Origin of the sequence: Nitrosomonas communis (assembly GCF_900114745.1) — a bacterium.
Classification (GTDB): Bacteria; Pseudomonadota; Gammaproteobacteria; order Burkholderiales; family Nitrosomonadaceae; genus Nitrosomonas; species Nitrosomonas communis_A.
This window is the reverse complement of sequence record NZ_FOUB01000015.1, coordinates 1-57,671: the sequence shown is the minus strand read 5'-3', so window position 1 is coordinate 57,671 and position 57,671 is coordinate 1. Positions and strand designations below refer to the sequence as shown.

Here is a 57,671-nt window from a genome sequence, read left to right as displayed (position 1 = left end):
CTGATAAGCTGGCATATCGGCTGCCTTCATACTCATATTGATTATCTGCTTCCACCACAACACGATTCTAGTAAGATGCTATCGATTATGCGTAATTCCATGAGTTGTAGTTTATGTGCAATACGCCACCTCCCTCTACTGATCAATACGGTAATTGATTGGATCAGCTAACCAGCGGTGTAGCTCTCTGTTGTCGTAAAATGTACAGCGTACGCCTAACCGCTCTGGCTGTGGTGCACGTCCTTCCTTTGACAATCGACGGAATGTCTCACGACAAACAGGGGAAAATTTCTTGATTTGACTCCACCGAGATTTTCCTGTTAGCGGCAGAACTTCGGGATTGAAGGTTATTTCCTCAGTTTTTGGGGGTTGCGGTACGCAATTTACAGGCGCATAAATTCTCTCAACTTTCTGTAGTGGTTGAGATTTTTTGTGTTTTTTCATGGGTTGACTCCAATAAAGGAGCAACGCAATGCTAAAAACCTACAAGACCTTTTTTTAAGGTACCGAATAAAATTCGGGTTTTTGGGTTACTTTCAGTTTTGACTTCGCGTCGCGAATCTATTCAAAATGAAATTGTTAAGTTTTAGTTGTTTCCAACTGTATACAGTTTACGATATTTAACTGACATTTGCTAAAAGATTTTTATCTCGCAGTTTTAACAGACAAGACCATAGCTCCTGCTTTGATTGCATCAAGATAATCAGCCCAGTCTTGCATCATCTGCCTACGTGGCTCTAAATACAAAGCAAAGTTATAAGCTGCGGACACCTCATTTCTGGCGCTATGTGCTAGTTGCAATTCAATATGATCATGTGGATAGCCTTGCTCATGCAGAATAGTTGATGCTATTCCCCTGAACCCATGACCTGTCATGCGTGAGCGGTAACCCATTCTATAGAGTGCGTAGAGAATGGTATTATTACTCATGCAACGATCATTTCCACGCTCGCTTGGGAATAGAAGCGAAGTACTGCCTGGCAAGTTTTTTATCTTCTCTAACACGGCAATAGCTTGGGTAGATAAAGGCACAATATGGGGTGTCCTCATCTTCATCCGTTCAGCCGGAATACGCCACAGTTTCATATCAAATTCTATCTCATCCCATTTCGCACCAATCAATTCGCCGGTACGAACAAACGTTATAGCCATTAATTGCAAAGCCAACTTAGTTAATGGCTGCCCATCATATTCGTCAATTCTACGCAACAGTTCGGGCAGTTCTTTTTGGCTTAATCTTGAGTAATTCCTAGATTTGGCGGGCCTAAGTACATCAGATGGTTTTATATCTGCTGCTGGATTACGTTCTGCCAGTCCATGACCCACTGCATAACGAAAAACTTGACTACAGGTGTTTAGCGCCCGTTTGGCTATATCCAAAGCGCCTCGTGATTCTATTTTCTTGAATGCCATCAGAAGAGTTGGCGTAGTTATTTCAGTAATTGGTTTATTGCCGATTATAGGAAAGATATCCGCTTCTAACCTGCGAATAGTATAATTCGCATGGCGCTTAGTCTTGTTGGTTTTCCAGTTATCCCACCATAGCTGTGCAACTTTCTCAAAACTATTCTCAACCGACAATTGTTTGAGTTGTTTCTGTTCTTGTCTATACTGAGACGGGTCAACACCTTGTTGTAATTGATCTGCTGCAACATCCCTCATTTTGCGAGCTACTTTGAGGGTAACATCTGGGTAAGTCCCAATAGACAGCATTTTTTCTTTGTTGTTATGCCGGTATCTGAACCGCCACCATTTGGAACCATTAGGTTGGATTAACAGCACAAGACCTTCACCGTCAGACAGTTTATTGGCTTATCTTTCGGCTGAGCAGCTTTTATTACGGGGTCTGTTAATTTCATGTGGGTAACTTTTCAAAACAAGTAGGAGTTACCCGTAATGTTACCCTTATTTTAATTTTGTTACCCGTGTTTTCTACTATTGACCACTCTTAGCTAAAATCTTATTAAACTGTTTATTTAAGCCAGTAACGTGAGCAATGCTAGGCATGTATTTGCATTAATATGGCGGAGAGAGAGGGATTCGAACCCTCGATAAGCTTTTTGAGCCTATACTCCCTTAGCAGGGGAGCGCCTTCGACCACTCGGCCATCTCTCCTTGAGAGCCGCAAGGATAACGGGTTAAAAATGCCAGGTCAAATTTTTTTATGAGTTTTTGCAAACTTTATTGAGCCCGATCTAAATCAAATGCCTTATGCAGAACCCTGACTGCAAGCTCCATATATTTCTCGTCCACTACTACTGATATCTTAATTTCTGAAGTTGAAATCATCTGGATATTGATTCCCTCCTCAGCCAAGACACGAAACATCTTACTAGCAATACCCGCATGCGAACGCATGCCCACACCCACCACTGAGACTTTAGCAATCTTATCACCCCCCATGATATCTCGTGCACCAATATGAGGCAAAATTTTATCCTTCAATATGCCCATTGTATTGGCAAATTCACTACGATTGACAGTAAAGGAAAAATCAGTGGTTCCATCGTGGCTTACATTCTGAATAATCATATCCACGTCAATATTGGCATCAGCAACAGGACCAAGAATTTGGTAAGCCACACCCGGATGATCTGGTGCACCCAGTATAGTTATTTTTGCTTCATCGCGATTAAAAGCAATGCCTGAAATTACAGCCTGTTCCATATTATTATCTTCCTCAAAAGTGATCAGTGTCCCTTCCCCTTCTTCTTCAAAGCTAGAAAGCACTCTGAGCTTAACTTTGTATTTGCCGGCAAATTCAACTGAACGTATTTGCAATACCTTAGAACCGAGACTGGCCATTTCAAGCATCTCTTCAAAAATAATTGTTTTCAATTTTCTTGCCTCTGGTACGATACGAGGATCGGTTGTATAAATACCATTAACATCTGTGTATATTTGGCATTCATCAGCCTTAAGCGCTGCCGCAAGCGCCACGCCAGTAGTATCCGACCCCCCTCGTCCTAGCGTAGTAATATTGTTAGCGTCATCAATGCCTTGAAAACCGGCAACCACCACAATATTTCCCGCTTTAAGATCAGATCGAATCCTATCTTCATCTATTTTTAGAATTCGTGCCTTGGTGTATGCGTTATCAGTTAATATTCTAACTTGTGCGCCTGTATAACTCTTAGCTTTAATATTAAGCTCTTTCAATGCCATCGCTAATAATGCAACGGTAACTTGTTCACCAGTAGAAACCATTACATCTAATTCACGAGGGTCAGGATTAGTTTGAATTTCTTTAGCTAATGTGATAAGGCGATTAGTTTCTCCGCTCATAGCAGAGACAACTACCACTAATTCGTGACCCTGGGCATAGAGTTTAGCAACACGTCGGGCTACATTTTTGATACGCTCGGTACTACCAACCGATGTCCCACCATATTTTTGAACAAAAAGAGCCACTGAATTACCCGATCTTACTTGAAATGAAAATAATCGAAACCAACTTCAATTTTACACATTTCTTGCAAAGAACACTATCTCCTTACTATAAATTCAAATAAAAAATTACTTGCGAAATTGTTATGTTGGCTTGTAATATGCCAATAAAGACTTTCATCATGTTGATACTAACTAATACTAAAAAACATGGCCGATCAGAAATATATCATCAGGCAGCAGGATAAAAATACTGCGGTAAACTTTATTGATGATCAGATAGCGAGTAAATCATATTGGTTAACTGTAGATGATACTCAACGCCTAAGTGCTGAGCATGAATATCGAGATGCGAAACACGATTCTATAACACTTAACAAATGGTGCCAAAAATGGTTGAATGAAACCCAGTGGGTACAGCTAAAAAATGTGATTTCTATTGAAAGAAATCGAATTGAAAGTCAAAAACATAAATCACCACTTAAAGTTATCAGTATAACGCATACAGCATGGCAAATTCTTTCCGAATTGGCAAAGCATGATGATATAACCATTTCTGAAGTCATCATCAACAGATTGGGAAGTAGTCGGTTAGATTCATATAATGGCGCAGAGCTTGGTAATTATAACAATAATTCAAATCAATCCTGACACAAAATCTACAAATACGTTTTTTAACAATTTGGATAAAATTAATTCGAAGTTACGTTCTCACAATAAATTCTACGATAAGATAAGCAAGGTTTTAGCTTAAAAAATAACCTCATCGCTTGCATAGCATGACTAGCAAGCTATAATTATTCAATTACTTATGTTACCATCTATTGCCATTGCTGCTTTTAATCATGTGTTAGACGGAGAATCATGGGCATGCAAGCATCTACAATCTTTCGCAGGTAAATCTTTCCATCTTTCTATTTTCCCACTCCTTGATTTGAACATAGTGATACAAACTGATGGGAAATTAGCCATAGCCCCACCGGTTGATATCAGCACAGACACTACCCTTAGTGTTGCTCCAAGCTTGCTACCCCGTCTGATTTCTCACGATGAAAGCGTTTTTCATGAAATCAAGATTATGGGAGATACCTTATTTGCCAATGAATTATTATCCATTGTCAAGAATCTACATTGGGATATTGAGCAAGATATAAGCTTCATTTTTGGCGATGTCCTTGCTCACCGCCTAGTTAAAACTGGGAAAAATTTAATTCATTGGCAATCAGAAAGTATACTTAATCTACCTCAAGCGCTGATCGAATATCTTACAGAAGAAAAATCTGTTTTACCCAATCACCTTCACATGGATCGCTTTACTACCGATGTAAATTCATTACAAGATCACGTAACACACCTGGAAAAACGAATTTATCGTTTAATTAGTTTATTACCCTTCAAAGCAGAAAAAAATATTTCTTTATAGATAGGGAGTAATAAAGCGACTTGGAAAAGAATGAATAATAATGAGTAATCCAATCGACCTATTATTGAGGTTCTTTGTCAGCCATAAGAATAAATGCTTATTTTTCGCCTCTTAAAAATTATTCTAATCGGATTTCGTTTTGGCTTAGATGACATTTTACTTAGCCATCCTCGTTTGCGATTATTGAGACCAGTCTTCATGCTAGTGCCTTTCAGGGCACGTCTCAAATTACCCCGCGCGGTGCGTTTACGTCTGGCGCTGGAAAAATTGGGGCCTATTTTTATCAAATTTGGTCAAATGCTCTCTACTCGCCGGGATTTATTAGCTCAGGATTTTGCTGATGAACTGGCAAAACTTCAGGATCAAGTCCCTCCGTTTCCTTCAGATTTAGCCGTTGCGACCTTAGAGAAAGTTTATGAAAAACCAATCGATGAAGTATTTTCTAAATTTCAGAAAGAACCCGTAGCCAGCGCATCAGTCGCTCAAGTTCATTTTGCAACTTTACATGATGGTACGAAAGTTGCCATTAAAATTTTACGCCCCGATATCGCACCTGTCATTACGCATGATATTGCATTGATGGAAACTGGTGCATGGTTACTTGAATCAATCTGGCCAGATGGTAAACGCTTAAAGTTACGTCAGGTAGTAATAGAATTTTCACGTCATTTAGCAGATGAGCTCGATCTAGTTCGCGAAGCTTCCAACTGTAGCCAATTGCGACGCAATTTCTTAGATTCTTCCTTATTATTCGTTCCAGAAGTCTATTGGGATTATTGCCATTCAGAAGTCATGGTTATGGAACGTGTGCAGGGCATACCTATTAGCCATGTCGACATACTCCGTAAGCATAGTATGGATATTCCCCAGCTAGCACGTGTTGGCGTTGAAATTTTTTTTACACAGGTATTTCGGGATGGGTATTTTCATGCCGACATGCACCCAGGTAATATTTTTGTTGGATTGGATGGACGCTATATTGCAGTAGATTTTGGCATTATGGGGACGCTCAGCGATGAGGATAAAAATTATCTGGCACAAAACTTTCTAGGCTTCTTTCGTCGTGACTACAGACGTATAGCACAAGCGCATATCGAAGCAGGCTGGGCCCCAAGAAATACACGTGTTAACGATTTTGAGGCGAGTATTCGTGCTGTTTGTGAACCTATTTTTGATAAACCGCTGAAGGAAATTTATTTTGGACGTGTTTTGTTGCGATTGTTTCAGGTCTCACGTCAATTTAATGTAGAAATTCAACCTCAACTCGTCCTATTACAAAAAACCCTGCTCAATATTGAAGGGCTTGGGCGTGATCTTGATCCCGATCTTGATTTGTGGAAAACAGCAAAACCATTTTTGGAAAGCTGGATGTCGGAGCAAGTTGGTTGGCGTGGTCTGGAAAGCCACATTCAAAAAGAAGCGCCTAACTGGGCGAAGATGCTGCCAGAACTTCCACGCTTGATACACTTCCAGCTAGGCCAAGAACGTGCTCAAATAATGGAAGAAAGGCTCACTGAACTGGTAGCGCAAGAAAAAAAACAAAGCCGCTTGCTTGCCTTAGTAGCAGTATTACTTGCGGCCCTTCTTGCCGCCCTAGTATTGACACAGCTCTATCTTTAAAATAGAAAAAATTAAAATTGCTAAAACCTATTTTTGAATGATAAGGTTATAGCGATTCTGGAAGTTTGCAGCAATGTAATTCAGTACTTTGCTAAGCCTACGTCAACTCTGATAAATCCTTTATCTTGGTAAAGCAGGTCCCATAATGCTTCAAGTATTGAATTACAAACAGAGATGGCAACATAGCCAGTTATGAACTGAAATCAAATTGAGATTGCCACGATGACTTATTATCATAAACATGTTTTTTTCTGCGTCAATCAACGTAAAGCTGGGGAAGCCTGCTGTAATGATCATAACGCTCAAGCAATGCGTGATTATGCGAAAGATCGTATTAGAACACTTAACCTTAGTGGTAAAGGAAAAATTCGCATTAACAACGCTGGCTGCCTTGATCGTTGTAACGAAGGACCTGTCATTGTGATTTACCCGGAAGATATCTGGTATACGTATATTGATGAGGAAGATATTGATGAGATTATTAATGAGCATTTGATCAATGACCGTATTGTTGAACGTCTGAGAATTTGAACTTTGCCGCATCCACTTTCATCAGATTGATAGATTTGAAAACATTGATTGAACATAAGTTATTTGTTAGCGGCCCGGTTGGCAAACTGGAAACGATTGTCTTCGTTCCAGCTTCTAAACCTCGCGGAATTGCCATCATTGCTCATCCACATCCGCTTTACCATGGTAATATGGATAATAAAATCGTATATATCCTTTCTAAAGCATTGATTGAGTCAGGTTATATCACAGTTAAATTCAATTTTAGAGGAGTGGGTGCAAGCGAAGGAGATTATGCCGAAGGTATCGGCGAAGTGAAAGATGTGCTGGCGGTCACTCAAGCTATCCGTCATCAATATGATATTATCCCCTATCAATTACCATTGTTACTTGCTGGCTTTTCCTTCGGTGGAGCTATACAAACCTACGCTGCCCAGCAACTTAATCCCCAAAAACTGGTGCTCATTGCACCTTCTGTTGATCGCCTGAATGCGCCCGCTGTCATTCACCATGCAGATAGCGTACTCATCGTACATGGCGACCAGGATGATATTGTTCCCCTGCGCTCTGTTCTTGATTGGGCGACACCGCAAACAATTCCAGTTGTCGTCATTCCAGGGGCTGAGCATTTCTTTCATGGTAAACTCTCCACCCTTAAGCAAGTAATTTTAAATGCTTGTCAAGTTTAGGGGACCTCCTAAAATTCATATTTGCGAGCCCCGCTTCGCAGATTGCCTGCTTACCCCGTTTCATCACCATACTTTGTTATTCACAAAAAATGTTTCCTTACATATCAGTTATAGGCTATGTCAACATTTTTTATTGTCGCCTTGCTCTGAATTTTGAGAGGCGCCCTTTAGTTTTTTCCTCGTAGTTCTTTCAGGACATTAGACCTGATGCTTCTTTCAACAAAAAATCCTTGAATGTCTTCGCTACATTTGAAAAACGCTTATTTTTGCGATGTACGATATACCAATGACGCATAATTGGAAATCCTTGTACATCCAGAACTTTAAGCCGGTTTGCCTCCAGCTCCAATTCGATTGTATGCTGTGACATGATACCCAACCCCATGCCTGCTTGAACGGCTTGTTTGATTGCTTCAGTAGTATCCGCCTCCATTCCCCTGTGTATTTTGATCTGCTGCTCTGCAAAAAACCGCTCCATCGCACTGCGTGTTCCAGACCCCGTCTCACGTACCAGAAAAATTTCCTGTTCAAGACGTTTTAGAGGAATTTGCTGCCTATCACATAAGGGATGATTAGGCGGTGCAATGATGACCAGTGGATTTTCCATAAAAGATTCAGAAATGATATCCAACCCTTCAGGAGGTTGTCCCATAATCGCTAAATCAGTTAAATTATCCGCCAAATGTTTTAGTACAGTTTCTCGGTTAGAAACGTTAAGGCTCACTGTCACACCATGATAGCGCTGATAAAATTTGGCTAATAAGTGGGGAGCAAAATAATTAGCCGTACTAACAACTGAAATATTTAATTTTCCTCGCTCTAATCCTTTCAACTCATCCAGAGCAAGCTCCATATCAGCCAATTGCTGTGCAATCGCACGGCTATACTGATACAACTCCTGCCCTGCCTCAGTCAGGTATATCCGTTTTCCCATTTGTTCAAATAAAGGAAGCGCTACATTATCTTCAAGTTGCTTGATCTGGATCGAAACAGCAGGTTGCGTCAGGAATAGCTCCTCAGCAGCCCGAGAGAAACTTAAATGACGGGCGACCGATTCAAACACTTTCAATTGACGAAGAGTAATATGCAACATAGACTAGATTGGGAATGAATAAAATGTTATTTAATATATAAATAATATCTTATTATAATCATCAAAATTATTAATTTGTTCTTATGTTTAATTCTTAATATAGTAACTACTGAATTACAAATAGTCTTTTATTAATAACATTTCGTCCTGTTTTTTTCTCTAACTGGAGGAATTATAGGCAGGACTCCCACTAACAGGAGAAAGTAAGATGGCTGTTAAAACCTACAGTGCCGGTGTTAAAGAATATCGGCAAACCTACTGGGAACCCGACTATAACGTTCAAGATACCGATATCCTGGCCTGCTTCAAGATCACTCCTCAACCCGGTGTTGACCGTGAAGAAGCAGCAGCGGCTGTTGCTGCTGAATCCTCCACTGGAACCTGGACGACAGTATGGACTGACCTATTGACCGATTTGGATTACTATAAAGGACGCGCCTACCATATCGAAGACGTGCCTGGCGATGATACTTGTTTCTATGCATTTATCGCCTATCCGATTGACTTATTTGAAGAAGGCTCAGTCGTTAATGTATTTACCTCGCTAGTCGGTAACGTGTTTGGCTTCAAAGCAATTCGTGCATTACGTCTTGAGGATGTTCGCTTTCCGATTGCTTTTGTAAAAACCTGTGGTGGCCCACCCTATGGTATTCAAGCTGAACGTGACAAGCTCAATAAATATGGTCGTGCGTTGTTGGGTTGTACTATCAAACCTAAATTAGGTCTCTCGGCTAAGAATTATGGTCGTGCTGTTTATGAGTGTCTGCGCGGTGGCTTGGATCTCACCAAAGACGACGAAAATATTAATAGTCAGCCTTTCATGCGTTGGCGCCAACGTTTTGAATTTGTGATGGAAGCCATTCATAAAGCAGAACGCGAAACCGGTGAACGTAAGGGCCATTATCTGAACGTAACGGCCCCTACCCCTGAAGAAATGTACAAGCGTGCTGAATTTGCCAAAGAATTGGGCGCACCTATCATTATGCATGACTTTCTCACAGGCGGTTTCACTGCAAACACAGGTCTGGCTAACTGGTGCCGTAATAATGGCATGCTGCTGCACATCCATCGTGCTATGCACGCCGTACTGGATCGCAACCCTCATCATGGTATCCATTTCCGCGTATTAGCTAAAGCCTTGCGTCTATCCGGTGGCGACCATCTGCACTCCGGAACTGTGGTCGGTAAACTGGAAGGTGATCGTGAAGCAACTTTAGGTTGGATTGATATTATGCGAGAGTCCTTTATCAAGGAAGATCGTAGCCGTGGTATTTTCTTCGACCAAGATTGGGGATCCATGCCTGGTGTATTCCCAGTTGCCTCAGGCGGAATTCATGTTTGGCACATGCCAGCGCTTGTTGCAATTTTTGGTGACGATGCATGCCTGCAATTTGGCGGTGGAACATTAGGGCATCCTTGGGGTAATGCAGCAGGTGCTGCAGCAAACCGCGTAGCGCTGGAAGCCTGCGTAGAAGCCCGTAACGAAGGCATACCTATTGAGAAAGAAGGCAAAGCTATTCTGACTCAAGCTGCCAAACACAGCCCAGAGCTTAAGATCGCCATGGAAACATGGAAAGAGATCAAATTTGAGTTCGATACCGTTGACAAACTGGACGTAGCACATAAATAAGTAGCCTACTTGTTTCTCTGAATTATGATGATTCAGAGAAACTTTTACTGATTATCTGGAGTTAAGAATGTCTGAAATGATTGATTATAAGAGTCGTCTGAGCGATCCAGCCAGCCGCAAATTTGAAACCTTTTCCTACTTGCCTGCATTGAGTGAGGAGCAAATCAGGAAACAAGTTGAGTATATCGTGAGCAAAGGCTGGAACCCTGCGGTAGAGCACACCGAGCCTGAATATCTCATGAGTAACTACTGGTATATGTGGAAATTACCTATGTTCGGCGAAACGGATGTAGATCGTATTCTTGCAGAGGCTGAAGCATGCCATAAAGCCAACCCAAACAATCATGTTCGCCTGATTGGTTATGATAATTTCTCCCAAAGTCAGGGCACAGCGATGGTGATTTACCGCGGTAAAACTGTTTAATCGCACAGCACGGGATATCCGTTCCATCAGCCCCCGTTGCTGAAAAGTAACGGGGGTCTTATTTTGTACTGAGTTGTTAAGAATATGATCTACGCCTTACGTGTTAACGCTGGAGAATGAAATGAGCGACGTTATCGAACAATACCTGATCAAACATGAACCTTACTACCACCCTGTCGCTGATGAAGTAACGCTGTATGAAGCAGCTTATTCAGCCCGGATACCGATGATGCTTAAGGGACCTACTGGCTGTGGTAAAACCCGTTTTGTCGAATTCATGGCATGGAAACTCAAGAAACCCCTTATCACCGTAGCCTGTAATGAAGATATGACCGCATCCGATTTGGTCGGAAGATTTTTGCTGGATGCACAAGGTACACGGTGGCAAGATGGACCATTGACCACTGCTGCGCGCTATGGTGCGATTTGTTATCTGGATGAAGTAGTTGAGGCCAGGCAGGATACCACCGTCGTCATCCATCCTGTAACTGACAGTCGCCGGATATTGCCTTTAGAAAAAAAAGGCGAGCTAATCAATGCCCATCCTGATTTTCAGCTAGTTATTTCCTACAATCCTGGTTACCAGAGTTTGATGAAAGATCTGAAACAATCTACCAAGCAGCGCTTTGGAGCATTAGATTTTAATTACCCGGATCATGACACTGAAACAGAAATTGTGTCACATGAATCTGGTATTAATAAAGCCATCTCCACCAAGTTAGTGTCAATCGCAGAACGTGCCCGCAACTTAAAAGGTCATGGGTTGGATGAGGGTATTTCTACTCGTATGCTGATCTACGCAGGTAACTTGATTGCCAAGGGCGTGGAAGCTCAGGCTGCATGTCGCGTAGCGCTCGTTCGCCCTATAACGGATGATCCTGATATGCGCGATGCACTGGATGCAGCCGTAGCTACCTTTTTCTAATTAGAAATTTATTTTCTTTAGACTTATTTTTTATAAGATACGGTATGAGCGTTAACCTGACTGACTACAAAGAGTTACTGGAATCGTTGCCATCAGAATCCATGTCATTGCTTGAGAATACTTGGCATGATGCGACCAAAGTTTTCTCGCCCCGAGGACTTGATAATTACTTGAAAGGAGCTGCTGCTCTGCAAGGGCTTGGACGTGGACGCTCACTGGTGGACACATGGGTCGATGAGGCTCCGCAGGTTGCTAAAGAAGTGGGTGAAGATGTCATCAGTGACCTCGCAACTACGGCTTTGATGCTTGCATCGAAAACTTCTGGCGCCGTGATTGAACTTATCCTTGCAACAGCCGCTACTGCGGCCAAGAGGCTCGGCGACGCGGATTTATTCCGTAACTATCTTCAGTTTGTCAACACCCTGGTTGCTCAGGCACCCCGTGGCGTTCGTCCGATGCTGGACAAGCTCGATGTTTTACTCGGGCAGCTGACGCTTGGTGGCTTGCGGAGATGGGCTTTATGGGGAGCACATGCTCATCGCACCAATTACGAGGAACAGATCCAGTATTTCAGTTTAAGCTCCAAGGAATCGCAAGCAGTTCTCCAAAAAGAAAGAAAAGGCACGCTGTTTGTCGATATCCAGCGCCGCATCAACATTTACTTACGTGCTTTGTGGGCTCGTGATTTCTTTATGCGCCCTACCTCAGGGGATTATGAAACTCGTCAGGGTTATCGACCCTATATTGAAAATTACCTTATTCATCTACCTGATGCCTATGATGCACATGGTGAAATTGCAGCAAGTGAAGTGTACCGTGCTGCAGCTGCACATGCAGCAGCGCATTTGGTTGAAACGAAATCACCTATCTCTGCCGAGGCTCTGAATCCGTTACAAATGGCGGTTATCTCGGTTATTGAGGATGCCAGGGTAGAAGCGCTATCAATCAAACGCTTCCCAGGCTTGCGTCAGATTTGGTCAAGTTTGCACGATGCGACACCTGACATGAAAACCACAATCGGGGATTTTCTCAACCGCCTGGCACGTGCACTGCTCGATCCTACCTATGAAGATAACGATGATTGGGTGATCGAAGGCCGATCTTTATTTGCTCAAGCGCAGGAGCGCCTAGACAATAATCAAACTTCTTGGGAAATCGGCGTCCAGCTTGCCCACAAAATCATGGACAAGAAAATTGCGTTCCATCCCCGGACCGATATTCTGACAGCACCTTATTTGGATGATAATCGCTATTTTTGGGAATTCGAAGAATTCGATTTTGAACGCTCGCTAACTGCTGGCTATGAAGAGCCCAAACAAATACGCAAGTATGTTAGCGTCATGGAGTTGGCGAATGAAGTCGACGTCGAAACGGCTGGGGATGATGCCCAGGAAATTTGGGTGATGGGAACAGAATTTTTCCCTTATGAAGATAGCGGCGTTTCTTACAACGAACTGGAAGGTAAAGAACCTGTCTCCCCGCCATACCATTACTCAGAATGGGATTACCAAATTCAGCTGGAACGCCCTGCATGGGTTACGGTTCAGGAAAAACGGACTAAATTGGGCGATATTCAAGCAATTGATCGCATTGCTGCACAATATAAGCGTGAGATTTCGCGTATGAAATTTTTGCTCGACGCCATGCAACCACAAGGAGTGCAACGCATCAGAAAACTGGAGGATGGTGACGAAATCGATATCAATGCAGCGATTCATTCCACGATCGATATTCGCATGGGCCTGCAACCTGATCCTCGTATCATGATGCGCTCTGTCCGTAAAATACGTGATATATCTGTCTTAGTGCTGCTGGATTTATCCGAATCGACTAATGATAAGGTTTCTGGGCAGGAGTTTTCAGTGCTGGACTTAACCCGCCAAGCTACGGTATTGTTCGCCGACGCCATCAATAAAATTGGTGATCCCTTTGCAATTCATGGGTTTTGCTCAGACGGCCGGCATGATGTGGAGTATTACCGGTATAAAGATTTCGATCAGCCGTATAATGAAATTCCAAAAGCTAAGCTGGCAGGCATGGTGGGACAGCTGTCGACGCGTATGGGTGCAGCTATTCGACATGCCAGCTATTACCTGAAATCACAACGATCTAGCAAGAAACTATTACTGGTCATTACCGATGGCGAGCCTGCAGATATTGATGTACGTGATCCCCAGTACTTGCGTTATGATACTAAAAAAGCTGTGGAAGAAGCTGGCCGCGCAGGCATAGTCACCTATTGCATGAGCCTGGATCCGCGTGCCGATCAGTATGTTTCCCGCATTTTTGGTGCACGTAATTATATGGTAGTTGATCACGTAGAGAGGCTTCCAGAAAAATTACCGTTACTTTATGCAGGATTAACTCGTTAACTTTTTCCTTTGGGAAATACTACTACACATACTTTTATACTTTTTTATCAGTAGGATGAACAAACAATTTTACGTGGGAATTAATAAAGATACCCATGGCGGTCTAACCCATCTTGGACGCATCGTCATCGATGCCTGGATTTTTGGAATCTTGCCAGAATCAGAAACGTGTGCAGGCTGGAGCCAGTCGCAGATGCAGAATCTATATGAAAAAGTTTATGCAGCATGGGAGCCATATGCTCATTTGCCTAGCCGCTTACCGGCTGATTTACAACAACGGCATATCAAGCTTTATTCAGAAATTATCGATGCTGCAAAAAGTAACGGATGGAATGCAGAACTCGGTGAGGATGACTGAACGCAAATAACAAGGGTGTTTTATCAAGAGTATTTATACCTGTGCTCACCACGAACACGTGATGAGCACTTCGCCATTAACTTTGGGCTACAGGGAATTTGATTACTCGTGCAGGCGTTTTGGGTATCTGCTTGTCGGCGAGTAATTGCAATGACTTTGGAAATTCCTTCTGAAGCCTTAGCATAATATCTGATTGATTCTCTCCATAATAAACGACTTCATATGCTACCGGCTGGCTGAGATTAGTGCGATCTTGCGAGTGGAAATTTTGCCATGCAATGTCAATCCAGCATTTACGTTCACCATCGATAAAAATGAATTCTTCCTTGTCCAGGATAGCTAAGTACTGCATAGACCGGATGGGTACAAATAGATAATCATCAGGACAACGAGCAAGTAGCTGGCGTGCCAGGTTATAAGTACTCGCAGGAAGAAAATGGGGTTCCCGCTTGATCTCAGTATCGCGATAACAAGTAATCTCCATTTGTCAATTCTCCTTCTATAATTTTCGAGATTAGATTGTAAAAGAAACCTTTAATTCATGCGCAGCACACCTTCGAATAAACCCTCTTCCAACCGTCATGATTGGAAAACAATCCGATCGCTCTTGCCCTATTTATGGGAATTCAAAGGGAGAGTCATTACTGCTTTAATGTTACTGCTTCTCGCGAAACTTGCCAACGTCAGCGTGCCTTTAGTACTGAAAGAAATTATCGATACGCTTAATCAGCCACTAGTAACCTTACCGCTATTTCTCTTAATTACTTATGGTGTTTTACGATTTTGCAGTACTTTATTTGGCGAACTGCGTGATGCTGTTTTTGCCAAAGCCACACAGCGTGTAATTCGACGCGTAGCCATCAAGGTTTTCAGTCATTTACACGCCTTATCACTACGTTTTCATTTAACAAGACAAACCGGCGGAGTATCACGTGATATCGAACGCGGTTCACGCGGGATATCTTTCTTATTGAATTTCATGCTGTTCAATATCCTGCCTACCTTCCTGGAAATCGGGTTGGTCATGCTCATTCTAATTAGCCGGTACGATATCTGGTTTTTCGTCATTACCTTGCTCACATTATTAGCCTATATTGCGTTAACACTCTTCGTCACCGAGTGGCGCATGATTTTCCGCCGTACCATGAATGATATGGATTCCAAGGCTAATACCCGGGCGATCGACAGTTTATTAAATTACGAAACGGTTAAATACTTTGGTAATGAAACATTGGAAACTCAGCGATACGATGAGCACCTACAGCAATGGGAAAAGGCAGCAGTCCGCAACCAAACCTCTCTGGCCGCGTTGAACAGCGGGCAAAGCGCCATTATTGCTATTGGAATGACCTTCCTGATGCTGTTAGCAGCAGATAAGGCCATCACTGGAGAAATGTCATTGGGTGATGTGGTTTTAGTTAATGCTTTTCTGTTACAACTTTATATGCCCTTACATTTCCTCGGCTTCGTTTATCGTGAGATCAAGCACTCACTGGCAGACATGGAAAAAATGTTCAGTTTATTGGATGAGCGCCAAGAAGTAACAGATCGATTAAACGCAATTAAACTTCAAGCCAATTCTGCTACTGTTACTTTTGAGCACGTGGGCTTTAGCTACGAAATCAATCGCCAAATCTTGTTTGATGTCAATTTCAGTATCCCTGCTGGACATACTGTTGCAGTGGTAGGACCTAGTGGCTCAGGGAAATCAACACTCGCACGTTTGCTTTTCCGTTTTTATGATGTCATTAATGGCAAGATACTTATTAATGATCATGATATACGCAACGTAACACAAGAAAGTCTAAGAGCGATGATTGGTATTGTGCCGCAAGATACCGTTTTATTTAATGAAAGCATCTTCTACAACATTGCTTATGGACGCCCCGACGCTACCCATGAAGAAATCCTTGCTGCAGCCAAGTCAGCGCATATTCACGACTTTATTGAAAGCCTGCCTGATCGATATGAAACACAGGTTGGAGAGAGAGGACTTAAACTCTCTGGCGGCGAAAAACAGCGTATTGCTATTGCGCGTGCAATTCTCAAAAAACCAACAATACTTATTTTTGATGAGGCTACATCAGCGCTAGATTCAAAAACAGAGAAAAAAATACTAAAAGAATTGAAGCAATTAGCCAAAAATCGTACTACGCTCGTCATTGCGCATCGTCTTTCTACTATTATTGATGCTGATCAGATTTTAGTCATAGAAAATGGTTACATAGCTGAGCGCGGAACCCATCAACAGCTTCTTGCGGTAAATGGTATTTATACTCATATGTGGGATCTTCAGCAGCAAGAAGAACTGATTCTGCCTCATGAACAGAATGATAACTAATTAGAGTTTACTCAAAAATGTAAGCAACTGATTATATTTAGGATTATTGTATTTTTTTGTAAAAATAGTGCAAGTAAATAAGTGAAAAACACCAAAAAACATGCACCATGATAGGCTATAAAAGCCAAAAACAACTCATGCTCGAAGGGTTTGATACTCCACCGGGTATGCTTCTTGATCTCGAAAATCGCTGGGTAAAACTGAGTGATTGCATTCCATAGGAGGAATTGGTTGAGAATTACGGCTCTATATGAATTTTAGTGGGTATAGCATTATTCGGTAATGAATAGCGAAACATTGCTTAGTCTGGCTTTAAGCCTCCAGTTTCCTTGAGAATTTAAGGAAACAAAGTTTTGTTCATGCTGAATCAAAGCGAAAAGAATTGCATCTTAATGTTTGACAAAAACTCACAGAAATTTTAAGGCAGAGGTTTTGAATTTTGGTTCACAAAGAATTAAGCGCCGTATCAACCACGCTATTAATGTCCATAATGAAGCACAAAATAGCGAGGTTGATACTATAGAAATAATTTTAATCAAAAGAAGGACGGTTAATAACTACGCACTTTTAATTTGTTTAAACTGTGCTGAATCAAGCCGTTCAATTACTTCAAATTTCCTGGTATCTAAATCTGTAGCACCAGTAAGTATTTGCAAATGAGGTACTAAATCTGGAACTTTTTCTTTGATAATTTCAAAAGAAAACTTACTCAGAAACATTGCCTTCTCTTTGGCTAAATGATATTCAGGTCCACCTTCGTCCCTAAATGCAGCAGATGTCATCAATACGATCCCATTTGGATCAACACGTCCTTCGTCAATATTACCTTTGAGGAGTTTTGCGGCAGTTTCGATTGCTACCGACAGGTTAGGATCAAAAGGTCCTACGATAAATGCTGTGTTGATCAAATGCAACCAGTCAAAACCACGTCCAACACCTATGACCCATTCCTTGTGTTCGGATTCCTCTACTGGACGGTTTGAAGCACGTATTTCAGCAATATGCCTAATATTACCACGTACCAAAGGGATCAAATCGTGCACGATTCTTTCTGACATAGATGGATATAATGAGTAGAGCATCTCTTCAAGCTCAATCTGAGACGTCTGTCTGATTTTCGCCAAATCAACAACTGAACGATCATCTTCACCATGCAATACCAAGGCATCAAGATCAGTTTCAATCCCACAAACAATCGGAACGACCGCACCTTTGCCATAAACACGAGTAAATTGGTCCTTTAATTTCGTTGCTGCAGCTCGTGCGGCATCCGCATCATAACTAAATCCTCTACAGCCACGATGTGTATCACCACGTGCGTAATGATATGTCACAAATACCAGGCAGTGTCTACCACGGCTAATAGAATATTCCACCCACTGATTAATCATCACCTGAAAAAAAGGCCACCCCAAATCAAACTTTCCACCAAGATTACGGAATGGCTGAATGATTCCGAGTGCCGTCTGGGTAATAACAGGAAGATGTAATCTTCCGTCCATACATTTAAGTGCTGCAATTTCTGTAGGATGCTCACCACGGTACCTACGTCGCTCCGAAGCCAAGTCCATAAAAGCTTGAGCATGGCGTGCATTCAAATCAAGCAGAAAATCTATAGCATTACTTGGATTATTCATTTAATCTCCTCCACTTTAGTAATTTTAATAACTAAGGTGCGTAAGTAGTTAATCTTAACAGCCATGCCTCCGAAGCCACCTTATTGATATTAAGTATAGTGTCAGGAAAAAAGCCAAATATCAGAATCAGTAAAGCAGGAGCAAATAGCAATGCTAACTCACGCGTTTGCAAGTCATGCATGTTATTAACGGCAGTATGTATAACAGGTCCAAAAAATGCACGACGTGTAAAGGATAACATATATGCCGCACCAAGTATTGCTCCTGCTAATGCTGCAGCACCTAATCCAGCATGCGACGTTAATGCCCCAATGATCATCAACAATTCTGCCGGAAAACCACTTGTTCCAGGTACGCCAAAACTTGCTAAAGCGAATAAAAAGTAAAAAAATGCTAACCGAGGCATTACACTAGCCATGCCTCCTAAGTGAATGGCTTCTGTACTTCCCAATCGATGATGAATAAAGCCGGAAATTAGCATCAATGAGCTTGCTATTAAGGCGAAATTAAGTAACTGAAAAATTGCTCCCTGAATCCCTTGCATGCTTAACGAGGCAATTGCAACCATAACCATACCCACATGGCTCACACTCGCATAAGCGAGTAATCCTCTTAAATTAGTTTGTTGCAAAGCGATTAATCCGCCATAAATAAGTGTTACTGCACCAAAGACACTTAATATCCAACTAAATTCCACTGCAGCAACAGGAGCAAGCGGTAAAGCAAAGCGTAAGATACCGTAAACACCCAGTTTCAAACCTGTCAGAAGCGCAGCTATATGCGCCGGTCCTTCCATAGCCGCCGTTGGTAGCCAAGTATGAAATGGGACAAGGGGCGCCTTCACCGCAAAACCAAATAGTAAGAGTAAAAAAACAAGCGTTTGTAAGTCATGCGGTAGTGGAGTTTCTAGCAATATTGGCAAGCTAAAAGCCAGATCTTGTGGAATTCTCCCATCTATTTGAATTGCATGATTTGCTGACAAAATAATGATTGCCAGCAGCAGCGCTACACCCCCTGCTAGCATAAATAATGTATATTTCATCGCAGCACCGCGCCGCTGCGAACCAATTCCCCACAATCCAATTAAAAAGAAGAAGGGAGGTAAAGTTAATTCCCAATATAGAAAGAACAGAACCATATCCAACGCTGTAAATACACCTGCTGTAGCGCTTTGTAGTGCTAAAAGCAACGCAAAATGAAATCGTGTGCTATGAGTCACAGAATTCCAGGAAGAAAGCATTGCAATGATCGTTAATAATGCTGACAGTGGCAAAAACAATATTGAGATACCATCAACGCCCACCAGATATTCAACATTCAGTAACGAAATCCAGGATAACTTTTCAGTTAACTGAAAACCAGCTATGGATGGATCAAACAATTTCACAGCAATTACAGTCAGAAGCAATTCAAAACACGCAAAAGATAATGCAATTTTTTTAGCTGTGTTGGTGTCACGTACTATTCCAGTTACTACCCCTCCCAGTAATGGCAACAAAATAATGATACTCAGGATGGGAAAATTTGCTTCACTCATGAATTTATCCTTTGCATGGATAGAAGGTAGTTATTGATTCTGTTTATGCTCATTATAGGAAATAGGGTGCAAGCTTCTATGCGCACTCTGATCAATTATATGTAGCCAAGGTGCTGTATTAAAGCCAATACCTACAAGTAATATACAAATCACAATTGCGATAATTCTTTCATTTTTTGGAGAAGGTAGAGTGCTACTACGAGGTGAATAAATAAAGGGTTTTTGGGTTCGTTTAGAAGCAGAAATAAATATTTGCTGGAAAGCTCGTAATAGTAACGCTGCAGTAAGTACGTTCCCAATTAATATCGCAATTGATACAAGCCAACCATATTTTTTGATAGTGCCCTCGATAAGTAAATGCGCGCCATCAAAACCTGGCGTACCAGGCATAACCATCGTACTTAATGCGCTTACAACAAATAAAAATGCTATGGCTGCGCTGACTTCAAACAAACCGCCTAATCTCGGAATATAAGTGGTTTGTGTCCTTTTATAAATCATACCGATACTGAGCATCAGCCCAATTGTTGCAAGACCGAAAGAAACAGACAATAAGATACTGCTCTCTAAACCATATAAATTAAAATCGAAAGCACCAATAACCAGCATTCCTGTATGGCTAATTACTGTAAAAGCAATGAGACGACGTACATTGATTTGCATTAATGCTAATAAAGCCCCATAGAAGATACTAATTAATCCAAGTGTTAGCACAAACCAACTCCAGTGCTCTGCAATATCTGGCATAAGAGGTACAATAAAACGTATGACCGCATAGATACCAATCTTAATACCCATAATATAAATTGCTGCACTGGCAACGGTTCCATGTTCGGTCAGAACCGGCAGCCAGCCATGGAAAGGGAATAACGGCATGCGAATGGAAAAACCAAAGAACAGGAGGAAAAATATTAACGTGCCGTATTCTAATGTGTTTTTATTATCTTTTAATACTAACCAATCAAAGCTTAACGTATCGCCCGAACCCATTACACCAAAGGCAAGTAATAAAAAACCTGCCAGCGTCATCAATAAACCACTGCCCCAGTGTTGCAACAGTAACGCCACTACCCAGCGCTTCCTCTGACCAGATCCAGCACGGAACGTCATCACAGTAACAGGGATTAATTCCATAAAACACCAGAACCAGAACTGCAAGGCGTTCATTGCGACAAAAGCACCGATTAAAATCCCTTCATAACCGAGTAAGCAGGCAATCTGAATTCGATCATTTGCTAATCGCGTAGTTGTTAGGTAAATAAGCGCAAGCAAAGTCAAAATAGTAACAAGCGGAATAAATAGAATATTCGTTCCATCGACACCCACGCTCCAGGGAAAGTTAATATTTTCTACTCTTTCATATAATTGAACGCCAAGACGATCGGTATCAAAAACAGATAATAAATAGCCACTAAGCAGTACAGTTATGATTGCACCAATGAAACCAACGCGTTTCGCTATCGCAGGAGAAGGTGAAATTATCGCTCCGACTGCTGTTATCAACGGAATAAGTGTTAATATCGTTAGTAAAGGAAATCCTATAACATCTGACCCTAGGGTAACATTAGCTGTGCTCATTAAAATTTCACCTTGTAGCTGCAATCAACAATACTATGAAGACAAACAAAACCAAGTAGCGAGGTTTCAATAACAAACGTTCGAAAGTATTAGCTGCGTGTCCCAATTTATTCCCAATATCAATGATATCCATACCGATACCTTGTAGCACAAGGCGTTCTTCAAACCAACCTAAAATTTTAGCGGTCCACTCAAAGAACTTACCTGCTATGCCACTGCCATGACCAAATTGATTAATATTAAAATCAGACTGAGAAGTACTCAATATTTTCTGTTCAAGTTGAGCTAAGGATGATATTGCTCGAGAAGGAGATGCTGGCGTACCCATAAGACGATCAATCACATAGATATCAAAATGACTTAGATCTTGACCTAACCCTTGGATCGGTCTGACAAGTGTTCTATCTGCAATTGGATCCAACCAGAAACGTTGAATTGACGCAATATATAACCAACGCAAATTTATAATATCACGACTAACTGTCTTAATCGGATTGCCTACCACATTATGCATGAGAGAGGGAGCCGTTAGTACTTGATAGCAACGAATGATGGCATGCGCACACAGATGATACGCTGCTAATTCCCAATAACCTAAACCACATTCCAAAAACATTAAACCTAACTGACCGGATATTGCAAAGCAATATGAACTCTTCACATCAGTCTGTGTGAGACCTACAGTAAAACTATAAACAGCTGTTGCGAAACCTACTATTACTAAAGCATCCATCGCTAGCGGAGCACGCTCAAAAATAGGCTGCAGCATAATTATTAAAAACATGCCTGCATGGATCATAACCGCTCCATAAAATACTGCGCTAGATGGAGTAGGTCCTTCCATTGCTCGTGCAAGCCACGGTGTAAACGGTAATTGAGCAGATTTCGCAAAGGCAGCCGTTGCGAAACATAAAGCAATTACAGTAGCTGTGGGAATTGTTAATTCCCCGGCTAAAGCATTCAATGCATCCCAGTTTATAGTTCCCGCATAGAAATAGCTTAATCCTATTCCCAAAATAAAACCCGCATCACCAATACGATTAGTAACAAAAACGCGTGTTGCGTTAATTGTTGCGATGGGGCGATCATAGGCATAGCTTATGAGCAGATATGAACACAGTCCTGCAATTTCCCAACCAATAAAGGTAGTGACAATATTGCCTGAGGACACTAATAACAGCATTGCCGAAGCAAATAAGCTCAGATTAAAAAAGAAGCGCCGAAATCCTGTTTCTCGATGCATATAATTAACTGAGAAGCGGATCACGATTAATAAGAGGACTGAAAATAAGGCCGAAAGCACTGTGTTATAGCCAGTAGTTATAAAAGTTACTTCAATCTTGAAAGTATCACTTCCCAGCCACTGACCTATGCTAAATGAACCAGAGTTCATACCTAACAAATCAGCTCCCAATAAAATCAAAGCAATAAAACATGAGAAAGAAATAGCCAGAACAGCAATATTCGATATTATTCGTTCACCTGCATCACCACTCATTCGGTCAAACAAGTGCCCTATTCCAATAAAAAGAGCAGCTAACAACGGAAATAAGGGGATAAATACAGCTAAGAAATCCATTATTTTTTATGCTCCCTGTAATTCCGGTTGTTTGATTAATACTGGTGAAATAGGTAATGTTTGATCTCTATAGCAGTTCGGTGATTTTTCAAAAATAGCAAGATCTACTGTTTCGCCTTGCCATTTTACGAACCCTTCACCTCGCTCAAAAAAGTATATATCGCCATTCTCGGGATCTTTGGAGGCCAGTAATATCCATCCACCTCCTATTAGCTCCCTTAAACTTTCTTGACGGGCATAGATTTTTTCTAAAATTTGGGCTTTTGCCTCAACAAGTACCAGTAGCCGCACTGCTTCATGAATTTCAATCATTTGTCTTGGCAAGCCGGTACGCAAATCACTACTCGTCCCTTCCATAACTGCAAAGAAACCAACCACATTATGAGGAACTTTTGTTCCACAGCCAAAACGTTCGTTATTTACGGTAGAAAAATAATATTCTAGATTGATACCTGCTCCAACGGGACCTACGGCAAGTAAAATCCCTTCCAGTATCTTTCCTTCTGGATCTTGCGTGGGATCATAAGAAATCAAAAATGCACGGCGATCAAAAAAAGCACCTTGTGTAATTGAACGACGACCAACTATTGCTGAAGCATTTGTCGCATGCCCCAGTTCAGGCCGAGCCTGCGAAAAATCTCTAGAACGCTCTTCAATATGTTCGAGTGCTTGCTCTGGTGTTGGATTAAGGGGTGCTGAAGCAAGTCGACGGCAACGCTCATGTGCAGACATTCGCTGAATTTGTTGCAATTGCTGTTGCAATTTTTTTAGAGCCCCTAATCGCTCTGCCGGCACATCTTCAAGGTCATACCAAATTATTTCTTCGTTACAGGTATTATGCTCTGTCCCTATGAACCAAGTTTCAGGCGGGATAACAATGCCACGTTCGGCGACCAATTGACGAATTACCGGACGATTTGCCATTGCTGCGAATAATCGCGCATTAGGTCCTCCATGCCGTCCACTACAAGCCCCACAGTCATAGGCAGAGAGATGAGGGTTATTTTGACTTATCGAGCCATGCCCAACTAATAAAATAATTTCAGCAAACCCATAAGTTAATCCCGTATTACGTAAAAAAGCAGCCACTCGGTCTGCTTGTTCATTATCAGTAAATCCCAATTTTGGCTTCTCTGGAGAAGCCGGAGTTACATTGTCTGTCGAAGTAAAATTTAATTGGGTTTTGACATCAGGAGATACACGCTTTCTCAGCCTTGTCACCCAATCACTCTGAGTTTTAGGAAAAATTGTCTTAGTTAGTAAACCTGGCAAAACAATGGGTGCGACAATATCAATAACAGGTTGGGCTATCAGCAAATGCCGGCGCAAACCTTGGTGTATCCAATTGGTCACCCACTTGATTGTTCTACTACCACTTAAATGGCTTGATAAAGCCTGCGCACTACCCGCACGCGGTACTTCCTGAACTTCATGGGATGGTGTAACGACTACAGGGCATAGCGGTGAAACTTTAGTATCATCCAACCCTTTATAATTCATTGGCACCCCAAAAAAACCAGCAGCACCCAAAGTTTCTATTGCCGGATTTAACTCTTCTAAGTGCCGCCGAAAGCTTTCTTCACGATCATCTATACAAAATATAAGTTGTGATTCTGGGCGCATTTTACGCGTCGCCCAACGACCGCGATCATGGTTTGCTCGTATTGCCTGGAAAAATGCCTCTCGATAATTGCGCTCATAAGCATAAAGCCATATTTTGGAGCGTTCTGTAGTGTTAAACTCATCGAGAACTGACAACATTTGAAGCAAACTTTCTCTTTGCATGGCCTGCACTTGTAAGGGACCTAACCCTAAATGCTGACAAAGCCGAAACAATCGCCATCCACTATTGCAAGTATTGTGTGTTATACCACTTTCTGACATTGGACTAAATTGCCACGTCCACATTAAATCAGCAAGTTGCTGCCATTCTGTTTGATTATGCCGCTCGGAACCCGCATGCACAATAAGTGCTTTTGCAGAGTGAGTCAGATATTCTGGTAATTCACCTAGGTATAACAGTCTACGTACCATAAATTCTGATAAATTTTTACGGAAATAGTACTGTATAGATCCAAGCTTAGCATCGATTCTCCAGATATCACGGCAAGCTTGAGTCAACCAGAGCCTATCTAACGTGAGCCGGATAGCTAAATAATCGGACAATTTGGGAGCTGCATCATTCTCAGCATTATACTGCGGATGATGCTGTCGCCAATTAATCATGCCAGACCAGCCTGGTATTTCAAGAGCTAGGCGGCGTAAATATCCATCCCATCTATCTCGCGGAATTTCTAGCTGAGATAGCTGCAATATAATGCAATCAACTGCATCTTCAGGAACATCAGTAATTATTTGTTGCCAGTCAGGCAGATCATGTAAAAAAGGGTTAATGTCATATTTTGCAGCTGCACGCCATGCTGCATAAAAACCCAACTTATGGCGCTCTGGCAGTTGCCAGGCTGCCATCCCTTCATCCAAAGCAGATGCACCAAAACGTATCAATTGCGGCCGGACAGAAAATAATATATCTATACCGCTCAATGCCATGACAAGACCTCGCAAAGTAATACTATTACCAATTTGGGATAGCATCTCATCAAATTTTGTACCCGCCTCTTGTCGCATTTTCTGATGTATAGACAAGCCAGTGCTATCCGGATGGCTAGCAGAAATTTTATTTATCCAATCTTTTGCTTGTTCGATCGATAAATCAAGCATATTCTCAGGATGCAAATCAGCCTGCTCTAAGCCTAATTTACTTAAGATACTCTCCCATAATTGTTTAATTTCGTGTCGCTGATCCATTCCTGATGGATATAAACGTCTGCGAATCTGATCAGGAACATCATCTTGAACTATCTCCAGCGCTTTCTTCTCCTCAACCTGCCAATTAAATTGATTGACATTAATAGGCTGTAGATCATATAACAATGCAATTCGATAGATATCCTTCCGCTTGATTATTAAATCATCTGATTGATATATAATTTGCTCAGCTTGTAGGTTTGGATCTTTCGCAAGAACCGCAAAGATATCTTGATCAGTTATTCTGCCTTGCTCATAGAACTTTCGACTTTGCCTCTCGGGTAGATAACCATTAATACCCGTCATTTTTTCAGATTCAGCCAGCGCCTCTTCAAATGGTAAATGCTGATAACCATGCAAAGTATTGTGATGCACAAAATCAAGAATTGGTGCTTGCCCAGGCAACACATGATCTAAATGATCGAGTGCTGCTATAATTCGTTCACGATCGCTGGTAAATATTGAAGTTACATGCATTACTATTCCTATTGTAGACGCTGACTGATTATGTCATTCATCAGATTCATAGTGGACAAAGATAAATCGATTAATGGTGCTGGCCATAGGCCAAATACCACAATACCCATCACAAGAACACTAGATGCTAATATTTCAAATATTCTCAGATCCTCAATCTCTCGCATTTGAGATTTCACAGGACCTGTAAATAGCATACCAATGGTTCGCATGGCGTATGCGGAGCCTATGAGAATACTAAGTCCAAGTAGAATCATCAGATTTCCCCATTGCTGAAAGCCGCCCACAATAGCATGCAGTTCAGCAATAAAACCGACCGTACCAGGTAGACCCATTGCTGCAAATAAGGTAATCGTCATAAACAAAGCAAAACGAGGCATAACTTGAACTAATGAGCTATAGTCCAATATATTGCGAGTATGTGTCCTTTCATAAAGTAGCCCTACCAACATAAACATAGCACCTGCTACCAACCCGTGCGCAGTCATCTGTAAAATAGCCCCCATGATCCCGGTTTTATTCATTGTTGCAATATCTAGCAAAATGACACCCATGTGGCTAACTGAAGAATAAGCTACCATCGCCTTCAAATCGGATTGACGCCAAGCCAACAATCCTCCATAAATCATCCCCAATAGAGCCAGAAAAACCAAAGGACCCTGAAATACTTGTGCAGTTTCAGGCATCATAACTACAACACGGATTAAACCATATGCGCCCATTTTCAACAGAATGCCTGAAAGCAATATACTGATAGGACTGGGAGCTTCAACATGCGCTAGCGGTAGCCAGCCATGTAATGGAAAAATGGGCATCTTGACCCCAAAACCAATAATAAAGCCAAGAAATACCCAAAATTGCTCACCACTAGGCATACTCTGAACAGCCACACTCATTGAGGACATCAAAGTACCGCTATGTTCCGGCATATATTGGCTAATCGCAAACAAGCTGATCAGCATAAAAATTGAGCCGCCCATTGTATAAAGCACAAAATTAAGACTAGCTATATGACGGCGTACCCCTCCCCAGCGGGCAATCAGCAAAAAAAGTGGGGATAAGGTCAATTCCCAGAATATATAAAATAATGACCAATCTTGGGCAAGGAAGACACCCAGCATCCCAAATTCTAATAACAGGATAGAGATATGGAAACTTTTAACATGAGTTGAAATATTGAATGATGCAAGTAATGCTACGGAGGTGAGGAGTGTTGCTAAAAACACCATCGGTAATGACAAGCCGTCAACACCCAAAGCAAAAGTTGTTCCTAATTTTGGATTGAGTATGAACTGCTCATTGAACTGCATTGCTCCATCGTTCTGGTTATAGATGACAAGCAACCAGCAGCTCAGAAAAAGCGCAATTGAAGTAAATAAATTTGCTAAAGAACGAATTTGATTAATTTTGTGGTGTGGAGTCAATGCCAGCACTAGAATTCCAAAAACTGGCGTACTAAGTAGTGTGCTGAGTATGCCCATCAAAACTGCCTTAATTTAAAGCTGATCATTGCAGCAATATCCATTTTCATTAGACATAAGTTAATAGATTACTATAACAAATGCGAAGAATTAGTGAAGATTTTAGCTCTTAGAAACTATTGAAAGATAAGAATTAATGCAGCTCCATTTTTTAAGTTTTCCATTTTACATTTTTTTTCTAAATACTTCTCTTATAGCAATTTTGTAAGAGACAGATCATCAATTTTTCTGGAGCATAGAAATTAAATATGATTTTTATTAATACAATTCTTATAAAAGAATTGCTAGCTCGCTGAATGACTTTTTTACTTACAACATTTCATGAGTATTATCATGTCGCCTAAAGAGCGAGGGTTTTATCATTCTCCCTTTAGGCGGCTTTATTTTTTTAATTTAAATACGTAGGCTCTAATTATTGATTAATTTAGAAAGAAATCTATATCTATTACATTTTATAGAGCGCAGAATATTTATTTTTAGAACTATCGTGCATTAAAGCGAGCAGAAAATAACAAAAATAAAGAATAATTCCAACGCCAACATCAGAAGAAAGCCAGTTTTCTAAAGAAAAATTCCAATTTCCACTAGCTCTAGGAAACCCAATAACGGAAAAAACACTGACAAAGGTCAAGCTAATACCCATCGCTAAAAGAACAAAGAGTTGATTAGTTCTCATGAATTTAACTCCTATATTTCATAACTTATTCAAAAGATTTAACGCATTAAACATAATTAGTTTATGCTGCATATCATCTTATGATATTCACAAAAATTTCACAACTATTTTATAAATAATTCACATTAATAACATTTATTTTAGATATCAAAATTTTAATTTTTTTGATTCTATTTTTAGATTTGGAATATATATATACATAAACGAATAAGTCATAAAAGAACGCTACCGTTTTACTAACTAAGGTTTTTCAGTTAAAAAATCGTCATGCTTTATTTGATGAGGTTGTAGATGAAATATTGCATGATGTGTAATTAGAGTTTGAGCTATGCCCAACAACATATTCTCCGGTAATTACATAAGAACAAGCAGCATACTCTTCCGATACCTCGCTGCTTGTGACAGGGATTATTCATGAAGTAAACATAAAGGTAGGGCTATGGTAGATTAGCTTAGGTGCGAAGCCAACCTAATACAATTCTAAAATTAATTTAAATTTATGTGAATTATTTGCTATTTTTTTGTGAACTTATTGTGAAGAAAATTATCTTATGATCATGCAACAAAAATGATCTTAATTAGCAAATTAATTTGAAGGGATAATTTTCATGAAAACCAAACATGTCTTTTTGACAGTAGCAGCAAGCGTTAGCATAATTTTTTTTAGTGTACTCTCTATTATTGGATTTCCAAAATCTATGGAAGGTTGGATTGTTTCAGATGTTATTCTCGGAGTCATTCTTTACTTAAGTTATCTCGTAGTAGTTCCGGCACGAGATACTTCAAGAAACGAATATAAAAGAATATTTGGGTAATAAGGGATGTATATAATCTGGGAATCAATGTAAAAATTGAAAATATGCTTCTAGGCTTGGCGCAACTTAGTAAGAAGAGGCAATTACTGCTTAGCTCCAGTCGTGAGAAAAGAAAACATGAGAAAATTGCTTTATAGCAATAAACAAAAAACCTCTCCTGTTGTTTTCTTGAGCAGTAAACAAGAAAGCCCGGTTCATTCGCAATACAATGAATATTTTTTAAAATAACTTTTTGTATTTTAAGAGGATCGGGCTTTTTAACTATCAATAACTCGCAAATCAGTTGATTATCAAGCCAGCCGTTATACTAAGTTTTAAGATAAAAATTATTTATTAAGACAAATTATGCTGAGATTGTTTTTTGACAATCTCAGCATAATCAAAAGTCTTTTATAACTAAACACGCTATCATGGAAAAGCTAAATTTAATAAGAGATCGGCGGCCCTTCAACCCATAAACAGTCTGACACCAAGCACATACCACCAAAATCTTTCAATTTGGGTTGAATTGATTTTATTAAATTCTCAGCCGGATCAATCTCACAAACCACAACGACCAAAACATTTTCTTCTTGCATTAAAATATCGTAAGGACTACGAAAACCACGTGAGCCTAAACCACCAATCTTTCTAAGTACAGAATAACCACGAATTTTATTTTCCGACAGCAGTTCTATCAAATTATCAAACTTTTCTTCCCCTATAACAATATCGATCCTTTTCATAGCTTTTGTATTATTCATAATCTTGCCTCCTAGGTCGTTAAAAATTGGTCAAATCTAAAAAAATTCCATTTTTTTAACTAATCTAAAGGAATGCTATGAAACCATTCAGCCATTTGCCAATAGATAGGGACGCCCACAAAAATGTTAAAAGGGAATGTAACACCTAGCGAAGCACCGATTGATACGGCTGGATCGGCTTCTGGCACAGCGATACGCATAGCAGCTGGTGCAGCTATATAAGAGCAACTAGCATATAGAACAGCGAGCAACATTGTGCCACCTGGTGATAATTGGAAATACCAGCCGACATAAGCACCGAATAACCCCGCGGTTAATGGGAACAAAATACCAAAAGCAACGATGAATACACCTTTTTCTAAGACTGCTTTTAAACGCGCCGATGCTAGCAGACCCATTTCCAACAGAAACAAAGCCAACACACCCATGAATAAGTCCATGTACATTTTATCGAGCGGTGCAACATTGTTTGTTACTCCTGCGTAGTAACCAATAATGACACCACCTATCAATAGTATCAGACTCGTTCCAGTCAGAATTTCGTGCAATAATTTACCCCATTGGGTTTTTTCCCCTTCGGCTTTATTTGCACCTGCTTTCGCTAAAATCACGCCGGTCACCAGCGCGGGTATTTCCATCAACGCCATAATCAATGCCATATAACCTTCACTGGTCTGATTGATATTAGCTAGATAAGCCACACCGACGGCAAAAGTTACCGCGCTCACCGAGCCGTAGTGAGCAGAGATAGAACCCGCATCAGCCTGACTGAATTTTCCCACAAATCTCAATATGGGATAGGCTGTAAGTGGAACCATCGCCGCGAGTACAACCATAGCCGAAGCGATAGGCAACACTTCCATAATATCGTACTTGGCCATAGATACTCCGCCTTTGAAGCCAATGGCTATGAGCAAGAAGATACTTAAGCTTTTATACAAAGCCTCAGGTATCTTAAGATCAGATTTCACTACGCCCGCTAACACCCCCAACACAAAGAAGAACACAACTGGTTGTATCGTGGCCATATCAACTCCTTTCCTGAAAATGTTTAATTTGGTTCAATACGCTATTTCTTGCCCCAAACCAGAGAAAAGACTGTCTGAAGTTATATCGCTTCATATCATCCTCCTGAGATGAATAAAAGGTCTGTGGAGCAAGCAAAGGGACTAATTTTTCTCCAACCTATTATTGGAGTTTAACTATCCTTTGTATCCAGAAGTTAACACAGGCAGTGTGAAAAATATGTGAAAGGAGTGAAAGAAAATTATGTAATTAAAATACCAAATTATCAGGGGAAAGTAATATGGAAAGTTGCGCCATGCCCGGGAGAACTTTCTACATCAATTTTCCAACCGTAATAATCACAAATCCGTTTAACAATTACTAATCCGATTCCTAATCCTTGCGTTTTCTTGGATCCTCGGAAAAAGCGTTCATAGAGAAAGGGCATAAAAGCAGGTTCAATTCCAATGCCTGAATCAGAGATTGATAAATGCTTATTGCTGAAACTTACACGAATATACCCTTGTTCAGTATACTGAACAGCGTTGCGTAGCATATTAACGAGTGCTGTGTATAATGCCTGTCTATTTAAGGTCAATACTTCCCCGGGTTTAATAGCCACATCCAGTAAAATTTTTTTCTGGTAAATTTCTTCACAAAACGGTTCAACTGCGTCAAAAACACACTCAGCAATGGCTACAGGTTCCATCGTCCCCAAAGCCTGTTCACGCGCCAGAAACAACAATGCTTGGACTTGCTCACCCATTCGAGTGGATACTGCCTCAATATTTTTTATTCGAGCATAGGTTTTGTTGGGTAAATTTTGCTCAGCGAGCAATAATTCACAACTGGTTAGAATTGTTGTGATAGGTGTACGAAGTTCATGGCTGATATTGGCAGTAAATTCCTGTTCACGCTGCAGCATACGCATGATGCGATATTGATAATCTTCTAAGGTACGGGCAAGTTGAGCCACTTCTTCATCTTGACCAGGCTGACTCAGTGATACACAATGCAAATTATTCGTCACCAAACTTTGTCCATTTTGATTAGCTGGTAACAAACGCTTTACTCGTTCGGCTAAATCTGTTACTTGCTTGACAAGTAAACCCGCAAGCAAATACCCTATAAAAAAAGCAATCACAACAACGCCAACGAGCGATAAAATAACCAGTAATCTAAATTCGCGTTGTCGCTGCTCATGAAACCCAATTTTGTAAGCAACGAGAAATTTTGTACCATTATCATATTTCACAAAAACACGCATTTCTTCATCATGATAAAAAATCTTATGTAATCCACGGTCAAGATCCTGCAAGTGGCGCGGTAATTGCGATTCTTCTTTGCTGTTATGTATCACGTAACTATTAAGACTGGATCCTACCTGTGGCGTAAAATTTGTAAGCTGACGAAAATGAAAAATTACATGATCCATTTCAGCCTCTATAATTTGTTTGATATGCGCTTCTTCAATGTCATCAGCAGCAAAATAGAGACTTATAGCGAGTGTACCAACAATGATGGTACTAAAAATTGCGAGGGCAAGCGTCACACGCAGACGAATGCCATATTTAATTTTGAACACTTGAAGTTAGACAGTAACCAAGACCATGAACAGTTTCAATTGGATCATATCCACCAGCTTTTAATAAAGCTCGTCTCAATACATGCATATGGCTTCGCAATGTATCACTGGTTTCCAATTCTTCCTCCCAAGCCTCAAGCTCTAGTTCTTTACGACTAAATACTCGCCCAGGTTCACTCATTAGTAATGCAAGCAATCGAATACATTTTGGTGGAAGCTTAACATCATTATTTGCAAAACGAACCGATAAGGTCTTTGGATCAAAACTAAGATCACCTACCTCGAGTTTTCGTGCAGCGACTTTACCTCTGTACCGCTTGTGCATGGCGGTTAAACGCGCTTCTACTTCTTTTAGCGCAAAGGGTTTTATTATGTAATCATCAGCGCCACTTTCAAAACCTATCAACTTATCATCCAACGTATCACGCGCAGTCAACATTAATACTGGAATATCAATCTGACATTCTTGACGAAGCTTTCGACACAACGTCAAGCCATCCAGATAAGGTAGCTTGAGATCAAGAAGAATAGCATCGAATGGTTGCGTACTGGCCAGACGAAATCCAGTAGCGCCATCAAGCGCAGCATCAACACTATGACCACGCGCCTCAAGAAAATCATAAAGATTCGCAGCTATTGCCTTATCATCTTCAATAATGAGTATACGCATAAATAGAGAAGAGTTGATCGCGTTAAAAATTCTTAGCTAATCTATATGATACTTACGACTGAGTGTATGAACAGCTTCCACCAGAGCCAATGCATTCTCAGGAAGAGTAAATTGAGAAATTCCATGCCCAAGATTAAACACATGTCCCGCACCATGACCATAACTTGACAAAACTTTTTCGACCTCAGCAGTAATTGTGTCTGATGAAGCAAATAATACTGCAGGATCAAGATTACCTTGCAGTGCAACCTGATCATTAACGCGACGCCGTGCCTCGCTAATATCTATTGTCCAATCAAGGCCAATAGCATCACATTTACTATTGACCATATGCTCCAACCATAACCCTCCACCCTTGGTAAAGATAATGTTGGGAATGCGCGCACCATCGTGCTCACACTTTAACCCCGCAATAATTTGAGTCATATAATGCAAAGAAAATTCCAGATAAGCAGAATGTGACAATGCTCCACCCCACGTATCAAAAATCATGACTGCCTGTGCGCCTGCTTCAATTTGTGCATTGAGATAAGCTGTAACAGCCTGTGCATTTACGTCGAGAATATGATGTAACAAGTCAGGGCGTTGGTATAGCATAGTCTTGACTTGACGAAAATCAGTACCGCCACATCCCTCTACCATATAACATGCAAGTGTGAATGGGCTACCAGAAAAACCTATGAGCGGAACCTGATCATTTAATGCTTTGCGAATTTGCGAAACAGCGTCGATGACATAACGCAAATGCACGTCGGGATCAGGTACGATGAGAGAACGTATTTCCCATTCTTCACGCAAGGGACGTACAAATCGTGGCCCCTCCCCTTCGGCAAAATATAATCCCAATCCCATTGCATCGGGGATAGTAAGAATATCAGAAAATAAAATAGCGGCATCTAGTGAAAAACGCGCTAATGGCTGCATGGTCACTTCTGTCGCAAAATTAGGATTCTTGCATAACGACAGAAAATCGCCTGCACGCGCACGGGTTTGATTATATTCAGGCAAATAACGCCCAGCTTGTCGCATGAGCCATACAGGAGTGTATTCAGTAGGCTGGCGTAGTAATGCTCGAATTAAAGTATCATTTCTTAATTTTGTCATTGAATGATCTATCTAATTCTTATCGATAATAACGGTTCACAGGAAAAATCTAATTCTTTGGTAGAAATTTTTTAATTTCAAAATTAGCTGCATATGTTACCAGTGATTGACTTTGGGTTTGTATATTTCATATAAGAATCTTGGAAAAATTACTAAGCAAACTCAATTTCCTCGTTTTTCTTTTTTGTCTAGGCGAGAACCAGGAAAATAAACTGCATCTACTGAACCCTACTGTGAGATATAAAGGTTTTGATGTTTCTTTATTCATTCAGTAAAATAGATGGCGCTATAGTGTTATGTTATGGCAGCACTTTTTAAACCTTGCTTCACCGTAGACTTGCAAATTAGCGGGAAGCTTTACCCATAAGGATATTATGAGACATTACGAAATTGTTTTTATTGTCCACCCAGATCAAAGCGAACAAGTACCTGCGATGATTGAACGCTATCACGGGATTGTGACAGCCAAAGATGGAAAGATCCACCGTGTAGAAGATTGGGGGCGCCGTCAACTTGCTTATCTTATTCAAAAAGTACACAAAGCGCATTATGTCCTTATGAATATTGAATGTAACCAAGAAACACTGGATGAACTTGAGCATGCTTTCAAGTTCAATGATGCTGTGCTTCGACATCTTACAATCAGAATGGACGAAGCTGTCACTACCCCATCTATTATGATGCAAGAAGATAAAGATAAATTATCGATAACTAGTGAGGGTACAGAGGATAATCCAGAGAGTGCCCCAAGCACAGAAACCGAGATAGAGGGTGCCTCTGAGAAAGCCGGTGCTGAGGCTTAAAACAGGTAAATTATTGAATTATAACCAGACTATTATCTGCGGGAAAATTGTAAGAATTGATCCATTACGTTATACCCCGATCGGTAAGGCAATTATAGAATTCGAGATAAGCCATGCCTCAAAGCAGATTGAGGCAAGTATTGAGCGTCTGGTAGTTTGCAAAATTTTTGCCGTAGCATTAGCTGACATGGCGAAAGCAATTTCCGATATGGAAGTTGGTAGCTTCGTTAAGCTAACCGGATTCCTTGGAAAAAAGAACAAAATCAGCTCTCAGTTAGCATTACATGTAACGCATATCGATATCTTATAAACATTCAAATATTCAGAAAAAATAGGAAAATCACAATGAGATTTACAAGAGGTAGAGATAGTAATTTAAAAAATAAAGAAAAAATGGCAAATCGCCCTTTATTTAAACGTAAAAAGTTTTGTCGCTTTACAGTAGAAGGTATCAAAACCATTGACTATAAAGACATCAACATATTGAAAGACTTTATCGGCGAGAATGGCAAAATCATCCCTGCTCGTATTACTGGAACCAAATCATATTATCAGCGCCAGTTAAATACAGCGATAGAACGCGCACGTTTTCTCGCACTGCTGCCCTACACTGATCGGCATTAAGAACTGAGGAGAAATATCATGCAAGTAATACTGATGGAGAAAATTGCAAGCCTCGGACAATTGGGCGACATAGTCAATGTTAAAAGAGGATTTGCGCGCAATTACCTGATACCGCAGGGTAAGGCTAAATGGGCTACTGAAAGCGCGATCGCTGATTTTAAAGCCAGACGCGCTGAGTTAGAGAAAAAACAGGCAGAAGCTATGGCAAATGCTCAGGCATTGGCAGCAAAACTGGACGGCTTGCTTGTGCAAGTAACCCAAAAAAGTGGAGTGGATGGTAAATTATTTGGCTCAGTTACCAATGCAAATATCACCGAGGCACTTAAAGAGCAAGGTTTCTCAATTGATAAATCGATGATTCGAATGCCAGAAGGTCAAATCAAGCAAGTGGGTGATTATCCCATCACTATCGCGTTACATAGTGATGTATCAGCCCATATTACCGTATCAGTCTTAGGTGAAACAACCACTTAAACATTTTTGATTATTTTATGAAGGAGGACTGGCAACAGTCCTTTTTTATATTTCAAACATTCAATGATAAAATTTGCTTCTTTAGTGTTTGCAGATTTTGTCAGATTCCTATGGTTCAATTACCCACTAGCACTGCTTATAATGAATTATTAGATATTTACAAGACTCCACCTCATTCTGTTGAAGCAGAGCAATCAGTATTAGGTGGCTTAATGCTGGATAATCATGCATGGGATAAAATTGCAGACATTATCACTCATACTGATTTTTATCGGCAAGATCATCAGCTCATCTATCATCATATCTGCAATCTTATAGAGCAAAATAAACCTGCTGATGTGATTACTGTCGCGGAATCGCTCGAAAATTCAGCTGAATTACAGAATGTTGGCGGGCTGACTTATATAGGCTCAATAGTACAGAATACACCAACAGCCGCTAATATTCGCCGCTATGCTGAGATAGTAAGAGAACGCGCTATTATGCGTAAGCTTGCTCAGATCAGTACAGAAATTGCTGACTCAGCCTATAATCCGGCAGGACGCTCTGCATCAGATCTATTAGATGAAGCAGAAAGCAAGATATTTGAAATTGCTGAAATTGGCGCACGTGGTAAGCAGGGATTTATCGATATTCAACCTCTCTTAAAGCAGGTGGTTGAGCGCATTGAAATGCTATATAGCCGCGACAATCCGAGTGATGTCACGGGTATTGCATCTGGCTTTCATGATTTAGACCAGAAAACTTCAGGCTTTCAACCCGGAGACCTTATTATTGTCGCAGGCAGACCTTCGATGGGCAAAACAGCCTTTTCTCTTAATATTGCAGAACATGTGGCATTAGGGCTTAATAAGCCAGCAGCTGTATTTAGTATGGAAATGGGCGGAGCACAGCTTGCGATGCGTATGCTGGGCTCAATAGGCAGGCTTGATCAGCACAAGGTTCGTACTGGACGATTGGAAGATGAAGATTGGCCAAAGCTTACTCATGCACTGGGTAAACTGAATGATGCGCCTATCTTTATTGATGAAAGTGCTGCATTGAATGCGCTGGAGCTTAGAGCCCGAGCACGGCGACTTTATCGTCAGCATGGGGAACTGGGATTGATCGTTGTCGATTACCTGCAGCTCATGTCTTCACATACCCACAGTGAAAACCGCGCCACCGAAATTTCTGAGATTTCACGGTCGCTTAAAGCCTTGGCAAAAGAGTTACAAGTACCCGTCATCGCATTATCACAGCTTAATCGTAGCCTGGAACAGCGGCCTAATCCGCATAAACGCCCAGTAATGTCTGATTTGCGTGAATCTGGCGCCATCGAACAGGATGCGGATGTCATCTTATTTATTTATCGCGATGAAGTATATAACCCTGATACCCCGGACAAAGGAATTGCTGAAATCATTATCGGAAAACAGCGCAATGGCCCCATTGGCAAAATCAACCTAACCTTTCTGGGTGAATATACACGCTTTGAAAATTGTGCCCGACCTGAGTATTATTAATCAAATAGCGTATTGTGCTACACTCTCATGAGCAAGAAAAATGCCTTTCTGTTAATTCCGATCCAGTCGCCGATATTGTATGGCTTCTGCAATATGCCCACTGTTAAGCTGCTCACTACTTGCTAAATCTGCGATAGTCCGTGCCAGTTTCAAGATACGATGGTATGCCCGTGCAGAAATATTTAAACGGGAAAATGCGTGCTCCAGCAACTGTTTACTCTGCTCATCCAGCTGGCAATGTTGATCTATTTCATGCACCCTCAAACCAGCATTAGTACCGTTCTGCCGCACGAGTTGATATTGGCGGGCGGCCTCGACTCGCGTTCTTATCATCCGGCTTGATTCACCTGTCCCTTGCTGCAGCAAATCCTTTTTCGGTACAGCGGGCACCTCAATCTGCATATCGATACGATCAAGCAAAGGGCCAGAAATTTTTCCACGATAACGCGCTATCTGATCAGGTGTGCAGCGGCATTTCCCTCCATAATGACCTAAATAACCACAAGGACAGGGATTCATTGCAGCAATTAGCTGAAACCGTGCCGGAAAATTTGCTTGCCGTGTTGCCCGAGAGATAGTGATTTGGCCCGATTCAAGTGGCTCACGCAGCACCTCCAAGACTCTACGATCAAATTCTGGCAGCTCATCGAGAAATAACACCCCATGCATTGCCAGGGAAATTTCTCCTGGACGAGGAATACTGCCACCTCCTACCATGGCTATCGCAGAGGCGGTGTGATGAGGCGAACGGAAAGGACGATGTTTCCAATTTGCAATATCGAAGTAACCGTTAGCAAGCGACTGCATAGCAGCAGACTCAAGCGCTTCTTGCTCCGTCATAGTAGGAAGAATACTCGGAAGACGTTCAGCCAGCATTGACTTTCCTGTGCCTGGCGGCCCAATCATCAATAGACTATGAGCACCAGCTGCGGCAATCTCCAAGGCACGCTTAGCATGCACCTGACCTTTTACTTCAGTCAGATCTGGATGATAACTTGAATTATCCCTACCGATACTTGTTTCAGAGGGTATTGTGTGCGGCTGCAATAATTCATGTCCAGTTAGATGCGCACAGATCTGAAGTAATGATGCCGCCGGATAAACGCATGCTTCCCTAACCAGGGAAGCTTCTGCAGCATTATGTTGCGGTAGGACAAAACTACGTCCTGATCGTGACGCACCATAGGTCATGGCTAATGCCCCATGGATAGGACGCAATTCCCCACTTAAAGAAAGTTCACCTACCCATTCATACTGATCAAGTTTATTAGCAGGTATTTGACCCGTTGCCGCAAGAATACCGAGTGCAATAGGTAAATCAAATCGTCCACTCTCCTTGGGCAAATCGGCCGGTGCAAGATTGACCGTGATCCGCTGCGCCGGGAATTTAAATCGCCCATTTTGTAGCGCAGCACGTACCCTGTCTTTACTTTCCTTTACTTCCGTTTCAGGTAATCCAACAATCGTGAAGCTGGGTAAACCATTGGATAAATGAGTTTCTACCGTAACCAGTGGTGCTTCGATACCTGATAGTGCGCGACTATAAAGGATAGCCAGTGACATGAAGAATAAGAAATGCGATAAATACTGCCTGTTATCAGAGAATTAACAGATACATGGCAAGACAGTTAAGCAACCAGAAATCTAGCCAGTAAAAATGTTTAGTTTAATTATTAACCTTCATAATTCATATCGCTTGTAGTGGTTGCTGACGTAGTTGGCTTAAGCTGATTCTCATAATTTACCTCGCTTGGAGTGGTTACTGACGTAGTTGCCTTAAGCTGATTCTCCAAGGCAGCAACTTTTTCTTCTAGCTCAGTCAATTTTGCGCGAGTCCGCTTAAGCACTTCTTGTTGCACATCAAACTCTTCACGCGTTACGACATCCAAACGAGAAAGCATACTCGTCAACATGGCGCGCATATTCCTTTCAATATCCTTGGCCGGACTTTGAGCTATAATTTCACTAATCTTGGAACCGATTTCGTCCAGAACATTTTTATTAACCATTTTTTCTCCATTTATATTAATTGATTACTGAGTATCCAGTATATAAGCTTGGTTTATAGCATTTACAGCATAAAATCGCATACTTCAAACAAATAGGCAACCTGAAAAAGAGTGCTAAAAATTGTCACAAAATAAAATCGTGTACGATGATCGCTATCTTCTTTATACCCATATTGATTCATGACTCTTGATCGTTTACAGCTCCTGGAAAATTGGTTAAAAACAGAATTTCCTGGTAAATCTTTTGAACTCTCCGCTGCTTCTGCTGATGCAAGCTTCCGTCGTTATTTTCGTATCATAATGGATCAGCAATCTATCATTGCCATGGATGCGCCACCACAACTGGAAAACTGCGCACCATTTCTGCATGCAGCTGAAGTATTTGTTACCGCTAACGTCCATGTACCGACTATATTAACCCAAAACCTGACACAAGGTTTTTTGTTACTGTCAGACTTGGGAAATACGACTTACTTGCAAACACTGCAAACAAATCCGGCTACTGCAGATAGGCTTTATGGCGATGCAACCGATGCACTCATTAAAATTCAACTGATCAGTCAGACAAATACATTTCCTGAATATGATGCAGCGCTACTCAGAAAAGAATTAGACTTGTTTACAGAGTGGTACGTTGCCAGACATTTACAAGTAATACTCAGTCAAAAGCAAATCGATGACCTAGCGGCTATTTTTTCACGCATTCTTGAAAATAATCTTGCCCAGCCCAAAGTATTTGTTCACAGGGATTATCACTCTCGCAACTTGATGATGACTACACCCAACCCTGGTATTCTTGATTTCCAGGATGCAGTGTATGGTCCAATTACGTATGACCTTGTTTCGTTGTTTAAAGATGCCTATATCCATTGGGAGGAAGAGCGCATATTAGACTGGGTCATTCGTTACTGGGAAAAAGCACGTAAAGCTGGACTTCCCGTTTCGACTAATTTTTCTAATTTTTACCGAGACTTTGAATGGATGGGTGTCCAACGTCATCTTAAAGTATTGGGAATTTTTGCGCGACTGTATCATCGAGATCATAAAGAAGCCTATCTCAAAGATATGCCACTAGTCATGACCTATTTACGCAAGGCATGTGAACGCTACCGAGAGCTTCATCCATTGCTTAACCTATTGGATCAGCTTGAAGGCATACAACCTGATACAAAAATGGGTTATACCTTCTAATTAATACCTTCTACTTAATGCCAAGTCATTCCTTTAAAGCCATGATTCTTGCAGCAGGGCGAGGTGAGCGCATGCGCCCTCTCACCGATACATTGCCCAAACCGTTGCTTCGGGCCGGAAAACAAATGTTGATCGAATATCATCTGCAAAATCTGGCACAGGCTGGTTTTAAGGATATCGTCATTAATCATGCTTATTTAGGCCACATGATTGAGGCAGCCTTAGGTGATGGTCAGCGCTATGGCATCAACATTAGCTACTCAAAAGAAACGACTGTACTGGAAACAGCGGGTGGCATCGCCAATGCGCTACCGCTTTTAACCCGTTGCTCAGCAAAACAACCCTTCCTGGTTGTCAACGCCGATATCTTTTGTCAGATAAATTTCTCTACCTTATTACCAGCATTGCAGCGATTGCAAATAAATTCTGATGGCGAGCTTGCCCATTTGGTCCTGGTCGATAACCCTCCTCATCATCCTGATGGTGATTTTTTTCTGGAGCAAGGACACCTCACTGCAAGCGGGCATCACAAACTCACTTTTAGCGGGATTGGTGTTTATCATCCCGACTTCTTTAATCAGGTTGCGCCTGGAACTGCCAGCAAACTTTCGCTTTTATTAGGCCAGGCAATCCCTTTAAATAAGGTTGGAGGGGAATATTACCAAGGAATATGGATGGATATCGGCACACCAGAACGGCTGCAATGGCTTACTGCACAATTTGTATGAAAGTATTTTGGTATTCAATCTCTTATGGGCATCCACTGATACAGGTTGCCAATTAAAGATATTAAATGACAGTACATTATACCTTTGGCCAGACAGCGTGTTGTGGTACCCAAAACTGTACAGGTATTTATTAATTCCATTTCTAATCAAACTGGTTTTGTCGGCTTCACCTTGCTGTATTAGTTATACTGGCTGCGGCTTGCCTTCGCGTCATTTTTGATTTGGAAATGGAATAACTATAAGTTTTAAATTTATGAAAATGCTGCAAAGTGGATATATGAGAAAATAGCGAATTAGAAAATTTCAGTATTTCAGAAATTCGCATCTTATGTATCCCATAACTTCCCGCGAGCATGCTCTCTTTAAACAACTGGTCAAGCTGGAAAAATCGTCACGGGCACGACGATTAAAAGGTTTGACATTGCTCGATGGAGTCCATCTCATTCAGGTTTATCATGCGAAAGAACAAATACCGCTAAAGTTGATCGTAAGTGAATCAGGATATGGCTATGCTGAAATCAATTATTTGATACGCAAATTCAGCAAACAATCTGGCATCGATACCGCAATATTCAGTGATACCTTGTTCAAGCAAGTATCTCCTGTCACAACACCAACCGGTATCCTAGCGTTGATTAATATTCCTACATGTGATCCTAATGCAATTGATGAAAGTCAGGTATTTTGTACATTACTAGAAGCCATACAGGACCCTGGCAATCTCGGTTCGATGCTGCGTTCGGCCGCCGCCGCTGGTGTAAGTGATGTTTATTTATCCAACGATTGTGCCGATGCTTGGTCACCCAAAACTCTGCGAGCAGCAATGGGAGCACATTTCTCGCTAACCATACACGAGCAATCTGATTTGGTGCAAATAGCTCAGCAATTTCATGGCAAAGTCATTGCGGCGACTTTACAGTCTGCACAGCACCTTTATCAGACCGATCTCAAAGGCCCGGTTGCATTTGTATTTGGCAATGAAGGCGCAGGATTATCGCAAGAAATACTGAGAGCAGCCAGCGAGCGGGTTACAATTCCTATGACCGACAATACGGAATCGCTCAATGTAGCTGCCGCAGCAGCCATCTGTTTTTTTGAGAAGATGAGGCAGCAATGCTATTAATATTTAATTGCCTCATCTAAACATTTAATCAATGTGTCTTGTATCAGTTCTCAGCAGGAGGAGAAAACGACAGCTTTACACCTAGGTTACCACCCGCCATTGGCTTGGAAAACCTTAGTCGGTTTTCTTTGTAGTCGTGGCAGCGGCAACGTAGAGCAGTTAATGGGTAATCGCTATCTACGAACGATTAAACTCGGCAATGCTACCGGCTGGATTACTGCTCAGCAGGATCCGATACGTCATCGAATCAATGTAGAAATATCGCCGTCACTGCTGCCTCATGTGACTCAGCTACAGACTTGTTTACACATCTTATTTGACCTGAATGCGAATCCAGTCGCTATTGAAAGTCATCTGAAACGCGACAAAATATTAAAACCACTGATTACTCATAACCCTGGCTTACGCGTTCCGCGTACTCTGAATGGCTTTGAGCTGAGCTTACGTGCGATAGTGGGTCAACAAGTTTCTGTCAAGGCAGCCACTACCCTATTCAATCGTTTCGTTACAACTTTTGGTGAGCTGGTCGATACTCCCTTTCCTGAACTAAACCGCACCGGACCAGTAGCGAGCGCGATCGCTGACGCAAAGCTACAAACCTTGATCAATCTGGGTCTAACGCAACGCCGTGCTTTAACTATTCAACTGCTTGCAAAGAAAATAACTGATGGAGCACTGAAGCTGGAGGAAGGGAATTCAACTCAGCTCATTGAACAATTGATTGCGCTGCCAGGAATCGGCCCTTGGACTGTTCAATACATTGCCATGCGCGCTCTGGGAGACTCTAATGCAATCCCGGCCTCAGACCTGGGACTCATGCGCGCATTACAAGTAGAAAAGTCAGCGGGTGTTCTGAGTCGTACAGAAAAATGGCAACCCTGGCGTGCTTACGGCGTAATCCATTTATGGCATCATTTAAGTACAGGAGGCTAAACAATGAATAACTACACGATTATGGAAAGCCCTATCGACCCACTTTTACTCATGAGCGATGGTGAACACCTTATGGGCTTATATATGGATGTACAAAATTACTTACCTCACATGAAAGAGAATTGGGTATATGACCCAGCGCTCTTTAAAGAAGCCGTTTCCCAATTAAAGGCTTATTTTGCAAAAGAATTATCTCACTTTGAACTCCCACTCAAGGCAACTGGAACAACTTTCCAGGAAAAGGTTTGGCAATCGCTCACCACCATTCCCTATGGTGAAACGATCAGCTATAAAAGTATTGCCGAACGTATTCAAACACCCAAAGCGGTACGGGCAGTTGGTTTGGCAAACGGAAAGAATCCTATTTCCATTATCATACCTTGTCATCGCGTGATTGGTGCAAACGGTAAACTGGTGGGTTATGGCGGTGGCCTCCCCCGTAAGCAATGGTTATTGACACATGAAGCAAAACAGGGTGAGCTACTGCCAAGGTAAAGCTGCCCCCGCCGGTGTGATGAAATTAATCCATCAGTAAAGCTACCGGTTTGATAAACCAGATAGAGGTTGTGCCAACAAACTCTCACGTTGGCACTCAATAACAGATCAAACTTGCTCACACTTCATAGGGTTCTGGATCTTCAGTTAAGGGTGATTCTGGTCCTGCGGAGGTAGTTGTCATAGCGCTACTGCCCACCTCTCCTGGAATTTTGGGCGTATTGCATACCACATCGGCATTTTGTGCGCGATGACGCAAGGCATGATCCATTAGAACCAAGGCCAGCATAGCTTCAACAATAGGGGTAGCACGTATGCCAACACAAGGATCATGCCTGCCATGTGTTTCGACAATGACCGGCCTCCCTGCTTTATCGATAGAGCGTCGCCCGAGGCGTATGCTGGATGTGGGTTTAATTGCCACATTAACAGTAATGGGTTGACCAGTAGAAATACCGCCAAGTATACCGCCAGCGTTATTGCTCAGAAATCCTTCGGGCGTCATTTCGTCCGAATGTTCTGTTCCTTTCTGGCTGACACTAGCAAATCCTGCACCAATCTCTACTCCTTTGACGGCATTGATACTCATCATGGCGTAAGCAATTTCTGCATCCAAGCGATCATAGACAGGCTCCCCCCAGCCAACGGGCACTCCCTCAGCAATGACGCTGATTTTTGCCCCCACCGAATCACCAGATTTCCGCAAGCGATCCATAAAATCCTCGAGCTCCGGTACAATACGGCTATCTGCCACAAAAAATGGGTTCTGATTCACATCCCCCCATTGTTTGAATGGGATGACGACAGGTCCCAACTGCGCCATATAACCGCGAATGGTTATCCCATAGGTTTCATATAACCATTTCTTGGCGATGGCAGCTGCTGCCACCCGAACTGCAGTTTCGCGCGCAGATGCACGCCCGCCCCCGCGGTAATCACGAATACCGTATTTCTGCCAATAGGTGTAATCCGCATGGCCGGGGCGAAACACTTCCATGATTTTGCTGTAATCCTTGCTACGCTGATCCTCATTACGAATCAGCAAGGCAATCGGTGTGCCGGTTGTTTTATCTTCAAACACGCCCGAAAGGATTTCTACCCGATCAGATTCTCGCCGCTGTGTAACATGGCGAGAAGTGCCAGGTTTGCGCCGATCCAATTCTTGTTGTATAAATTCTTCTGATAAAGCCAATCCTGGCGGGCATCCATCTACTACACAACCAATCGCCGGGCCATGCGACTCGCCAAACGACGTGACACAAAAAAGTTTTCCAAGCGTATTCCCAGACATTCTCTTTTACTCGTTAAATCGGTGAGCCAAGTCTAACATATGCTGGTGTAGATTTTTACTGTTGCTCGCCGGCGAATAATTTTATACCAATGCTTGCGACTGAATTTCTTTCCTAGCCGTGTACCTCTAGGTAAAATGATGTTTACAAATGAAGGTCATTATCTAATTGATGTTACTGAGCTAAAAGAGGAGCAATCATGAATACAGCGGAAGTCAAAGTCTTTCTCATTAATTTACAAAAAAGAATTGTTGCAGGATTAGAGCAACTGGATGGCATGCCTTTCCTGCACGATGCCTGGGAACGTCCAGAGGGAGGCGGTGGACTAAGCTGCGTGATTGAAGAAGGTAATATATTTGAGCGAGGGGGGGTTAATTTTTCTTATGTCCATGGCAGCGGTCTACCTGCGTCAGCTACAGCTGCACGGCCTGAATTAGCTGGCCGTTCATTTGAAGCGACCGGGGTGTCACTGGTTTTGCATCCACGCAATCCCTATGCTCCCACTATACACATGAATGTACGTTTCTTTGAAGCCAAAAAAGAAGGATCAGAATCCGTTTGGTGGTTTGGTGGCGGAATGGATTTAACACCGTATTATGGCTTTGAAGAAGATGCCATTCATTTTCACCAAACGTGTAAAAGCGCACTTCAGCCTTTTGGTGATGAATACTATCCTCGCTTCAAAAAATGGTGCGATGAGTATTTCTACTTAAAGCATCGCAAAGAACCGCGCGGTATCGGCGGTATTTTTTTTGATGATTTCAACCAACCTGATTTCACCACCTGCTTTAATCTAATGCAGAGCGTGGGAGATCATTTTTTATCCGCCTATGTTCCGATCCTGGAAAAACGCCTCAATATACCGTATGGTGAGCGTGAGCGTGATTTTCAGGCGTATCGTCGCGGACGCTATGTCGAATTCAATTTAGTCTGGGATCGAGGTACATTATTTGGATTGCAAACAGGCGGGCGTACCGAATCGATCCTGATGTCTTTGCCCCCAATTGTCAAATGGCGCTATAACTGGACTCCTCCAGCAGGCAGTGCAGAAGCTGCACTCTATAGCAACTTCCTGATTGCTAAAGACTGGGCGTAGGTATTATCTGGAAGATATCATTGAGCGCCGTGCAAGACTGGCGCTCGAACTTCACACTTACTACCGCTTAGCCCATAGAACGCTCTTTAATGACACTATGTCTTATCAATGGTCAGACCAATCTCTTGCCCATAAGATAATTCCAATGTATGACCATCTGGATCTTTCAATAATGCCCAATAACCAACTGGATACCCTGAATCAGTAGGCTCTTTTATCAGAACACCCTCCTCTTTTGCTTGCTTGGATAAACTATCCACCTCTTCCCTAGAGGAACAGCCAACGCCTAAATGAGCTAGCGGCTCAAGAATTACTTTAGGTTTATCTAACTGAAAAAGAACTACCACAAATGGACGAGTTTTATCAGAAAGCCATATTACGCGGATATCCGTTTCAGTATCGATACGATCATGAACCACTACCATGCGGGCATACCGAGCATAGAACGCAATGCTTTTGTCCAAATTGCTCGCAGCAAGTGCAATATGTGTCAAACCAACATCTACTGTCACCTCATACCCTCTAAATAATTAACAATATTCGCAAATTGCTCCACAGATAAGTTTTCTGCCCGTAACCCGGAATCTAAGGCTAAAGCATCAAAATCTTCAGGTTTTAGATAACCACGCAAAGTATTGCGCAATGTTTTACGTCGTTGTGAGAAGGCAGATGATACAATTTTGCTAAATAACGAATCTTGCTCAGCAGGAATAATCGTTTGCGCCAATGGGCGCATGCGTACAATAGCTGATTTTACTTTTGGGACAGGACGAAACGATTCTGCCGGGACCATCAGGATCTGCTCCATTTCAAAATAATTCTGTAGCATGACAGATAAACGCCCATAGTCCGGCGTAGAGGGAAGAGCTACCATGCGCTCGACTACTTCTTTCTGCAACATAAAATGCATATCAGCGATATAGGAACAGAATCGACTAAGATGAAACAAAAGGGGGGTAGAAATGTTATAGGGTAAGTTACCGATGATGCGTAAGCGGTTACCCAATTGAGAAAAATCAAACTTCAGCGCATCTGCTGAATGAATGGTTAGTTTTTCTTCAGGAAATTCCAGCCTTAGGTGCTTAACAATATCTCGGTCAATTTCTATGGTCTGAAGATGATCGACAATTTGTAGCAATGGCCGCGTTAATGCGCCTAATCCAGGGCCAATCTCAATAAGCCGGTCACCCCTGGATGGTCGGACAGCATGAATGATTTCACCAATAATCTGGGGGTCGATCAGAAAATTCTGACCAAAACGCTTGCGAGGAATATGCTTCACAATCTAATAAAAATACGTCAACTTAGGCTGATAGTTAACTGTGGTGATGAAACTTCAGAATTATTGCCGAGTACACCGCTTTTGAGCCAGCATGATTGCCATTTCTATCGCTGCTCGTAAACTACCTGGATCAGCTCGTCCCGTTCCAACCAAATCAAGGGCGGTGCCATGGTCCACCGACGTACGAATAAGGGGAAGTCCCAAAGTGATATTGACCCCCGTGCCGAAGCTTGCGTACTTAAGCACAGGCAGCCCTTGATCATGATACATGGCAAGAATGCAATCATAATCCTTCAACCGTACTGGATTGAACAAGGTATCGGCCGGCAAAGGCCCCAGCAAATTTATGCCTTCCGCACGAAGTTTGGTCAGCACTGGGATGATAATGTCGATTTCTTCACGACCCATATGTCCTGACTCACCTGCGTGAGGATTGAGTCCCGCAACGGCAATGCATGGATTATTGATAAAAAAACGATTAACCAGATCACGATGGATAATACGTAGTTTCTGCTCGAGCTTTTCAGGCGTAATCGTGGCAGCGACTTCTTTCAAGGGCAAGTGCGTAGTAGCAAGCGCTACCCGCATGTTGCCCCCTACCAACATCATCACAACTTGACTATGCGTCATCTCAGCTAGATATTCAGTATGGCCTGTAAAGGGGATGCCCGCTTCGCTGATGATTCCCTTGTGAACCGGTGCTGTCACCAAAGCATCAAATATTCCATTTTGACAACCTTGTATAGCATATTGCAGTGTTTCAATGACAGAACTTGCATTCGCTGGCTCCAGTTTGCCAGGAAAGACAGGTGCGTTTACCGGTATATGCACAAGTTGCAGGCTACCGGGTTTATGTTCACTGAAATGAGCAGAGGGTCTTTCGATTAATTCCAGGGGCAGTTGTAACAATGCTGCGCGCTGTTGCAGCATGTCACGGTCTGCAATAACCACGAGTTGGCAAGATAAGGCTTCCTGGGCAATTTGTATGCACAAATCAGGGCCAATGCCAGCAGGTTCCCCTGCCGTTAAGGCAAGTATCGGTATGTTATTCATCGACTGGCTATACTGTTAAATATCTTCAGCTCGATATTCAACATAAGCCTGATCGCGTAGCTGCTGTAACCACTCCTGCATCACCATTTCTGCCTTTCTTGCATGGATTGCCTTGCGTGCAGTTTGGCGTTCCTGCTCATTACTGACATCTTGTGATCGACGCTCGATCACTTGAATCAAATGCCAGCCAAATTGGGTTCTTATAGGAGAGCTGATTTGGCCAGGTAAAAGCACATCCATAGCCTGTTCAAATTCAGGAACCGTATCACCAGGAGAAAGCCAGCCTAGATCTCCGCCACTTGAGCCACTGGCATCTTCAGAATGAGCTTTCGCTGTTTCTGCAAAATTAGCCCCTTTATCAATGCGATCTTTAATTTGCATGATCATGCGATGCGCATCATCTTCTGATATCAACTCACTGATTTTGATCAGAATATGACGGGCATTTGTTTGCTTGATAATGACCACCGGAGTTTCCTGTGGACGTCGACCTAATAATTTGAGAATATGAAAACCGACAGGACTTTGAATGATGGGCGTTACTTGACCACGCTGCATTTTCACCAGTATTTCAGCAAAAGAGGGTCCCATCTGCATGATAGGTCGCCATCCAAGGTCTCCTCCCTGCATCGCATTGGGGGCATCGGAAAATTCCGCTGAGACTTGCGCAAATTCCACACCTTCCTGTAATTTTCTCATGGCAGCTTCTGCGCGTTGGCGCTTCGCTTCAATCTGTGCTGCATCCATTTGTTCCAAGATCTGGATCAGAATATGGGCAACATGATATTCATCATTACCAATCGATGAGGTTTCCTGAGTCCGTAGAAAATTATCTATTTCCCCTTCTGTTACATTAATCCGGCTGTTTACCTCACGTTCTTTTAATCGAGCCATAAGAACTTCATTGCGTATCTCATCCCGGAATTGGCTCAAACCAATCCCTTCTTGCTCGAGCGCAGCATAGAATTCCCCCATCGACAACTTATTTTCCTTAGCGATATTGCGTATCGTTTTGTCAAGCTCAGTATCATTAACGGATATGCCCAGTTCTTTGGCACGCTGCAACTGGGCTCTCGTCAGGATGAGACGTTCTAGCAATTGTTTTCCCAACACCTCAAAAGGTGGCAGTTGTATTCCCTGTTTCTGCAATTGTCTGACGGTATTTTGAATCACATCATTGAGTTCAGTACGAGTAATCACTTCTTCATTAACGACAGCAACAATATGATCAACTGGTATGGCTTGGCTGAGGGCAACAACAGTTTGTTGTGCAACCGCTTTCCCGGTTATTGCCATAATGATTAGCATCAACATAATCTGACAAGCAAAACTTGCCTGGTTAATATGATGGTTAGCTATTCTGCGTATATTTTTCACCATTCCCATTTATTCCAATTATTCGTAAATATTCATCTCATTTAGAACTGCTCACTTGTATGTGTATAGCCTGGAATACCCTGGCGCAATACCCGTATCGGATTATTCCCTATTCGCATCAGACCATTTAATTCGAGTTGGACAAAAAATGCCGTAGAAGTTCTTTCCGTTGCGGTAATAAATCGGTTTAGCACCATACGTAACGTCCAGCAACACGAATTGTATTCTAACCCTACCAGTCCAGCTAAAAGCTTATCATCCTGCAATGAATAGTTGACGCTTGCCATCCCTTGCCAGTTTCTCAGAAAGGGCCATTGAGTGGATGCATCGACCTGTTCCAGAGCTGCTCCTGGAAGCGGAAATAGTAAATTAGTACTTTGCACCACCCCGGGCACCCCTCGAGTATAGCGATAGCCTAGATTGAATACCTTACCTGGCTCTGGATGATAACTTACGCCGGTGCGGATTTTTTCTACGCGTAATTCACTTGCATCGAGTTGCACACTGGTATCAGTCGTAATCACCGGAGTGATTCTTCCTGAAATAGCTGCAATAAAATCTGATTTATTACTGGTCGTTTGTTGCGTAGCTAGTACCACGTCGCGGTTCGCAAAACGTACTCGCTGACCTACCGCAAGCCGTAACCGCTCATTCCCTGTGGTTGATTCAATGAGACGTGAGGTCAATGCCAAAGTAACTTCATTGGCGTCATTGATCCGGTCATGACCACTGAACCGGTTTTCAGTAAAAATCTGCGCAAAACTGAAATCCATCTCCGCCGATTCAAAGTTGGGAAAGATACGATCACTCTGATTGCGGAATGGAACATAGAGGTAATAAATGCGTGGCTCAAGCGTTTGCACAAAGTTCTCATTTCTGAACTTGGTATCCCGTTCAAATACCACACCAGAGTCGAGGCTGAATAGCGGTACAGTACGATTGATGTTAGTTTCTCCATTTTCACTTACAGGCTCATTGAGATTGTATCGGGTATGATGCAAACTTACCTTGGGCTTGAGATAGCCAAATGCAGTTTGCAAAGGCATGCTAACACTGGGAAAAAGTACTAAGCGCAATCCATCAGCTAGCTTTAATTGTTGCCCATCTGGCAAACGTTGGGTTTCGAAAAAAAAGTTCGTCCAAATACTCGTAAAATCAAAATCCAATCCATAAACATCACGCTGTGATGCTGTCAAGGTAAACTGAGGCAAACGTTTGTAGGGCGGAACAATGAGCGATCTGGGGTCTTGAAGCGTTTGAAAACTCTGGACCATTGTGGTAAAGCTTATCGCCCCATTCTGGCCTAAGCTACTATTATATGTAGTAGTCGCCTGTTGTAAGAGGTTGGTTCTAGCAGTGAGGTTAACGTTAGTGCCGAGATCACGAAAAAAATCACGATCAGAAACAAGATTATAATCGACATTACCTGACCAACCTTTACCAAAATACTGGGCATGATTTAAGAAAACACCATAGCGAGTCTCATTAGTGATCAGATCATTAGGCAATATATCGAAAAGCGCCTGCCCACCCAGCGTTTCGCCCATATAGCGGAACTCATTTTCGAACATTATGCCACGTTTACTCATAGCACGTGCCGTAATCGTTGCATCATAATTCGGCGCGATATTCCAGTAAAAAGGCAACGACATTTCCACACCACTTCGTGCCGTATTGCCCATAACGGGTGCAAGAAAGCCTGTTTTTCGTTTACCACTATAGGAAAAATTTAACCACGGCAAATAAAGAAAAGGAACATCCTTGAATGCAACCCTAACATGGCGTGCAGTACCGATTTCTTTCTCTTCATCAATTTCCAAGTCTTCCGCTCGGATGAACCAATCATCGTTTCCGATTGGGCAAGTTGTATAACTGCCTTTTTTTAGCCGGTAATGATCTTCTCCTTCAAACAAAAATAAACTTCCACTCCCACGCCCCCCTCCTTCTTTTAAATGATAACTCGGCTGGCCAAGCTCTCCTCTAAAACTTTCCAGATTCAACCTGAGATGAGTTCCTTCCAGCACATCTTTCTCTCGTTCAAGATGTACTTTGCCATCAATGATCGCATCTTTTGTGTCAGGAAGATATTTCATATACTCGGCTGATATCACTTGATCACCGCGTTGCAATTTAACCTTTCCTATTGCTTCCACTTCTTCGTGAGGATGACCTTTTATTTGGTCAGCCTCCATAAATACCGGTAGTTTCTTTTTTGACCCACTCAACTGCTCGGCTGCAACCACGATGACAGATGAGCCGAATAAAATAAAAAAAACGAGAATTTGAATATAATAATTGTTCATTACACTTGTAAGTCATCCTGAAAATCTTTTTTCAGGAAGATGTTTGTTATAGTCAGGTTTTCAGCCTATCCACATCATAGGAATAATATGAAATAGAGATGATACAAAAAGAGATAAAGATGATCATTTCGCATCAAGCGTACTAAATGAAAGATCTTATTCCATTTCCAAATCAAAAATGACGCGAAGGCAAGCCGCAGACAGTATAAATAATATGGCAAGGTGAAGTCGACAAAGTCAGTTTTGATCTAGAAATGGAATTAATATGACTTCACCAAATAAAAGTAATTAACTCGTTCATTATTGTTCTCAGGAGTTGTTTTAAAGCATGCAGAATTGAATTTAATTCATTTACCTTGTCCATTACCCATTCTAAATGAGAGTATTATTTTAGCTGACAAAATTTCTTCCATGTCTGATCTTGCTACTATTTTCTCTGAAAACGGCCTGTTAGCCCACACCATACCGGGATATCGAGTTCGTACTCAGCAATTGCAAATGGCTCAAGTCATTGCAGATACAATTGAACATCATAGTGTATTAATAGCAGAAGCTGGTACCGGAACTGGAAAAACATTTGCTTATCTGGTACCCACTTTATTGATGGGCGGCAAAGTGATTCTCTCTACCGGCACTAAAACATTGCAAGATCAACTGTTTAACCGAGATATTCCTACCATTCGTGCAGCCCTTAAAATCCCTATCACTGTAGCGCTGCTCAAAGGTCGAGTTAATTATATCTGTCATTACCATCTGGAAAAAACATTACAATCTGATCACCTTAATTTCGCATCGCGTGAGGAAGTCAAATATCTAGGGTTGATCGAACGTTATGCTAAGTCGAGTTACCACGGTGATAAAAGCGGACTCAGCAAAGTTCCGGAAAATGCAATTATATGGCAATATGTGACTTCCACTCGAGATAACTGCCTGGGCTCAGAATGCCCGAGTTATAAGCAATGCTTTGTTATGGAAGCACGCAAACGTGCGCTTTCAGCCGATATTGTCGTAGTCAACCACCATTTGTTTTTTGCTGATGTGATGCTACGCGATGAAGGATTATCAGAGCTTCTACCTGCCTGCAACACAGTGATTTTTGATGAGGCCCATCAATTGCCGGAAGTTGCAAGTCTGTTTTTTGGCGAATCAGTCAGTACCAGTCAGTTGTTAGAACTTGCGCGCGATACTGAAATTGAAGCCTTGCTCAACGCCAAAGATTTCACTGCACTTCCTGAAGCAGTGACTGTCATGGAAAAGGCAACGCGTGATTTACGTTTAACTATAACTGGAGAAAACACGCGCTTGCCATCTGCTACAGTGATGCAAAACACGGACTTCAACAATACGCTTGCTCTTGTCCAGGAAAGACTCATGCTACTGGTCAGTCTGCTTGAAAATCAAGCGGTTCGCTCACAAGGGCTGGAAAACTGCTGGCGCCGTGCTATTGCCCTTCATGCCAGCATCAAACGCTGGTGTGAGCAAATTGAAAATGAAGGTTATGTTCGCTGGGTTGAAACGTTCAATCATGCTTTGCAGCTGAATGCCACACCATTGTCTATCGCTGAAATATTCAATCGACAATTAAACGCCTCGCCGCGTGCATGGATATTTACTTCAGCAACTTTGGCAGTCAAAAATGATTTTTCCCATTACCATCAGGTGATGGGATTAGAGACGGCTCAGTCAATCAGCTGGAGCAGTCCATTTGATTTTCCGAATCAAGCTTTACTCTATGTTCCCACTCACCTTCCTAACCCTAATGACCGTAACTATATCGAATGCGTGGTCGAGGCTGCACTGCCAGTATTGCGGGCGAGTCGTGGTCGCGCCTTTTTCTTATGCACCAGTTTGCGCGCTATGCAGCGAATTTATGAGCTATTACAGGCAACATTCGAACAGGAGCAGCTTGATTATCCACTCTTGCTGCAAGGACAGGGGTCACGCTCCACGATGTTAGACCGCTTCCGTGAGTTAGGCAATGCCATTCTCATTGGTAGCCAATCATTCTGGGAAGGTGTCGATGTACGAGGTGAAGCGCTCTCATTAGTCATCATCGATAAGCTGCCATTTGCCTCCCCAGACGACCCGGTACTCTCAGCACGCATCGAAAAAATCAATAAGGAAGGTCGTAATGCCTTCATGGAGTACCAACTGCCTCACGCCATCATCAGTCTGAAACAAGGAGCCGGACGCCTCATCCGGGATGAAAATGATCGAGGTGTGCTGATGATCTGTGATCCCCGTCTGATTACTCAATCTTATGGCAAGCGTATCTGGCAAAGCCTGCCCCCGATGAAACGTACCCGGAATCTAGCTGACGTAGAAATTTTTTTTGCTGAAAAGAGTAATCAGAGCACCTCTGAAGAAGCCACCGGGCAGGATAAAGCACAAGGCAGTTGAAGCGCTAACAACCCTAACAACCCTAACAACCTCGTGCGAGCTAGCAACATGCTCACACTGAGTATGTTGAAGTGTGAACGAACTCCAGTCTACTATGTAACAAGCGCGCCAACCCCTCTGCGCCTTGCTGCATTATCTGGTGGTGGTTCCATCTAAACAAAGGCAGCGCAAGTGGAGCAACGAGATTCATCCACAACCGATTAATGCGCACATGCCATTCAAAACGCACTATCGTCATACCATCCTCATGAAAAAAATTCCACCGCCCAGTTCCAATCACTTCACCATAGGCCTGCCCTTCTATTACCGCCAATGGAACGATTCGTGTCACACGTATATCAAAAATAAGCCGATAAGGAATCCGCCCTTTCCAGATAAAACGATGCACACACCCTACCCCATTCGTATCGCCAATAACAAGTTTTTCCACTTTCTCACTGCCCTGCCACCATTTGGGCCAATCAAGGCAATGCGTAATCGCCTCATACACCTCGGCTAAAGAGGCACTGATGCGCCATTCAGTGACAAATTGGAATTCTGTCATGATTACTTTATTAATCAAAATACAAGAGAAAGTTTAAGACTAATGTGATATTTCATTCTTTTAATCACCTCAATGGGGTTACTGTTTTTTTACGCGCCGCTTGCTAAGGAATGTCACGGATTGCTATCCGATCCACCTCGAATCTACTTCCTCTCTTCATCTGATTGTAGATTACGATAGAATCAGTCAGCGCTGCTTCATTGGTACAGATCTGCAGCCACTCCTCTCCAACTGCTTTAGTACCCCATGACACAGGTCGTGTGTTCCTACCTTGCACTACAACAACCTGACCGCTTCTGATCCATAGCCATGTTGAGAGCATACGCCTGGCATCAGATTTCAGGTTTGATAGTTGCAGGAAAACACCACTTTTATTACCTTTTGAAACGACCTTGAGCATATGATTATTATTTTTCTCAGAAACTTCTATCGGAACGCATTTTGAGATGTCCTTGCTGTCACTTTTGTCAGAATGCATCTTCCAGCCGATAACTGGGAAAGCAGATAAAGATTCACAGCTTCCTTTTCTTTTTTTACCCTCACAGCTAGTTTGAGCGCTGGTTTTGCAGCTCTCAAAATCAGGGTTAATTGCGGGGTTGTGCCCAGAGTTCTGAGCATTTGCCGTTGAACATATTGCTATCGTTACAGGCTCGGCGCTGCTTGGCGCAGAAACGATAATCACAAGCACTCCCACACAAAAAGTAAGAACTAATCGCTGCATGATTAATCTCCTTCTGTCTATGCGCAGCGTCGATACCGATTCAAAACCGAGAGTGCTACAATTGAAGCAATCCAGCTACTGCGTTACTTCGTCTTTTCCATCACAGCTATAGCCTGAATGCTTACTAAAGTCATTATCAATATTCGTAATGATCGACGCTCCAGCATCTTAAAGTAGATAATTGATGATTTTCAGATAAATATCCAAGTCTTTGATAAGTTAACTCCGATTATGAAAGTGAGTAAATACGTATAACCACTTAAGGATTATCTTTAGATGATGTTCGCCCATTAATAAGAGATGGGATTATTTCTGGCTTATAAAATTTGTACTTATAGCGCTGAGAACATGGTGCAGATTACAATGTTAGAAATAGATGTATACCTTTTACTCATCAAATTTCGGTAACCAGTTTTCATATTTTTCAATAAAAATTTATGAGCGAACGGTATACTATATATGGGGGATTTTGCGAGACAGTAGGTAGGGTCTAATAAGCGAAGCGCATTGCACCATTTACCTCATAAAGCGCAATAACAATTGCGTCCTACGCGCTGCTCAACCCTGATAGTAAGTATGATTATTGATAACCAACGCAAACATGTCTTTATTTTGTCCATAAGTACGCTTCGAAAGTGCTTGCCACTTGATTATGGTATCAAAAAGATAACCAGATTCAGCAAAGGATATTACGACCTAATATTAAGATTACTGCTTAGATGCCGCTATAAATCATGATGATTTGTAAAATTTTAATAAAACGTAAAAATAATGAATCTATTTACGAAAGTTATAATATAGCCTAACCAGTTAAGAATAATTCAGAATGTATAGGATTTAAAAAGCATCTCAACGGTCTGGTTTTGTTGTTTACGCAGTGCTTTGGCCTGTGCCCATTTATGTTCGATGGGATTAAGATCAGGAGAATAAGCGGGTAAGTATTCAAGGGTGTGCCCAGCGTTTTGTATGGCCTCTTGCGTATCCTGCCTCTTATGGAAGGTAGCATTGTCCATCACAACGACCGCATGTGACGGCAATTTAGGCAACAGGTCCTGCATCGCCCATCCATGAAATACATCGGCGCTGATATTGACTGCAAACAGGCTGACGGTTATCAATAGCTTTCCGATCAGGGCGCCAATCGCGTTGATACGACCTTGCGCATGCCAGTCATGCGTGCCATGACATCTCTGGCCAGCGGGTGCATAACCGTGCGTGCGCGGCGCATCCTGTGCAAACCCACTTTCATCAATA

At 42.0% G+C, this 57,671-nt stretch carries 52 protein-coding genes and 1 tRNA gene; 24 read left to right on the top strand and 29 right to left on the bottom strand.

What is annotated here, in order from left to right:
• Positions 1-135: 135 nt before the first annotated feature.
• From BM122_RS07970 to BM122_RS07955, 4 genes are all read right to left on the bottom strand, one after another.
• Positions 136-444 carry a helix-turn-helix transcriptional regulator gene (locus BM122_RS07970; protein WP_256211952.1) on the bottom strand — a complete coding sequence of 103 codons (309 nt, stop codon included), beginning with the start codon at positions 442-444 and terminating at the stop codon, positions 136-138.
• Positions 445-645: 201 nt separating this feature from the next.
• Entirely contained in the window at positions 646-1,782 is a 1,137-nt protein-coding gene (locus BM122_RS07965; RefSeq protein ID WP_256211951.1) for a tyrosine-type recombinase/integrase, read from the bottom strand.
• Positions 1,783-2,022: 240 nt separating this feature from the next.
• Positions 2,023-2,115 (bottom strand) — tRNA-Ser (locus tag BM122_RS07960).
• Between the two features lie 66 nt (positions 2,116-2,181).
• Positions 2,182-3,411, bottom strand: coding sequence for an aspartate kinase (locus BM122_RS07955; protein ID WP_074905042.1), 1,230 nt, complete (start codon positions 3,409-3,411; stop codon positions 2,182-2,184).
• Positions 3,412-3,597: 186 nt separating this feature from the next.
• Here BM122_RS07955 and BM122_RS07950 point away from each other — a divergent pair, with 186 nt between their 5' ends.
• The 5 genes from BM122_RS07950 to BM122_RS07930 all read left to right on the top strand — a co-directional run bounded on the left by BM122_RS07950 (position 3,598) and on the right by BM122_RS07930 (position 7,629).
• Positions 3,598-4,038, top strand: coding sequence for a hypothetical protein (locus tag BM122_RS07950; RefSeq protein ID WP_074905040.1), 441 nt, complete (start codon positions 3,598-3,600; stop codon positions 4,036-4,038).
• A 160-nt stretch (positions 4,039-4,198) separates the two neighbouring features.
• On the top strand, positions 4,199-4,810 hold the full coding sequence (locus BM122_RS07945; protein WP_074905038.1) for a ubiquinone biosynthesis accessory factor UbiJ: 612 nt from the start codon (positions 4,199-4,201) through the stop codon (positions 4,808-4,810).
• A 93-nt stretch (positions 4,811-4,903) separates the two neighbouring features.
• Complete coding sequence (gene ubiB, locus BM122_RS07940) at positions 4,904-6,430, top strand: ubiquinone biosynthesis regulatory protein kinase UbiB (RefSeq protein WP_074905036.1); 1,527 nt, start codon at positions 4,904-4,906, stop codon at positions 6,428-6,430.
• Between the two features lie 222 nt (positions 6,431-6,652).
• Positions 6,653-6,961, top strand: coding sequence for a (2Fe-2S) ferredoxin domain-containing protein (locus BM122_RS07935; RefSeq protein ID WP_074905034.1), 309 nt, complete (start codon positions 6,653-6,655; stop codon positions 6,959-6,961).
• A 35-nt stretch (positions 6,962-6,996) separates the two neighbouring features.
• Complete coding sequence (locus tag BM122_RS07930) at positions 6,997-7,629, top strand: alpha/beta hydrolase (protein ID WP_256211950.1); 633 nt, start codon at positions 6,997-6,999, stop codon at positions 7,627-7,629.
• 190 nt (positions 7,630-7,819) lie between these two features.
• Here BM122_RS07930 and BM122_RS07925 read toward each other — a convergent pair whose 3' ends face one another.
• On the bottom strand, positions 7,820-8,722 hold the full coding sequence (locus BM122_RS07925) for a LysR family transcriptional regulator (protein ID WP_177198073.1): 903 nt from the start codon (positions 8,720-8,722) through the stop codon (positions 7,820-7,822).
• Between the two features lie 208 nt (positions 8,723-8,930).
• Between BM122_RS07925 and BM122_RS07920 the strand changes: the two genes are divergently transcribed.
• The 5 genes from BM122_RS07920 (at position 8,931) to BM122_RS07900 (ending at position 14,431) form a co-directional block, all read left to right on the top strand.
• The gene (locus BM122_RS07920; RefSeq protein ID WP_074905032.1) at positions 8,931-10,352 is read left to right on the top strand and encodes a form I ribulose bisphosphate carboxylase large subunit; all 1,422 of its coding nucleotides are present in this window, start codon (positions 8,931-8,933) and stop codon (positions 10,350-10,352) included.
• A gap of 67 nt (positions 10,353-10,419) precedes the next feature.
• Positions 10,420-10,776: a ribulose bisphosphate carboxylase small subunit gene (locus tag BM122_RS07915; RefSeq protein WP_074905030.1), complete on the top strand. Its 357-nt coding sequence runs from the start codon at positions 10,420-10,422 to the stop codon at positions 10,774-10,776.
• Between the two features lie 121 nt (positions 10,777-10,897).
• Positions 10,898-11,701, top strand: coding sequence for a CbbQ/NirQ/NorQ/GpvN family protein (locus tag BM122_RS07910; protein ID WP_074905028.1), 804 nt, complete (start codon positions 10,898-10,900; stop codon positions 11,699-11,701).
• Positions 11,702-11,745: 44 nt separating this feature from the next.
• Complete coding sequence (locus tag BM122_RS07905; RefSeq protein WP_074905027.1) at positions 11,746-14,073, top strand: nitric oxide reductase activation protein NorD; 2,328 nt, start codon at positions 11,746-11,748, stop codon at positions 14,071-14,073.
• Between the two features lie 55 nt (positions 14,074-14,128).
• On the top strand, positions 14,129-14,431 hold the full coding sequence (locus BM122_RS07900) for a hypothetical protein (RefSeq protein ID WP_074905025.1): 303 nt from the start codon (positions 14,129-14,131) through the stop codon (positions 14,429-14,431).
• Positions 14,432-14,507: 76 nt separating this feature from the next.
• Here BM122_RS07900 and BM122_RS07895 read toward each other — a convergent pair whose 3' ends face one another.
• Positions 14,508-14,915 (bottom strand): hypothetical protein, encoded by a 408-nt coding sequence (locus tag BM122_RS07895; protein ID WP_074905023.1) that lies wholly within the window; start codon positions 14,913-14,915, stop codon positions 14,508-14,510.
• 57 nt (positions 14,916-14,972) lie between these two features.
• Here BM122_RS07895 and BM122_RS07890 point away from each other — a divergent pair, with 57 nt between their 5' ends.
• Positions 14,973-16,772 (top strand): ABCB family ABC transporter ATP-binding protein/permease, encoded by a 1,800-nt coding sequence (locus tag BM122_RS07890; RefSeq protein WP_074905021.1) that lies wholly within the window; start codon positions 14,973-14,975, stop codon positions 16,770-16,772.
• Between the two features lie 557 nt (positions 16,773-17,329).
• On the opposite strand, the gene BM122_RS07885 is transcribed toward BM122_RS07890, so the two are convergent.
• The 7 genes from BM122_RS07885 to BM122_RS07855 form a co-directional block, all read right to left on the bottom strand.
• Positions 17,330-18,409, bottom strand: coding sequence for a carboxysome shell carbonic anhydrase domain-containg protein (locus BM122_RS07885; RefSeq protein ID WP_074905019.1), 1,080 nt, complete (start codon positions 18,407-18,409; stop codon positions 17,330-17,332).
• A gap of 31 nt (positions 18,410-18,440) precedes the next feature.
• The gene (locus BM122_RS07880; RefSeq protein ID WP_074905017.1) at positions 18,441-19,946 is read right to left on the bottom strand and encodes a complex I subunit 4 family protein; all 1,506 of its coding nucleotides are present in this window, start codon (positions 19,944-19,946) and stop codon (positions 18,441-18,443) included.
• A 30-nt stretch (positions 19,947-19,976) separates the two neighbouring features.
• The gene (locus tag BM122_RS07875; RefSeq protein ID WP_074905015.1) at positions 19,977-21,524 is read right to left on the bottom strand and encodes a complex I subunit 4 family protein; all 1,548 of its coding nucleotides are present in this window, start codon (positions 21,522-21,524) and stop codon (positions 19,977-19,979) included.
• Positions 21,525-21,531: 7 nt separating this feature from the next.
• Positions 21,532-23,103 carry an NADH-quinone oxidoreductase subunit 5 family protein gene (locus BM122_RS07870; protein WP_074905013.1) on the bottom strand — a complete coding sequence of 524 codons (1,572 nt, stop codon included), beginning with the start codon at positions 23,101-23,103 and terminating at the stop codon, positions 21,532-21,534.
• A gap of 6 nt (positions 23,104-23,109) precedes the next feature.
• On the bottom strand, positions 23,110-26,388 hold the full coding sequence (locus BM122_RS07865) for a DUF2309 domain-containing protein (protein WP_074905011.1): 3,279 nt from the start codon (positions 26,386-26,388) through the stop codon (positions 23,110-23,112).
• Positions 26,389-26,396: 8 nt separating this feature from the next.
• Positions 26,397-27,869 (bottom strand): complex I subunit 4 family protein, encoded by a 1,473-nt coding sequence (locus tag BM122_RS07860; protein ID WP_074905009.1) that lies wholly within the window; start codon positions 27,867-27,869, stop codon positions 26,397-26,399.
• A 445-nt stretch (positions 27,870-28,314) separates the two neighbouring features.
• A complete protein-coding gene (locus BM122_RS07855; protein ID WP_074905007.1) occupies positions 28,315-28,545 on the bottom strand; it encodes a hypothetical protein in 231 nt (76 codons plus the stop codon).
• 608 nt (positions 28,546-29,153) lie between these two features.
• Here BM122_RS07855 and BM122_RS22310 point away from each other — a divergent pair.
• Complete coding sequence (locus BM122_RS22310) at positions 29,154-29,360, top strand: hypothetical protein (RefSeq protein ID WP_074905005.1); 207 nt, start codon at positions 29,154-29,156, stop codon at positions 29,358-29,360.
• Positions 29,361-29,785: 425 nt separating this feature from the next.
• Here BM122_RS22310 and BM122_RS07845 read toward each other — a convergent pair whose 3' ends face one another.
• From BM122_RS07845 to hemE, 5 genes are all read right to left on the bottom strand, one after another.
• Positions 29,786-30,103 carry a P-II family nitrogen regulator gene (locus tag BM122_RS07845; protein WP_074905003.1) on the bottom strand — a complete coding sequence of 106 codons (318 nt, stop codon included), beginning with the start codon at positions 30,101-30,103 and terminating at the stop codon, positions 29,786-29,788.
• A 59-nt stretch (positions 30,104-30,162) separates the two neighbouring features.
• On the bottom strand, positions 30,163-31,131 hold the full coding sequence (locus tag BM122_RS07840) for a sodium-dependent bicarbonate transport family permease (protein ID WP_074905001.1): 969 nt from the start codon (positions 31,129-31,131) through the stop codon (positions 30,163-30,165).
• Positions 31,132-31,394: 263 nt separating this feature from the next.
• A complete protein-coding gene (locus BM122_RS07835; protein ID WP_074904999.1) occupies positions 31,395-32,693 on the bottom strand; it encodes a sensor histidine kinase in 1,299 nt (432 codons plus the stop codon).
• Positions 32,680-33,363, bottom strand: a complete 684-nt coding sequence (locus tag BM122_RS07830; RefSeq protein WP_074904997.1) for a response regulator transcription factor — start codon at positions 33,361-33,363, stop codon at positions 32,680-32,682. Before BM122_RS07830 ends, BM122_RS07835 begins: the two co-directional genes overlap by 14 nt.
• A 36-nt stretch (positions 33,364-33,399) precedes the next feature.
• Positions 33,400-34,467 (bottom strand): uroporphyrinogen decarboxylase, encoded by a 1,068-nt coding sequence (gene hemE / locus BM122_RS07825; RefSeq protein ID WP_074904994.1) that lies wholly within the window; start codon positions 34,465-34,467, stop codon positions 33,400-33,402.
• A gap of 374 nt (positions 34,468-34,841) precedes the next feature.
• Here hemE and rpsF point away from each other — a divergent pair, with 374 nt between their 5' ends.
• The 5 genes from rpsF (at position 34,842) to dnaB (ending at position 37,873) form a co-directional block, all read left to right on the top strand.
• Complete coding sequence (rpsF, locus tag BM122_RS07820; RefSeq protein WP_074904991.1) at positions 34,842-35,270, top strand: 30S ribosomal protein S6; 429 nt, start codon at positions 34,842-34,844, stop codon at positions 35,268-35,270.
• A gap of 13 nt (positions 35,271-35,283) precedes the next feature.
• Positions 35,284-35,580: a primosomal replication protein N gene (gene priB / locus BM122_RS07815; RefSeq protein ID WP_074905085.1), complete on the top strand. Its 297-nt coding sequence runs from the start codon at positions 35,284-35,286 to the stop codon at positions 35,578-35,580.
• Between the two features lie 35 nt (positions 35,581-35,615).
• Positions 35,616-35,894 carry a 30S ribosomal protein S18 gene (gene rpsR, locus BM122_RS07810; protein ID WP_074904989.1) on the top strand — a complete coding sequence of 93 codons (279 nt, stop codon included), beginning with the start codon at positions 35,616-35,618 and terminating at the stop codon, positions 35,892-35,894.
• 18 nt (positions 35,895-35,912) lie between these two features.
• Positions 35,913-36,368, top strand: coding sequence for a 50S ribosomal protein L9 (gene rplI, locus BM122_RS07805; protein ID WP_074904987.1), 456 nt, complete (start codon positions 35,913-35,915; stop codon positions 36,366-36,368).
• Between the two features lie 110 nt (positions 36,369-36,478).
• Positions 36,479-37,873, top strand: coding sequence for a replicative DNA helicase (gene dnaB, locus BM122_RS07800; protein ID WP_074904985.1), 1,395 nt, complete (start codon positions 36,479-36,481; stop codon positions 37,871-37,873).
• 51 nt (positions 37,874-37,924) lie between these two features.
• Here dnaB and BM122_RS07795 read toward each other — a convergent pair whose 3' ends face one another.
• Together BM122_RS07795 and BM122_RS07790 are read right to left on the bottom strand one after the other, a co-directional pair.
• A complete protein-coding gene (locus BM122_RS07795; RefSeq protein ID WP_074904983.1) occupies positions 37,925-39,436 on the bottom strand; it encodes a YifB family Mg chelatase-like AAA ATPase in 1,512 nt (503 codons plus the stop codon).
• 110 nt (positions 39,437-39,546) lie between these two features.
• The gene (locus BM122_RS07790; RefSeq protein WP_083398388.1) at positions 39,547-39,882 is read right to left on the bottom strand and encodes an accessory factor UbiK family protein; all 336 of its coding nucleotides are present in this window, start codon (positions 39,880-39,882) and stop codon (positions 39,547-39,549) included.
• A gap of 180 nt (positions 39,883-40,062) precedes the next feature.
• Here BM122_RS07790 and BM122_RS07785 point away from each other — a divergent pair, with 180 nt between their 5' ends.
• The 5 genes from BM122_RS07785 to BM122_RS07765 all read left to right on the top strand — a co-directional run bounded on the left by BM122_RS07785 (position 40,063) and on the right by BM122_RS07765 (position 44,352).
• Complete coding sequence (locus tag BM122_RS07785; RefSeq protein WP_074904981.1) at positions 40,063-41,073, top strand: aminoglycoside phosphotransferase family protein; 1,011 nt, start codon at positions 40,063-40,065, stop codon at positions 41,071-41,073.
• 41 nt (positions 41,074-41,114) lie between these two features.
• Positions 41,115-41,801, top strand: a complete 687-nt coding sequence (gene murU / locus BM122_RS07780) for an N-acetylmuramate alpha-1-phosphate uridylyltransferase MurU (RefSeq protein ID WP_083398387.1) — start codon at positions 41,115-41,117, stop codon at positions 41,799-41,801.
• A 328-nt stretch (positions 41,802-42,129) separates the two neighbouring features.
• Positions 42,130-42,924 (top strand): TrmH family RNA methyltransferase, encoded by a 795-nt coding sequence (locus tag BM122_RS07775; protein WP_074904977.1) that lies wholly within the window; start codon positions 42,130-42,132, stop codon positions 42,922-42,924.
• Between the two features lie 33 nt (positions 42,925-42,957).
• Positions 42,958-43,857 (top strand): DNA-3-methyladenine glycosylase family protein, encoded by a 900-nt coding sequence (locus tag BM122_RS07770; RefSeq protein ID WP_083398386.1) that lies wholly within the window; start codon positions 42,958-42,960, stop codon positions 43,855-43,857.
• A 3-nt stretch (positions 43,858-43,860) separates the two neighbouring features.
• Positions 43,861-44,352 carry a methylated-DNA--[protein]-cysteine S-methyltransferase gene (locus tag BM122_RS07765; protein ID WP_074904972.1) on the top strand — a complete coding sequence of 164 codons (492 nt, stop codon included), beginning with the start codon at positions 43,861-43,863 and terminating at the stop codon, positions 44,350-44,352.
• Positions 44,353-44,470: 118 nt separating this feature from the next.
• Here BM122_RS07765 and aroC read toward each other — a convergent pair whose 3' ends face one another.
• Positions 44,471-45,643, bottom strand: a complete 1,173-nt coding sequence (gene aroC / locus BM122_RS07760) for a chorismate synthase (RefSeq protein WP_074904970.1) — start codon at positions 45,641-45,643, stop codon at positions 44,471-44,473.
• 197 nt (positions 45,644-45,840) lie between these two features.
• Here aroC and hemF point away from each other — a divergent pair, with 197 nt between their 5' ends.
• On the top strand, positions 45,841-46,737 hold the full coding sequence (gene hemF / locus BM122_RS07755; protein WP_074904968.1) for an oxygen-dependent coproporphyrinogen oxidase: 897 nt from the start codon (positions 45,841-45,843) through the stop codon (positions 46,735-46,737).
• 95 nt (positions 46,738-46,832) lie between these two features.
• Here the strand turns inward: hemF and BM122_RS07750 are convergent, their stop codons facing one another.
• Genes BM122_RS07750 through BM122_RS07730 form a run of 5 tightly spaced genes read right to left on the bottom strand, consistent with a single transcriptional unit; the run spans position 46,833 to position 52,752 of the window.
• Positions 46,833-47,249, bottom strand: a complete 417-nt coding sequence (locus BM122_RS07750; RefSeq protein ID WP_074904966.1) for a VOC family protein — start codon at positions 47,247-47,249, stop codon at positions 46,833-46,835.
• Positions 47,246-48,019, bottom strand: coding sequence for a 16S rRNA (adenine(1518)-N(6)/adenine(1519)-N(6))-dimethyltransferase RsmA (rsmA, locus tag BM122_RS07745; protein ID WP_177198072.1), 774 nt, complete (start codon positions 48,017-48,019; stop codon positions 47,246-47,248). The genes BM122_RS07750 and rsmA overlap by 4 nt, the downstream gene beginning before the upstream one ends.
• Before the next feature lie 60 nt (positions 48,020-48,079).
• Positions 48,080-49,072, bottom strand: coding sequence for a 4-hydroxythreonine-4-phosphate dehydrogenase PdxA (pdxA, locus tag BM122_RS07740; RefSeq protein ID WP_074904962.1), 993 nt, complete (start codon positions 49,070-49,072; stop codon positions 48,080-48,082).
• A 15-nt stretch (positions 49,073-49,087) separates the two neighbouring features.
• Entirely contained in the window at positions 49,088-50,452 is a 1,365-nt protein-coding gene (locus tag BM122_RS07735; RefSeq protein ID WP_074905084.1) for a peptidylprolyl isomerase, read from the bottom strand.
• 38 nt (positions 50,453-50,490) lie between these two features.
• Positions 50,491-52,752 carry an LPS-assembly protein LptD gene (locus BM122_RS07730; RefSeq protein WP_074904960.1) on the bottom strand — a complete coding sequence of 754 codons (2,262 nt, stop codon included), beginning with the start codon at positions 52,750-52,752 and terminating at the stop codon, positions 50,491-50,493.
• A 411-nt stretch (positions 52,753-53,163) separates the two neighbouring features.
• Between BM122_RS07730 and BM122_RS07725 the strand changes: the two genes are divergently transcribed.
• On the top strand, positions 53,164-55,152 hold the full coding sequence (locus BM122_RS07725) for a DNA repair helicase YoaA (RefSeq protein ID WP_074904958.1): 1,989 nt from the start codon (positions 53,164-53,166) through the stop codon (positions 55,150-55,152).
• Positions 55,153-55,204: 52 nt separating this feature from the next.
• Here BM122_RS07725 and BM122_RS07720 read toward each other — a convergent pair whose 3' ends face one another.
• The 3 genes from BM122_RS07720 to BM122_RS07710 form a co-directional block, all read right to left on the bottom strand.
• Positions 55,205-55,696 (bottom strand): SRPBCC family protein, encoded by a 492-nt coding sequence (locus BM122_RS07720; RefSeq protein ID WP_074905082.1) that lies wholly within the window; start codon positions 55,694-55,696, stop codon positions 55,205-55,207.
• Positions 55,697-55,799: 103 nt separating this feature from the next.
• Entirely contained in the window at positions 55,800-56,417 is a 618-nt protein-coding gene (locus BM122_RS07715; RefSeq protein ID WP_074904956.1) for a hypothetical protein, read from the bottom strand.
• 821 nt (positions 56,418-57,238) lie between these two features.
• Positions 57,239-57,671 (bottom strand): transposase (locus BM122_RS07710; protein WP_305728202.1); only part of this gene is annotated, 433 nt, incomplete at its 5' end.

What these genes read in the sequence shown, in the direction of transcription:
- BM122_RS07970 (WP_256211952.1), bottom strand. Translation starts at nt 444, where the DNA reads ATGAAAAAACACAAAAAATCTCAACCACTACAGAAAGTTGAGAGAATT.
- BM122_RS07950 (WP_074905040.1), top strand. Translation starts at nt 3,598, where the DNA reads ATGGCCGATCAGAAATATATCATCAGGCAGCAGGATAAAAATACTGCG.
- BM122_RS07945 (WP_074905038.1), top strand. Translation starts at nt 4,199, where the DNA reads ATGTTACCATCTATTGCCATTGCTGCTTTTAATCATGTGTTAGACGGA.
- ubiB (WP_074905036.1), top strand. Translation starts at nt 4,904, where the DNA reads ATGCTTATTTTTCGCCTCTTAAAAATTATTCTAATCGGATTTCGTTTT.
- BM122_RS07935 (WP_074905034.1), top strand. Translation starts at nt 6,653, where the DNA reads ATGACTTATTATCATAAACATGTTTTTTTCTGCGTCAATCAACGTAAA.
- BM122_RS07925 (WP_177198073.1), bottom strand. Translation starts at nt 8,722, where the DNA reads ATGTTGCATATTACTCTTCGTCAATTGAAAGTGTTTGAATCGGTCGCC.
- BM122_RS07920 (WP_074905032.1), top strand. Translation starts at nt 8,931, where the DNA reads ATGGCTGTTAAAACCTACAGTGCCGGTGTTAAAGAATATCGGCAAACC.
- BM122_RS07915 (WP_074905030.1), top strand. Translation starts at nt 10,420, where the DNA reads ATGTCTGAAATGATTGATTATAAGAGTCGTCTGAGCGATCCAGCCAGC.
- BM122_RS07910 (WP_074905028.1), top strand. Translation starts at nt 10,898, where the DNA reads ATGAGCGACGTTATCGAACAATACCTGATCAAACATGAACCTTACTAC.
- BM122_RS07905 (WP_074905027.1), top strand. Translation starts at nt 11,746, where the DNA reads ATGAGCGTTAACCTGACTGACTACAAAGAGTTACTGGAATCGTTGCCA.
- BM122_RS07900 (WP_074905025.1), top strand. Translation starts at nt 14,129, where the DNA reads ATGAACAAACAATTTTACGTGGGAATTAATAAAGATACCCATGGCGGT.
- BM122_RS07895 (WP_074905023.1), bottom strand. Translation starts at nt 14,915, where the DNA reads ATGGAGATTACTTGTTATCGCGATACTGAGATCAAGCGGGAACCCCAT.
- BM122_RS07890 (WP_074905021.1), top strand. Translation starts at nt 14,973, where the DNA reads ATGCGCAGCACACCTTCGAATAAACCCTCTTCCAACCGTCATGATTGG.
- BM122_RS07885 (WP_074905019.1), bottom strand. Translation starts at nt 18,409, where the DNA reads ATGAATAATCCAAGTAATGCTATAGATTTTCTGCTTGATTTGAATGCA.
- BM122_RS07880 (WP_074905017.1), bottom strand. Translation starts at nt 19,946, where the DNA reads ATGAGTGAAGCAAATTTTCCCATCCTGAGTATCATTATTTTGTTGCCA.
- BM122_RS07875 (WP_074905015.1), bottom strand. Translation starts at nt 21,524, where the DNA reads ATGAGCACAGCTAATGTTACCCTAGGGTCAGATGTTATAGGATTTCCT.
- BM122_RS07870 (WP_074905013.1), bottom strand. Translation starts at nt 23,103, where the DNA reads ATGGATTTCTTAGCTGTATTTATCCCCTTATTTCCGTTGTTAGCTGCT.
- BM122_RS07865 (WP_074905011.1), bottom strand. Translation starts at nt 26,388, where the DNA reads ATGCATGTAACTTCAATATTTACCAGCGATCGTGAACGAATTATAGCA.
- BM122_RS07860 (WP_074905009.1), bottom strand. Translation starts at nt 27,869, where the DNA reads ATGGGCATACTCAGCACACTACTTAGTACGCCAGTTTTTGGAATTCTA.
- BM122_RS07855 (WP_074905007.1), bottom strand. Translation starts at nt 28,545, where the DNA reads ATGAGAACTAATCAACTCTTTGTTCTTTTAGCGATGGGTATTAGCTTG.
- BM122_RS22310 (WP_074905005.1), top strand. Translation starts at nt 29,154, where the DNA reads ATGAAAACCAAACATGTCTTTTTGACAGTAGCAGCAAGCGTTAGCATA.
- BM122_RS07845 (WP_074905003.1), bottom strand. Translation starts at nt 30,103, where the DNA reads ATGAATAATACAAAAGCTATGAAAAGGATCGATATTGTTATAGGGGAA.
- BM122_RS07840 (WP_074905001.1), bottom strand. Translation starts at nt 31,131, where the DNA reads ATGGCCACGATACAACCAGTTGTGTTCTTCTTTGTGTTGGGGGTGTTA.
- BM122_RS07830 (WP_074904997.1), bottom strand. Translation starts at nt 33,363, where the DNA reads ATGCGTATACTCATTATTGAAGATGATAAGGCAATAGCTGCGAATCTT.
- hemE (WP_074904994.1), bottom strand. Translation starts at nt 34,467, where the DNA reads ATGACAAAATTAAGAAATGATACTTTAATTCGAGCATTACTACGCCAG.
- rpsF (WP_074904991.1), top strand. Translation starts at nt 34,842, where the DNA reads ATGAGACATTACGAAATTGTTTTTATTGTCCACCCAGATCAAAGCGAA.
- rpsR (WP_074904989.1), top strand. Translation starts at nt 35,616, where the DNA reads ATGAGATTTACAAGAGGTAGAGATAGTAATTTAAAAAATAAAGAAAAA.
- rplI (WP_074904987.1), top strand. Translation starts at nt 35,913, where the DNA reads ATGCAAGTAATACTGATGGAGAAAATTGCAAGCCTCGGACAATTGGGC.
- dnaB (WP_074904985.1), top strand. Translation starts at nt 36,479, where the DNA reads ATGGTTCAATTACCCACTAGCACTGCTTATAATGAATTATTAGATATT.
- BM122_RS07795 (WP_074904983.1), bottom strand. Translation starts at nt 39,436, where the DNA reads ATGTCACTGGCTATCCTTTATAGTCGCGCACTATCAGGTATCGAAGCA.
- BM122_RS07790 (WP_083398388.1), bottom strand. Translation starts at nt 39,882, where the DNA reads ATGGTTAATAAAAATGTTCTGGACGAAATCGGTTCCAAGATTAGTGAA.
- BM122_RS07785 (WP_074904981.1), top strand. Translation starts at nt 40,063, where the DNA reads ATGACTCTTGATCGTTTACAGCTCCTGGAAAATTGGTTAAAAACAGAA.
- murU (WP_083398387.1), top strand. Translation starts at nt 41,115, where the DNA reads ATGATTCTTGCAGCAGGGCGAGGTGAGCGCATGCGCCCTCTCACCGAT.
- BM122_RS07775 (WP_074904977.1), top strand. Translation starts at nt 42,130, where the DNA reads ATGTATCCCATAACTTCCCGCGAGCATGCTCTCTTTAAACAACTGGTC.
- BM122_RS07765 (WP_074904972.1), top strand. Translation starts at nt 43,861, where the DNA reads ATGAATAACTACACGATTATGGAAAGCCCTATCGACCCACTTTTACTC.
- aroC (WP_074904970.1), bottom strand. Translation starts at nt 45,643, where the DNA reads ATGTCTGGGAATACGCTTGGAAAACTTTTTTGTGTCACGTCGTTTGGC.
- hemF (WP_074904968.1), top strand. Translation starts at nt 45,841, where the DNA reads ATGAATACAGCGGAAGTCAAAGTCTTTCTCATTAATTTACAAAAAAGA.
- pdxA (WP_074904962.1), bottom strand. Translation starts at nt 49,072, where the DNA reads ATGAATAACATACCGATACTTGCCTTAACGGCAGGGGAACCTGCTGGC.
- BM122_RS07735 (WP_074905084.1), bottom strand. Translation starts at nt 50,452, where the DNA reads ATGGTGAAAAATATACGCAGAATAGCTAACCATCATATTAACCAGGCA.
- BM122_RS07730 (WP_074904960.1), bottom strand. Translation starts at nt 52,752, where the DNA reads ATGAACAATTATTATATTCAAATTCTCGTTTTTTTTATTTTATTCGGC.
- BM122_RS07725 (WP_074904958.1), top strand. Translation starts at nt 53,164, where the DNA reads ATGTCTGATCTTGCTACTATTTTCTCTGAAAACGGCCTGTTAGCCCAC.
- BM122_RS07720 (WP_074905082.1), bottom strand. Translation starts at nt 55,696, where the DNA reads ATGACAGAATTCCAATTTGTCACTGAATGGCGCATCAGTGCCTCTTTA.
- BM122_RS07715 (WP_074904956.1), bottom strand. Translation starts at nt 56,417, where the DNA reads ATGCAGCGATTAGTTCTTACTTTTTGTGTGGGAGTGCTTGTGATTATC.